The 57,086-nt window shown below is 70.2% G+C and carries 51 protein-coding genes and 2 pseudogenes (1 of these 53 running past the window's edge); 18 read left to right on the top strand and 35 right to left on the bottom strand.

Annotated elements, in window-relative coordinates:
* Positions 1-399: the end of a transglutaminase-like domain-containing protein gene (locus AB0D93_RS14085; RefSeq protein WP_362118366.1), read on the top strand. It extends 468 nt beyond the left edge of the window; 399 of the gene's 867 nt are visible here — the last part of the coding sequence; the start codon falls outside the window, past its left edge; its stop codon occupies positions 397-399.
* 3 nt (positions 400-402) lie between these two features.
* On the opposite strand, the gene AB0D93_RS14080 is transcribed toward AB0D93_RS14085, so the two are convergent.
* The 10 genes and pseudogenes from AB0D93_RS14080 to AB0D93_RS14035 form a co-directional block, all read right to left on the bottom strand.
* A complete protein-coding gene (locus AB0D93_RS14080) occupies positions 403-1,017 on the bottom strand; it encodes a response regulator transcription factor (protein WP_362118363.1) in 615 nt (204 codons plus the stop codon).
* Positions 1,014-2,204 (bottom strand): sensor histidine kinase, encoded by a 1,191-nt coding sequence (locus AB0D93_RS14075; protein ID WP_362119130.1) that lies wholly within the window; start codon positions 2,202-2,204, stop codon positions 1,014-1,016. The genes AB0D93_RS14080 and AB0D93_RS14075 overlap by 4 nt, the downstream gene beginning before the upstream one ends.
* 5 nt (positions 2,205-2,209) lie before the next feature.
* Positions 2,210-2,950 carry an ABC transporter permease gene (locus AB0D93_RS14070; RefSeq protein WP_362118360.1) on the bottom strand — a complete coding sequence of 247 codons (741 nt, stop codon included), beginning with the start codon at positions 2,948-2,950 and terminating at the stop codon, positions 2,210-2,212.
* Positions 2,947-3,900, bottom strand: coding sequence for an ABC transporter ATP-binding protein (locus tag AB0D93_RS14065; protein ID WP_362118357.1), 954 nt, complete (start codon positions 3,898-3,900; stop codon positions 2,947-2,949). Before AB0D93_RS14065 ends, AB0D93_RS14070 begins: the two co-directional genes overlap by 4 nt.
* Positions 3,901-4,043: 143 nt before the next feature.
* Entirely contained in the window at positions 4,044-6,488 is a 2,445-nt protein-coding gene (locus tag AB0D93_RS14060; RefSeq protein WP_362118354.1) for a hypothetical protein, read from the bottom strand.
* A gap of 159 nt (positions 6,489-6,647) precedes the next feature.
* Complete coding sequence (locus tag AB0D93_RS14055; protein WP_362118351.1) at positions 6,648-7,064, bottom strand: DUF6113 family protein; 417 nt, start codon at positions 7,062-7,064, stop codon at positions 6,648-6,650.
* Positions 7,061-7,921, bottom strand: a complete 861-nt coding sequence (mshB, locus tag AB0D93_RS14050) for an N-acetyl-1-D-myo-inositol-2-amino-2-deoxy-alpha-D-glucopyranoside deacetylase (RefSeq protein ID WP_362118348.1) — start codon at positions 7,919-7,921, stop codon at positions 7,061-7,063. Before mshB ends, AB0D93_RS14055 begins: the two co-directional genes overlap by 4 nt.
* 82 nt (positions 7,922-8,003) lie before the next feature.
* Positions 8,004-8,192 (bottom strand): annotated as a pseudogene (locus AB0D93_RS14045) (Uma2 family endonuclease); the annotation flags it as partial.
* A gap of 54 nt (positions 8,193-8,246) precedes the next feature.
* Positions 8,247-9,137 carry a helix-turn-helix domain-containing protein gene (locus AB0D93_RS14040; RefSeq protein ID WP_362118345.1) on the bottom strand — a complete coding sequence of 297 codons (891 nt, stop codon included), beginning with the start codon at positions 9,135-9,137 and terminating at the stop codon, positions 8,247-8,249.
* Between the two features lie 220 nt (positions 9,138-9,357).
* Positions 9,358-9,819 (bottom strand): ATP-binding protein, encoded by a 462-nt coding sequence (locus AB0D93_RS14035; RefSeq protein ID WP_362118342.1) that lies wholly within the window; start codon positions 9,817-9,819, stop codon positions 9,358-9,360.
* Positions 9,820-9,925: 106 nt separating this feature from the next.
* Here AB0D93_RS14035 and AB0D93_RS14030 point away from each other — a divergent pair, with 106 nt between their 5' ends.
* Together AB0D93_RS14030 and AB0D93_RS14025 are read left to right on the top strand one after the other, a co-directional pair.
* Entirely contained in the window at positions 9,926-10,786 is an 861-nt protein-coding gene (locus tag AB0D93_RS14030) for a helix-turn-helix transcriptional regulator (protein ID WP_362118339.1), read from the top strand.
* Positions 10,783-10,992 (top strand): DUF397 domain-containing protein, encoded by a 210-nt coding sequence (locus AB0D93_RS14025; protein ID WP_362118336.1) that lies wholly within the window; start codon positions 10,783-10,785, stop codon positions 10,990-10,992. Before AB0D93_RS14030 ends, AB0D93_RS14025 begins: the two co-directional genes overlap by 4 nt.
* Before the next feature lie 36 nt (positions 10,993-11,028).
* Here the strand turns inward: AB0D93_RS14025 and AB0D93_RS14020 are convergent, their stop codons facing one another.
* A complete protein-coding gene (locus AB0D93_RS14020; RefSeq protein ID WP_100828076.1) occupies positions 11,029-11,223 on the bottom strand; it encodes a hypothetical protein in 195 nt (64 codons plus the stop codon).
* A gap of 203 nt (positions 11,224-11,426) precedes the next feature.
* Here AB0D93_RS14020 and AB0D93_RS14015 point away from each other — a divergent pair, with 203 nt between their 5' ends.
* The gene (locus AB0D93_RS14015; RefSeq protein ID WP_362118332.1) at positions 11,427-13,565 is read left to right on the top strand and encodes a prolyl oligopeptidase family serine peptidase; all 2,139 of its coding nucleotides are present in this window, start codon (positions 11,427-11,429) and stop codon (positions 13,563-13,565) included.
* Positions 13,566-13,681: 116 nt separating this feature from the next.
* On the opposite strand, the gene AB0D93_RS14010 is transcribed toward AB0D93_RS14015, so the two are convergent.
* From AB0D93_RS14010 to AB0D93_RS13990, 5 genes are read right to left on the bottom strand one after another with little or no spacing between them, the layout of a single operon-like run.
* Positions 13,682-14,743: a dipeptide ABC transporter ATP-binding protein gene (locus AB0D93_RS14010; RefSeq protein ID WP_362118329.1), complete on the bottom strand. Its 1,062-nt coding sequence runs from the start codon at positions 14,741-14,743 to the stop codon at positions 13,682-13,684.
* Entirely contained in the window at positions 14,727-15,710 is a 984-nt protein-coding gene (locus tag AB0D93_RS14005) for an ABC transporter ATP-binding protein (protein WP_362118326.1), read from the bottom strand. The genes AB0D93_RS14010 and AB0D93_RS14005 overlap by 17 nt, the downstream gene beginning before the upstream one ends.
* 6 nt (positions 15,711-15,716) lie before the next feature.
* Positions 15,717-16,697 carry an ABC transporter permease gene (locus AB0D93_RS14000; protein ID WP_362118323.1) on the bottom strand — a complete coding sequence of 327 codons (981 nt, stop codon included), beginning with the start codon at positions 16,695-16,697 and terminating at the stop codon, positions 15,717-15,719.
* Positions 16,690-17,610, bottom strand: coding sequence for an ABC transporter permease (locus AB0D93_RS13995; protein ID WP_362118320.1), 921 nt, complete (start codon positions 17,608-17,610; stop codon positions 16,690-16,692). The genes AB0D93_RS14000 and AB0D93_RS13995 overlap by 8 nt, the downstream gene beginning before the upstream one ends.
* A 5-nt stretch (positions 17,611-17,615) precedes the next feature.
* Complete coding sequence (locus AB0D93_RS13990) at positions 17,616-19,235, bottom strand: ABC transporter substrate-binding protein (protein WP_362118317.1); 1,620 nt, start codon at positions 19,233-19,235, stop codon at positions 17,616-17,618.
* Between the two features lie 496 nt (positions 19,236-19,731).
* Here AB0D93_RS13990 and AB0D93_RS13985 point away from each other — a divergent pair, with 496 nt between their 5' ends.
* From AB0D93_RS13985 to AB0D93_RS13960, 6 genes are all read left to right on the top strand, one after another.
* Positions 19,732-20,760 carry an ABC transporter permease gene (locus AB0D93_RS13985; protein ID WP_362118312.1) on the top strand — a complete coding sequence of 343 codons (1,029 nt, stop codon included), beginning with the start codon at positions 19,732-19,734 and terminating at the stop codon, positions 20,758-20,760.
* 76 nt (positions 20,761-20,836) lie between these two features.
* Positions 20,837-22,618 (top strand): ABC transporter substrate-binding protein, encoded by a 1,782-nt coding sequence (locus AB0D93_RS13980; RefSeq protein WP_362118309.1) that lies wholly within the window; start codon positions 20,837-20,839, stop codon positions 22,616-22,618.
* 82 nt (positions 22,619-22,700) lie between these two features.
* The gene (locus AB0D93_RS13975) at positions 22,701-23,681 is read left to right on the top strand and encodes an ABC transporter permease (protein ID WP_362118306.1); all 981 of its coding nucleotides are present in this window, start codon (positions 22,701-22,703) and stop codon (positions 23,679-23,681) included.
* A gap of 12 nt (positions 23,682-23,693) precedes the next feature.
* The gene (locus AB0D93_RS13970) at positions 23,694-24,719 is read left to right on the top strand and encodes an ABC transporter ATP-binding protein (protein ID WP_362118303.1); all 1,026 of its coding nucleotides are present in this window, start codon (positions 23,694-23,696) and stop codon (positions 24,717-24,719) included.
* 26 nt (positions 24,720-24,745) lie between these two features.
* The gene (locus AB0D93_RS13965; RefSeq protein WP_362118300.1) at positions 24,746-25,789 is read left to right on the top strand and encodes a dipeptide ABC transporter ATP-binding protein; all 1,044 of its coding nucleotides are present in this window, start codon (positions 24,746-24,748) and stop codon (positions 25,787-25,789) included.
* Positions 25,790-26,005: 216 nt separating this feature from the next.
* Complete coding sequence (locus tag AB0D93_RS13960; protein ID WP_362118297.1) at positions 26,006-26,746, top strand: class I SAM-dependent methyltransferase; 741 nt, start codon at positions 26,006-26,008, stop codon at positions 26,744-26,746.
* A gap of 81 nt (positions 26,747-26,827) precedes the next feature.
* Here AB0D93_RS13960 and AB0D93_RS13955 read toward each other — a convergent pair whose 3' ends face one another.
* The 7 genes from AB0D93_RS13955 to AB0D93_RS13925 all read right to left on the bottom strand — a co-directional run bounded on the left by AB0D93_RS13955 (position 26,828) and on the right by AB0D93_RS13925 (position 37,906).
* On the bottom strand, positions 26,828-27,961 hold the full coding sequence (locus AB0D93_RS13955; RefSeq protein WP_362118294.1) for a dipeptide ABC transporter ATP-binding protein: 1,134 nt from the start codon (positions 27,959-27,961) through the stop codon (positions 26,828-26,830).
* Between the two features lie 12 nt (positions 27,962-27,973).
* Entirely contained in the window at positions 27,974-29,038 is a 1,065-nt protein-coding gene (locus AB0D93_RS13950; RefSeq protein WP_362118291.1) for an ABC transporter ATP-binding protein, read from the bottom strand.
* Positions 29,039-29,048: 10 nt separating this feature from the next.
* On the bottom strand, positions 29,049-30,029 hold the full coding sequence (locus tag AB0D93_RS13945) for an ABC transporter permease (protein WP_362118288.1): 981 nt from the start codon (positions 30,027-30,029) through the stop codon (positions 29,049-29,051).
* Between the two features lie 87 nt (positions 30,030-30,116).
* Entirely contained in the window at positions 30,117-31,925 is a 1,809-nt protein-coding gene (locus AB0D93_RS13940; RefSeq protein WP_362118284.1) for an ABC transporter substrate-binding protein, read from the bottom strand.
* 152 nt (positions 31,926-32,077) lie between these two features.
* A complete protein-coding gene (locus AB0D93_RS13935) occupies positions 32,078-33,112 on the bottom strand; it encodes an ABC transporter permease (RefSeq protein ID WP_362118281.1) in 1,035 nt (344 codons plus the stop codon).
* Positions 33,113-33,657: 545 nt separating this feature from the next.
* Positions 33,658-35,574 (bottom strand): translational GTPase TypA, encoded by a 1,917-nt coding sequence (gene typA, locus AB0D93_RS13930; RefSeq protein ID WP_362118278.1) that lies wholly within the window; start codon positions 35,572-35,574, stop codon positions 33,658-33,660.
* Between the two features lie 163 nt (positions 35,575-35,737).
* Positions 35,738-37,906 (bottom strand): ABC transporter family substrate-binding protein, encoded by a 2,169-nt coding sequence (locus tag AB0D93_RS13925; RefSeq protein ID WP_362118275.1) that lies wholly within the window; start codon positions 37,904-37,906, stop codon positions 35,738-35,740.
* Between the two features lie 315 nt (positions 37,907-38,221).
* Here AB0D93_RS13925 and AB0D93_RS13920 point away from each other — a divergent pair, with 315 nt between their 5' ends.
* Genes AB0D93_RS13920 through AB0D93_RS13905 form a run of 4 tightly spaced genes read left to right on the top strand, consistent with a single transcriptional unit; the run spans position 38,222 to position 42,085 of the window.
* Positions 38,222-38,512, top strand: a complete 291-nt coding sequence (locus AB0D93_RS13920) for a hypothetical protein (RefSeq protein ID WP_362118272.1) — start codon at positions 38,222-38,224, stop codon at positions 38,510-38,512.
* Between the two features lie 24 nt (positions 38,513-38,536).
* A complete protein-coding gene (locus tag AB0D93_RS13915; RefSeq protein WP_362118269.1) occupies positions 38,537-39,358 on the top strand; it encodes a hypothetical protein in 822 nt (273 codons plus the stop codon).
* 22 nt (positions 39,359-39,380) lie between these two features.
* Positions 39,381-41,318 carry a fumarate reductase/succinate dehydrogenase flavoprotein subunit gene (locus AB0D93_RS13910; RefSeq protein WP_362118266.1) on the top strand — a complete coding sequence of 646 codons (1,938 nt, stop codon included), beginning with the start codon at positions 39,381-39,383 and terminating at the stop codon, positions 41,316-41,318.
* Positions 41,315-42,085 (top strand): succinate dehydrogenase/fumarate reductase iron-sulfur subunit, encoded by a 771-nt coding sequence (locus tag AB0D93_RS13905; RefSeq protein WP_362118263.1) that lies wholly within the window; start codon positions 41,315-41,317, stop codon positions 42,083-42,085. Before AB0D93_RS13910 ends, AB0D93_RS13905 begins: the two co-directional genes overlap by 4 nt.
* Here AB0D93_RS13905 and AB0D93_RS13900 read toward each other — a convergent pair.
* Genes AB0D93_RS13900 through AB0D93_RS13885 form a run of 4 tightly spaced genes read right to left on the bottom strand, consistent with a single transcriptional unit; the run spans position 42,066 to position 44,426 of the window.
* Complete coding sequence (locus AB0D93_RS13900) at positions 42,066-42,383, bottom strand: hypothetical protein (protein WP_362118260.1); 318 nt, start codon at positions 42,381-42,383, stop codon at positions 42,066-42,068. The two genes, AB0D93_RS13905 and AB0D93_RS13900, sit on opposite strands and share 20 nt — an antisense overlap.
* On the bottom strand, positions 42,380-42,745 hold the full coding sequence (locus AB0D93_RS13895) for a hypothetical protein (protein ID WP_362118257.1): 366 nt from the start codon (positions 42,743-42,745) through the stop codon (positions 42,380-42,382). The genes AB0D93_RS13900 and AB0D93_RS13895 overlap by 4 nt, the downstream gene beginning before the upstream one ends.
* Positions 42,637-43,353 carry a phosphotransferase gene (locus AB0D93_RS13890; protein WP_362118254.1) on the bottom strand — a complete coding sequence of 239 codons (717 nt, stop codon included), beginning with the start codon at positions 43,351-43,353 and terminating at the stop codon, positions 42,637-42,639. Before AB0D93_RS13890 ends, AB0D93_RS13895 begins: the two co-directional genes overlap by 109 nt.
* Positions 43,350-44,426, bottom strand: coding sequence for a hypothetical protein (locus AB0D93_RS13885; RefSeq protein ID WP_362118251.1), 1,077 nt, complete (start codon positions 44,424-44,426; stop codon positions 43,350-43,352). The genes AB0D93_RS13890 and AB0D93_RS13885 overlap by 4 nt, the downstream gene beginning before the upstream one ends.
* 81 nt (positions 44,427-44,507) lie before the next feature.
* Between AB0D93_RS13885 and AB0D93_RS13880 the strand changes: the two genes are divergently transcribed.
* Entirely contained in the window at positions 44,508-46,109 is a 1,602-nt protein-coding gene (locus tag AB0D93_RS13880; protein WP_362118248.1) for a hypothetical protein, read from the top strand.
* 195 nt (positions 46,110-46,304) lie between these two features.
* Here AB0D93_RS13880 and AB0D93_RS13875 read toward each other — a convergent pair whose 3' ends face one another.
* The 5 genes from AB0D93_RS13875 to AB0D93_RS13855 form a co-directional block, all read right to left on the bottom strand.
* A complete protein-coding gene (locus AB0D93_RS13875) occupies positions 46,305-48,893 on the bottom strand; it encodes a SpoIIE family protein phosphatase (RefSeq protein WP_362118245.1) in 2,589 nt (862 codons plus the stop codon).
* A 270-nt stretch (positions 48,894-49,163) separates the two neighbouring features.
* Positions 49,164-49,592, bottom strand: coding sequence for an ATP-binding protein (locus AB0D93_RS13870; RefSeq protein WP_362118242.1), 429 nt, complete (start codon positions 49,590-49,592; stop codon positions 49,164-49,166).
* Between the two features lie 99 nt (positions 49,593-49,691).
* Positions 49,692-50,102 carry a (deoxy)nucleoside triphosphate pyrophosphohydrolase gene (locus tag AB0D93_RS13865; RefSeq protein ID WP_362119127.1) on the bottom strand — a complete coding sequence of 137 codons (411 nt, stop codon included), beginning with the start codon at positions 50,100-50,102 and terminating at the stop codon, positions 49,692-49,694.
* Between the two features lie 48 nt (positions 50,103-50,150).
* Positions 50,151-50,342 carry an SPOR domain-containing protein gene (locus AB0D93_RS13860; RefSeq protein WP_362118239.1) on the bottom strand — a complete coding sequence of 64 codons (192 nt, stop codon included), beginning with the start codon at positions 50,340-50,342 and terminating at the stop codon, positions 50,151-50,153.
* A 689-nt stretch (positions 50,343-51,031) separates the two neighbouring features.
* Positions 51,032-51,784, bottom strand: coding sequence for a GntR family transcriptional regulator (locus tag AB0D93_RS13855; RefSeq protein WP_362118235.1), 753 nt, complete (start codon positions 51,782-51,784; stop codon positions 51,032-51,034).
* Positions 51,785-52,085: 301 nt separating this feature from the next.
* On the opposite strand from AB0D93_RS13855, the gene AB0D93_RS13850 reads away from it, so the two are divergent.
* Positions 52,086-53,327: a serpin family protein gene (locus tag AB0D93_RS13850; RefSeq protein WP_362119124.1), complete on the top strand. Its 1,242-nt coding sequence runs from the start codon at positions 52,086-52,088 to the stop codon at positions 53,325-53,327.
* Here the strand turns inward: AB0D93_RS13850 and AB0D93_RS13845 are convergent.
* Positions 53,290-53,730 carry a MarR family transcriptional regulator gene (locus AB0D93_RS13845; RefSeq protein WP_362119121.1) on the bottom strand — a complete coding sequence of 147 codons (441 nt, stop codon included), beginning with the start codon at positions 53,728-53,730 and terminating at the stop codon, positions 53,290-53,292. The genes AB0D93_RS13850 and AB0D93_RS13845 overlap by 38 nt on opposite strands.
* A gap of 607 nt (positions 53,731-54,337) precedes the next feature.
* On the opposite strand from AB0D93_RS13845, the gene AB0D93_RS13840 reads away from it, so the two are divergent.
* Entirely contained in the window at positions 54,338-54,607 is a 270-nt protein-coding gene (locus AB0D93_RS13840) for a superoxide dismutase (RefSeq protein ID WP_362119118.1), read from the top strand.
* 535 nt (positions 54,608-55,142) lie between these two features.
* Here the strand turns inward: AB0D93_RS13840 and AB0D93_RS13835 are convergent.
* Positions 55,143-55,565, bottom strand: a complete 423-nt coding sequence (locus AB0D93_RS13835; protein WP_362118233.1) for an arsenate reductase ArsC — start codon at positions 55,563-55,565, stop codon at positions 55,143-55,145.
* Positions 55,566-55,596: 31 nt separating this feature from the next.
* Entirely contained in the window at positions 55,597-56,166 is a 570-nt protein-coding gene (locus AB0D93_RS13830; protein WP_362119115.1) for an aquaporin, read from the bottom strand.
* Positions 56,167-56,751: 585 nt separating this feature from the next.
* Between AB0D93_RS13830 and AB0D93_RS13825 the strand changes: the two are divergent.
* Positions 56,752-57,086 (top strand): annotated as a pseudogene (locus tag AB0D93_RS13825) (hypothetical protein); the annotation flags it as partial.

The following is a 57,086-nucleotide window of genomic DNA, read 5'->3' as shown; positions in this document are numbered from 1 at the left end:
GTGCTGGCCGATCCGTTCGACGGGGGCCGGGTGCTGACCGGGACCGACGCGGACATGTTCGTGGTGGGTGCCACGGGGGCCCCGCTGGATGCCGCGATGCTGGAGCCCGCGGCGCCGCTGGAGGTGGTCCTGCGCATCCTGAACAACATCCGCGCGTGGGCCGCGGCCCGGCCGGAGCGGTCGGACGTCGCTCTGCGGGCCGTGGAGCTGGCGCTGCTCGTGCCCTCCCATCCGGCGCGGCTGCGCTACGAACGCGGACAACTCCTGGTGCAGCTGGGCCAGTTCGTGCCGGGAGCCGAGGAGCTGGACGCCTACGCCGATCTGATCGAGGTGGTCGACGAACCGACCGCCCAGAAGGTACGCCAACAGGCGCACTCGGCACGGTCGATGCTCAACTGACGGTCACAGCCACCCCTTCTCCCGCGCCGTCCGCACCGCCTCCGCCCGGTTGCGGACCGCCAGTTTCTGGATGGCCGTGGAGAGGTAGTTGCGGACCGTGCCCTGGGAGAGGTGCAGGGCCTCGGCCAGCTCGGCGTTGGTGGAGCCGTCTGCCGCGGCCCGCAGCACCTCGCGTTCGCGTTCGGTGAGGGGGTTGGCGCCCTCAGCGAGGGCCGCCGCGGCGAGCGTGGGGTCGATGACCCGCTCTCCGGACAGCACCTTGCGGATCGCCTCCGCGAGCTGCGCGGCCGGGGCGTCCTTGACGAGGAAGGCGTCGGCGCCCGCCTCCATGGCACTGCGCAGGTAGCCGGGACGGCCGAAGGTGGTGAGGACGACCAGCTTGACCCGGGGATGCTCCCGGTGCACCTGGGCCGCCGCCTCGATGCCGGTGCAGCCGGGCATCTCGATGTCGAGCAGCGCCACGTCGACGCCGTGCGCGCCGACGGCCGCCAGCACCTGGTCCCCGCGCGCGACCTGGGCCACGACCTCGATGTCGTCCTCCAGCCCGAGCAGCGCGGCCAGGGCCTCGCGGACCATCGACTGGTCCTCGGCGAGGAGGACCTTGATCGTGCTCGTCATGCCCCGGATCCTACGTCCCCCCGAGAGGCCGCGGGGACGCGGGCGACCAGCCGGAACCCGTGCTTGATCCGGCCCGCCTCCAGGGCGCCGCCGGCCTTCTCCAGCCGCTCCGTGAGGCCGGTCAGACCGTTGCCGGGGATGCCGCCGGCGTCGCCGGATCCGTTGTCCTCGACGGAGAGTTCGAGCATCGGACCGTCCAGGGTCTGCCGGTGCGTGAGCTGGACGAGGCACCGCTCGGCGCCGCTGTGCCGGACCACGTTGGTGACGGCCTCGCGCAGCGCCCAGGCGAGCGCGGACTCGCTCTCCTCGGGGACGCCGGCGAGGTCGGGCTCGGCCGGCAGGTCGGCGGTGACCCCGGCGGCGGTCAGCGCGACCTGGGTTCCGGCGAGTTCCGCGGCCAGCCGGGGGCGCCGGTAGCCGGTGACGGCCTCCCGTACGTCGACCAGGGCCTGCCGGCTGACCTGTTCGATGTCGGCGACCTGCTGGGCCGCCTTGTCGGGGTGGTCGGGCAGCATCCGGCCGGCCAGCTCGCTCTTCAGCGTGATCAGGGAGAGCGAGTGGCCGAGCAGGTCGTGCAGGTCGCGGGCGAGCCGCAACCGTTCCTCGTTGGCCGCGAGATGGGCCACGGTGGCCCGCGCCTTGCGCAGCTCGACGGTCGTACGGACGAGTTGGGAGACGCCGATCATCGCGAACCCGATCAGCGGGACGAGGAGCAGACTCTCGTCCGCCTTCTCGTGCCAGCGCGTTCCGACGAGGCACATCACCACGGTCGCCGCGGGGATCGCCCAGAACGCGGCCCGGACCGGCAGGGTCGCCCCGCAGGCGACCGACAGGTAGATGAACATGCCGAGCCATGCGCCGCCGAAGCTGTACGACAGCAGGGGGGCGAGGACGCCGAGGACCGAGAGCAGTGCGACGACGGCGCGCGGGGAGTAGGGCCGGCCCATGTTGCGGAAGACCAGCGCCAGGTAGGCGGTCACGAAGGCGGCGAGGCCGATCGCGCCGCCGACCGTGGCGCCCGTGGTGTGGCGGCCGGAGGCCAGGTCCTGGACGGGGGACCTGAGGAAGACCAGCCAGACGCCGATCCACAGCGCCTTGATCATCAGCTCGCGCCGGTTGCGCGGGCCCTGGCCGATCCGCACCTGGTGCTCCGGCCGCACCTCACCGATCCGCGGGTCTTCCGTCATCGTGCTCACGCCTTCAGCGTGTCCTTCCGGTACAGCCAGGCCGCGCCACCCGCGAAGAGGACGAAGTAGACGGCGAGGATGGCGACGTCGGTCCCGCTGGGGGCCTGGCTCTGTTCGATGGCCCGTCCGAGAGCAGCGTACGCGTGGGTGGGCAGCCACTTCGCGACGTCCTGGAGGGCCTGCGGGAAGCTGGTGGACGGCATCCACAGGCCGCCGAGGACCGACAGGCCGAAGTAGACGATCATCGTGATCGGGCGGACCGCGTCACCGGAGGCGAGGTAGCCGAGGGCGACACCCAGCGCGGCGAAGACGAGACTGCCGGCCCAGATGACCCCGGTCAGGGCGAGCCACTGCCAGGCGCCGAGGTGGACGTGCTTGAAGGCGGCGGCGGCGATGAACACCACGACGATCGACGGCAGGCTCACCACGGCGGCGCTGGCGGTCTTGGCGAGGACGTAGCCGCGCCCGGGCAGCGGGGTCAGCCGCAGCTGCCGTACCCAGCCGTTCTCGCGTTCCTTGGCGATGCGCTCGCTGTTGCCCATCAGGACGGCGGTCAGGGCGCCGAAGGAGGCCATGGAGACCATCAGGTAGGTGGCGACGGTCAGGCCGGTACCGTCGACCTTGTCGGTGGAGCCGGAGCTGCTGGAGAAGATCAGGAAGAGGATCGCCGGGTAGAGCACCGAGAAGAACAGGAATCTCCGGTTGCGGAACGCGCGGGTCAGTTCCAGCTTGATCAGGGCGTTCATGACTGCTTGGCCTCCTCGGCCTCCGTGATGGCGACGAAGGCCTGCTCCAGACCGAGGCCGGCGACTTCGAGATTGCGGGGGAAGACACCGAGGCCGTACAGGGCGTGGACGGTGGCGTCGGCGTCGGACGACTGGATGCGGACGGTCTGGCCCGACCCCGTGGCGGAGCCGCTGTTGGACACAGTGATCGAGGTGAGGAACGGCAGGCCTCGCAGGGCCGCCTCGTCGATCTCGCCCTCCAGGTCGAAGGAGACCCGCCGGGCGCCCGCCTTGGCCTTGATCTCGGCGGCGGTGCCGTCGGCGAGGAGGCGGCCGCGGTGCAGCACGAGCACGCGGTCCGCGATGGCGTCGGCCTCTTCGAGGTAGTGGGTGGCGAACAGGACGGTACGGCCCTGGTCGGCCTGCTCACGCATGGTGGCCCAGAAGGCCTGGCGGGCGGAGACGTCCATGCCGGTGGTCGGCTCGTCCAGGATGATCAGGTCGCTGTCACCGGCGGTCGCGAGGGCGAAGCGGACCCGCTGGGCCTGGCCGCCGGAGAGCTTGTTGACCTTGCGGTCGGCGATCTGTGTGATGCCCGCGCGGGACATGACGTCCGCGGCCTTGTACGGCTTCGGGTGCAGCGAGCAGGCCAGCTTCACCAGCTCGGCCACGGTGACCTCGTCCATCAGACCGCCGCTCTGCAGCATGGCCCCGACCCGCCCGGCGACGATGGCGTCACGGGGGGCGCCGCCGAAGAGGCTCACCGTGCCGCCGTCGGGGTGCTTGAGGCCGAGGAGCAGATCGAGAGTGGTGGACTTGCCGGCCCCGTTCGGGCCGAGGAGGGCGACGGTCTCGCCCGGGTACAGCCGGAGCGAGAGCCCGTCGACGGCCTTCACGCTCCCGTACGTCTTGGTCACCTGGTCGAAGCCGACCACCGGGGTGGTGGTGGCCGGTGCCGCAGTTGTCGTCATGGCGTCCATGCTCGCGGCGGGGCCGGTCGCCGGGCAGTGTCGGGGGTCCTGAGTGCCGGATGACAGATGTCATGCGGATCGGGTGACAGGCACGGCGAAGGGGCGCCCCCAACGGTGGGCGCCCCTTTTCGACCGTGGTGCGGCTAGCTCGGGTTGGTGTCGATGACCGCGACCCGGTTGGTCTTGCTCAGCAGCGCCTGGCGCAGGACGCCGTAGACGTCCTGCGGGGTGACGGGCGTCTTCTTGCCGTTGGCGCGGGTGATGAGCACGCCGTCGAAGGTCTTGCCGTAGAGCTGCTGCAGGGCGTTCAGATCGGGCTTGTCGACCAGTTTGCCGTCCGCCGTGGGCACCACCCTGAGGAACTTCCAGAGCGACTTGCCCGGGCTCATCAGGATCACGTGCCCCGCGCCCGCCTGCACCGTCACGCTGCTCGACATCGCCGGCTGCGCGAACTCCTTCATCTCCTGGTCGACCGCCGCGTTCGACACCGTCGGCTGCTTGGTGGTCGTCGGCACGGTGACCGCGGTCGCGGTGTTCGTCTCCACCAGGGTGCGGTAGGCCTGTTCGACCGCGGCGGTCGACTGGCCGGCGTCAATGGCCTTGCCCGCCTTGCCGTAGACGGCGACCGCGTGGCCCGGCTTGAAGTCGATGCCGCCCTCGACGACCGAGCCGGAGCCGCCGCCGGCCTGCTGGAGGGCGGCCTGCAGCTTCTCCTCGTCGACCGGCATCTGGGGCTCGATCACACGCTTCTGCCCGAAGAGGGAACCGATGACGTGGACCGGGTTGTAGTCGCTGGTCGCGGCCTTGCTGACGGTGTCCTGGAAGTCGAACTGGAGGCCCGCGTTCTCCGGGGTGAGGGTGACCGTCCTGCCGCCGACGGACAGCTTCAGCGGCTTGTTCACCCGGCTGCCGAAGGCGTCGTCGAGCTTCTTGACGGCGTCGTCGCGGGTGCCGCCGCCGATGTCCACGCCGAGCACCGTGGTGCCCTTGGGGACGTCGGTGTGGTTCATCAGCAGCCCGGCGCCGTAGGCACCGCCCGCGACGACGACCACGCCGACGCCGAGCAGCACCAGCTTGCTGCGGCCCTTCTTCTTGGGCTTGGCCTGCGTCTTGGGCGCGGGCGCCGGCTCCGGCCGCCCGGACGGGGTCCGCGCGGCCGGGCCGTCGGCGGAGCCGCTGCCGAAGGGTGAGGTGCCGGCCCCGGGGACGACCGGGATGCCGCTGGTGACGGTGTGTCCGGAGACGTTGTCGGGGCGGTAGCCGGGCGTGCCCGGTTCGGGGGCCGGTTTCTGCGGGGTGAGGATCGCGGTGTCGTCGCTGAGCCCGCCGCCCGGGCCGAGGCCGGTGGCGCCGCCGCCGAGGCCGGTGCCCGGGCCTGCGGGGCCGCCCGGAGCGCCGGGACGGCCGGGGCCGGGGGGACCTTCGAGGTCGGCGATGTCGGCGAGGGCGCTGCGGGGGGCCTGGCCGCCGGGAGCGCCGTAGCGGTCCGTGCCGAACGAACCGCCCGGGGAGGACAGGTCGTCGAAGGCCTCGCCCGCCGACGGGACGAGGGGACCGTCGCCGGTGACCGGACCGCTGGTCGGTCCGGCCGGGCCCTGCGGGCCGCCGGGACCGCCGTGGCCGTGCGGGCCGTTGAAGCCGCTGGGGCCGCCGGGGCCGCCGGGGCCGCCCAGGCCGCCGGGTCCGTTCGTCGCGTTTCCGCCCGCCGTGGCGCCGAAGCCGTCGCGTCCGCTCGTGTCCGGGGTGCCGCCGTCGAAGGCGTCGGGGCCGCTCGCACCGCTCGTGCCCGGGCCGCCGAAGCCGTCCTGGCCGCCGTTCTCCGTGAAGAACGGCAGGTCGTCGCGGCGGGGTTCGCCGCCGGACGCGCCGGGGCGGGAGCCGGAGCCCAGCGGGCCCGCGGCCAGCGCCTCGGTCACGTCGAAGGAACCGGTGCCGCCGCCGTGTCCGGGGGCGACCGGGCCGCCAGTGGCGCCGGGCAGGCCCTTGCCGTTCGTGGTGCCGGAGCGGGAGGCGCCCGGAACGCTCATGGAGCCGACCACGCCACCGGGACGGCCGCCACCGGGGCGTGCGCCGGTGGTACCGGTCGTACCGGATGCTCCCGCACCACCCGTCCGGGTGCCCGGTGCACCGGGGGCGGGGTGGGAACCGGTGGGGATTCCGGCCCCGTTCGTGGCGCCGCCGCCCGGACCGCCCTTGCCGCCGGACGACTTGCGGGGCGCGAACCAGTCGCTGGTCTTGTCCTCGCCCTGGGCCGGGGGCTCGGCGGCGGGCTCGGCGGGGCCCGGGGCCGGCCGGTCGGCGGCGGTGGGCCGCGGAGCGGCGGGCGTCTCGTCCCCGGCGACGTCGGCGTCCCCGACGGGCTTGCGCACGACGACCGGCGGAATGGGCCTGGATCCGGGAATGTTGATCCGGATCCGGGTCGTCAGCGTGGTCTCGGTCTTCTTCTCCTCCGGCCGCGGGGCCGAACGGCCCGCGTCGGCAGCGTCGTCGGAAGCCATGGGGGTCCCGTACGGCGGCGTGCCGGAGGGGTATGCGGCTCCGCCGCGCCCGTTGGGCCCGGAGGACGGAGTGTCAGTTTCACGACTCAAGGCAGGTTCTCCCAGTTGGCTCCGCCGCCCGTATCGACCTCACACAGCGGGCGGCTCGGCGGCGCGCACCACCATACTGGCCACCTCTGGCGCTTATCCCATGACCGCTGAGGAAACCCACACGGGACTCGCACGTGCACCGCATGGCGAAGTGGTACGTCACTTGCCAAGTCGGGCGGGGCCGCCGCGGGGTTGCCGCCCGGCGCCAAGGGTGGCGCAGATCACAGCGAGAGCCATGCCGCCGAGCAGGAAGAGATAGGAACCGGCACCGGCGCCGAACAGGAAGTCGCCCTCCGGGCGGGCGGTGGTGAGCAGGATGACGGTGACGATCCAGCCCGCCACGGGTGCGACCGCCCCGCCCCGGCCGCCGGTGGCGTACGCCCCGCCGAGGAAGAGGCCGGCCGCGCCCGCGAGGGCGAGGAGCAGCCCGCCGGGGAACCAGGCGGCCTGGACGAGCGCCCCGGCGAGGGCGACGACCGGGCCGAGCAGGAAGAGTCCGGCATGGGCGCCGATCCGTCCGGCCGAGGGCCGTCGCAGCGGCTGGGCGAGCAGCGGGCCCTGTCCCTGGTTGCTCATGACGTCTCCTGAAGGTCGAGGCCGGCGAACAGGTCGGTCTCCCCCGGCCGTGCCGCGCCGCGCACCAACTCGTAGTACTCGGTGGTGAACAGCGGCTGGGCTAGTTCGTTGGAGAGCGCGAAGTACGGCTCGGCCACCTCGATCTGGGTGACGTGGGCGCGCATCGCGGCGGCCTTGGCGGAGGCGTGTGCGCTGCCGTCGACGGCGGTGGTGATCCGCTCGTCGTCCACCACGCCGGGTACGTCGTCCAGGGAGGCGCTCTTGCCGAACGGCAGCGCGGGCAGTTCGTCCTGGAGGCGGGCGAAGGCGGCCTCGGCGACGGAGCGCGGGACGCGGTTCCAGTAGACCTTGGCGATCCGGTGGCCGCGTTCGGCCGCGAGGTCGACGGCGCGCATGGCGACGCGGTGGGCCTGGATGTGGTCCGGGTGGCCGTAGCCTCCGTGGTCGTCGTACGTCACGAGGACCTGGGGGCGGACCTCCAGGATGACCTCGACCAGGTGGCCGGCGGCCTCGTCCACGTCGGCCTGCCAGAAGCAGCCGGGATCGTCGTTGTCCGGGATGCCCATCATCCCGGAGTCGCCGTACCGCCCCGCCCCGCCGAGCAGCCGGGCGTCGGCCACGCCCAGCGCGCGCACGGCCTCGGCCAGCTCGCCGCGCCGGTGCGCGCCCAGCGCGGGTCCCGTCAGATGCCGCAGTCCGGGCGGGATGACCTCGCCCCGTTCCCCGAGGGTGCAGGTGACCAGGGTCACATGGACACCCTCGGCCGCGTACCGGGCCATGGTCGCGCCGTTGTTGATCGACTCATCGTCCGGGTGCGCGTGCACCAGCAGCAGACGCCGGGCGGGCAGTTCCGTCATGGGGACACCCTACGAGGTCCCTGCGAGGGACTCGCGTCTTCGCCGAACGAGCTCATTCGTATCCGGAAGACGCTCTTCAGCGTCAGGGCCGCGACTCCGCCTCGTCGCTCCGACTCTCGTCCCGGTAGCGCGGAAGGTCATCGGTCGAGACGGTCCAGTCCGCGATGGTGACGTCCTCGCCGTACACGAAGTCCTTGCGGGTGGCGTAGCGGGGGCCGTCGGGGGTGGGGTGGATGTCGGAGAGGACAGCGCCGGTGCCGGGGCGATGGTCATGGCGCTCGCTCCTCGTCGTCTGTGCCCAGGGGCAAGGATCGTCGCTTTCAGGCTAGGCGGCCTCCACGAGATCGGTTCGGCAGTCGCGGCAGCGGCCTGGGACGGGTGCGCGGAAGGGGCGGTCGCAGCCGTCGCAGGTCTGGAACGGGTGCCGTACGGGTGGCGGGGCGGCCGGCGCACGGAAGGGCGGTGGGGGTGGCAGCTGGGTCGCGAGGCGGTGGGCCAGCAGGGCGGCGGGGCGGCGCAGTCCCTCCGGTGGCAGGTCGGCAGTCAGTGCCTGGCGTACGGCGGTGGGGCTGACGTCCCGCTCCAGCCAGGCGGCCACACCTGGGGCCAGGTGTGCCGTGTCCTTCTCCGAGAGGAGTAGGCGTGAGTCGTGGCCGCGCAGGCTCGCGAGGAGGTCGGTGGCGGCCTGGAGGAGGGCCGGGGCGGTGCAGGACGGCCGGGGTACGGCGGGGAGGGGCTTGGGGGCGGTACGGCGCGGGTGTTCGGCCGGCGCCTCAGCCGGTCGTACGGGCCGCAGAGCGGGGCAGCTGGGCTTGTCGCGGCGGTGGCGCCGGGCTGCGGGCTGGTTGCAGGAGACGGTCCGGGTGACGATACGGCCGCCGGGGATCCGGGTGCGTTCGCGGTGCAGGTAGCCGTAGGTCTCCAGCTCGCGCAGGGCGGCGGCGATGCGGGTGGCTCCCTCGGGGAAGCGGGCGGCGAGGGTCTTGATGTCGACGCGGGCGCCCTTCGGCAGCGACTGGATGTGGCAGGCCAGGCCGATCGCGAGGAGGGAGAGGTCGGGGTGTTGCGTGAGGTGGTTGCCGATGACCGTGAAGCGGGCGGTGTGGCGGGTGTTGTCGTGGATGAGCCCGCCAGCGTGGTGACCCCGATTCGGGTGCTTGTTGTCGGCAATGCGGGACTGGGCGCGCGGGGGCACGCTAGGGTCCTGCGTATCCATCGGGAAGTCCTTACCTTCCTCGGTGGTCAGGCCCTCGCACTGGGATTGCCCGTCCCGGCGAGGGCCGTCGCATGTCTGCGGCTGTGTTGCGCTGAGCGTATGGGTGACCAGGGCTGCGAAATCCAGCTGACGCAGGCATATTCACCCGCCCGAGTGAGCGTGGGCCACGGGCGGGAGGGGTGGGGCTTGGTTGAGTTCTTTCCCCCGACGTTCTTTGTCTTCAATCGCTGGCGCCACCGGAACTCGTGGGGGCGGGTTCCGGTGCCGGAAGGAGCAGTTCGGCCCAGACCGTCTTGCGTGGGAACCGGCCCTCGGCGACGTCCCAGCGATCTGCGAGTGCATCCACGAGCAGCAGGCCACGACCGGACCCGGCGAGCACGTCCGGCACTTGGAGCTTGGGCAAGCGGTCACCGCGCGTGTCGGTGACTTCGATGCGCAAGGTGTGGCCGACGACGTAGAGCGTGAGGCGGAAGCTGCGGCCGGGGAGGCGGCCGTGAGTCGCGGCGTTGGCCGCGAGCTCGGCCACGATGTGCGTTGCGGGGTCGGTGGGGAGGCCCCAGCTTCGGAGTTGGTCGGCTGCGAGCAGTCGGGCCAGGCGGGCACCGCGCTGGGTGGAGGAGAGGAGGACGGTGAAGTTGGGGATGCCGGTGTGGAGTTGGTCCTCGGCAATTTGCTGATTCACGTCACTCAGAGTGGCCGTCGGCCCCTACCGTGATGAGTGATTACACCGTTGCGTACGGTGACTGTCCGGCGGTTGTCCAGCGTGTCGGCGCTTGTCAGGAGGGGTGATGACGGACGAACTCAAGGGCGGGTCGGACGAGCCGGGTTGGGAGGTGGACCCGGACGACGAGTGGGGCGTCGCGGTCATCGCCACCGTCGGGCGGCAGTTGAGGCTGCGGCGCGAGGCGGCGGGGATGAAGGCCGGCGAGTTCGGCAAGGCCATCGGCTACGGCGAGGACCTGGTCTACAAGGTGGAGGCGGGCAAGCGGATTCCCCAGCCCGGGTATCTGGACAACGCCGACGAGGTGTTGGAGGCCGGTGGGTTGGTGTCGGCGATGAAGGCGGACGTGGCCAAGGTCCGGTATCCCAAGAAGGTGCGAGCGCTGGCGGAACTGGAGGCCAAGGCCGCCGAGATCGCCCTGTACGAGAGCCACATCATCGCTGGGTTGTTGCAGACGCGGGAGCACGCACGAGCGGTGATCGGAGCGGCGCAGCCGCCGTACTCGCCGGACGACGTGGAACGCATGGTGTCCGCTCGCCTGGCCCGCCAGTCGATCTTCGAACGCTCGCCCTCTCCAGCCCTCAGCTTCGTCCTGGAAGAGGGAGTCCTGCGGCGTCCCATCGGGGGCACAATGGTCTGGCGTCAGCAGCTCGAACGTCTGCTGGAAGTCGGGCGACTGCACAACGCCGTGCTTCAGGTGATGCCGATGAACTGCGACACCCACTCCGGGCTGGACGGTCGGATCGAACTACTGAAGTTCGCAGACGGTACGGCCGTGGGTCGCTCTGATGGCTCGTTCAACGGCCGAGCGATCACAGAACCCAAAGACCTGCGCATTCTGGAGTTGCGGTATGGCACGATCCGGGCTCAGGCACTCCCTCCACGGGAGTCGCTCGCTCTGATCGAACAACTGCTGGGAGAAGCATGATCCGCAAGACCGCTGCCGGGGACGCGTCCGAGCTGATGTGGTTCAAGAGCAGCTACAGCGGTGGCAACGACGGCGACTCCTGCGTCGAGATCGCGACAGCGCCCGGCACCATCCACGTCCGGGACTCCAAGAACGTCGACGGTCCCCGGCTCATGCTGGCACCAGGGGCCTGGACCCTGTTCGTGTCGTACGCGTCCGAAGACTGACCTGACGGGCACCTTCGGCACGCGTACCCGTACGGGTCAGAACTTGATGCTCCCGATCATGCTCGCCACGTTCGTCGTCAGCTCACTGATCGTGGGCGCGACGGTCGAGGAGGCGAGATAGAAGCCGAGCAGGATGCAGACGACCGCGTGGCCGCCCTTCAACCCGGACTTCCTGATCAGCAGGAAGACGATGATCGCCAGCAGCACCACCGCCGAAATCGAGAGTGCCACGGCGGCTCACCTCCAAAGATCCCAAGGACGCGGGGGGGGTTCGGACTATGGGGGTTGTCACTCGGTCGTAGATCGGTAGAGCAAATCAATGCAGACGCCAGCAGGTTCATACCCACACAGCGGTAGTGATCATAACTATCCGTGCTCGCGCATCGCGCGGCGCACGGCCGCACAAGGGGGCGCATGGCCAATATGGTCGGGGTATGACGACCGAGTCTGACTCCTTCCCCCGTCGGCACGCCCGGACGCAGCGATTCACGCTCGGCGCGCCGCGTGCGTTCAGCGTGGCGCCCGACGGTTCGCGTGTCGCGTTCCTGCGCTCCGGCTCCGGCACCGACCGGGCCAACTCCCTGTGGGTCATGGACCTTCCGGAGGGCGGCGAGCACCTGGCGGCCGACCCCGGCGCCCTCCTCGGCGGCGCCTTCGAAGAACTCTCGGCCGAGGAGCGGGCGCGCCGCGAACGCAGCCGGGAGGGCGGCGCCGGCATCGTCGGCTACGCCACCGACCGGGCCGTGGAGTTGGCGGCTTTCGCCTTGTCAGGGCGGCTTTTCACGGCCGAGCTGCGGGCCGGCACGACACGCGAACTCCGGGTCCCGGGACCGGTGATCGACCCGCGCCCCGCCCCCGACGGCCGGCACGTCGCCTACGTCTCGAGGGGCGCCCTGCGGGTCGTGGGCGCCGAGGGCGAGGACGACCGGGCGCTCGCCGAGCCGGAGCCGACGGCCGGAGCGGGGCAGGTCACCTACGGGCTCGCGGAGTTCGTCGCGGCCGAGGAGATGGCGCGTTCGCGGGGCTTCTGGTGGGCGCCCGACGGGCGCCGGCTGCTCGTGGCGCGCGTGGACGACACGCCGGTGCGGCGGTGGTGGATCGCGGACCCGGCCCGCCCGGAGCGTGAGCCACTCAACATCGCGTACCCGGCAGCGGGCACCCCGAACGCGGACGTACGGCTGTTCGTGATCGGGCTCCACGGGGGGCGCACGGAGGTGGCGTGGGACCGGTCCCGCTATCCGTATCTGGCCCGTGTGCACTGGTCAGCGGCGGGTGCGCCGCTGTTGCTCGTGCAGGCGCGGGACCAGCGCAGCCAGTTGTTCCTGGCGGTGGACCCGGACACCGGGACGACCCGCATGGTGCACGCGGACGAAGATCCAAGTTGGCTTGAACTCTTCGCCGGAGTGCCCTGCTGGAGCCCCTCCGGGCAGCTTGTCCGCATCGCGGACGAGGGCGGGGCACGGGTCCTGACGGTCGGCGAACGGCCGTTGACCAGCGGTCAGTTGCACATCCGGGCGGTGCTGGACGTGGGCTCCGACGACGTGCTCGTTTCCGCCTCGGCGGGCACGGAGGCGCAGGAGCCGGAGATCGGCGAGGTCCATGTGTACCGGGTGAACGAGCTGGGCCTGGAACGCGTGTCGCACGAGCCCGGCGTGCACTCCGCGGTGCGTGCCGGGGAGGTGACGGTGCTCGTGTCCGCGACGCCGGACAAGCCGGGCACCCGTGTCCAGGTGCTGCGTGACGGAAAACCGGCGGCGACTGTCCGGTCGTACGCCGAAGATCCTGGTATGTCCCCGCGGGTGACCTTCGCACTGGGGGGCGCACGCCGAATCCCGTGCGCCGTGCTTATGCCGCGGGACTACCCCGGTGACACTCCCCTGCCCGTCCTCATGGACCCCTACGGCGGCCCGCACGGCCAGCGGGTGCTCGCCGCGCACAACGCCCACCTCACCTCCCAGTGGTTCGCCGACCAGGGTTTCGCGGTGATCGTGGCCGACGGCCGGGGCACCCCGGGGCACTCGCCCGCCTGGGAGAAGTCGATCCGGGACGAGGTGGCGGCCACCGTGCTGCAGGACCAGGTGGACGCGCTGCACGCGCTCGCCGGCGAGTACCCGCTGGACCTGGACCGGGTGGCGATCCGCGGCTGGTCGTTCGGCGGCTATCTGGCGGCGCTGGCGGTGCTGCGCCGCCCGGACGTCTTCCACGCGGCGGTGGTCGGCGCCCCGGTGACCGATCTGCGGCTGTACGACACCCACTACCAGGAGCGCTACCTCGGTCATCCGGAGGAGCAGCCGGAGGTCTACCGCCGCAACTCGGTGATCGACGACGCGGGCCTGGTCGACCCGGCCGGGCCGCACCGCCCGATGATGGTCATCCACGGCCTCGCGGACGACAACGTGGTCGTCGCCCACTCCCTGCGGCTGTCCTCCGCCCTGCTCGCCGCGGGCCGCCCGCACGAGGTCCTGCCGCTGTCGGGGGTGACGCACATGACCCCGCAGGAGAACGTCGCGGAGAACCTGCTGCGGCTGCAGCTGGACTTCCTGCGGCGCTCGCTGCCAGAGCGGGACAAATGACCGTCAACTGCGTTAACACGCAGGCAACTTCGCCGAAGCGGTACCGATATACGGACGCGGGAGGCTGATCAGCGTACGGCCGTGCGGGTGCCGTGAACGGGCCGGGGTGCGCCATGTCACCCCGGCCCGTTGCCGTACTCCCCCTCCGCCGGAACGATCCGCATCTCCTCCGCGAAGTGACAGGCCGAGTCGTGCGCCGCCGGGCCGGAGGTGTCCCGGAAGGCCGCCGGTACGGCGAGGGCCGGAACCTCGCGGACGCAGCGCTCCTGCGCCTTCCAGCAGCGGGTGCGGAAGCGGCAGCCGGAGGGGATGTTCGTCGGCGACGGCACGTCTCCGCTGAGGATGATCCGCTCGCGGTGTTCGCGGAGCCCGGGGTCCGGGACCGGGACCGCCGAGAGGAGGGCCTGGGTGTAGGGGTGCGTGGGGTGGTCGTAGATCTCGGTGTCCCGGCCGGTCTCCACGATCCGGCCCAGGTACATGACGCCGACCCGGTCGGAGATGTGCCGGACGATGGACAGGTCGTGCGCGATGAAGACGTAACTCAGGTCGAACTCGGACTGCAGCCGGTCCAGGAGGTTGATCACCTGGGCCTGGACCGAGACGTCCAGCGCGGACACCGGTTCGTCGGCGACGATCACCTCCGGTCGCAGCGCCAGTCCCCGCGCGATGCCGATGCGTTGGCGCTGGCCGCCGGAGAACTGGTGCGGATAGCGGTTGACGTACTCCGGGTCGAGGCCGACCACGTCCAGCAGTTCCTGCACCCGGCGGCGGCGGTCGCCCTTGGGCGCCACCTCGGGGTGGATGTCGTACGGCTCCCCGACGATGTCACCGACCGTCATCCGGGGGTTGAGCGAGGTGTACGGGTCCTGGAAGACCATCTGGATGTTGCGGCGTACGGCCTTCAGCGCGCGTCCGGACAGCTTGGTGATGTCCTCGCCCTTGAACCGGATGGAGCCGGCCGTGGGGCGCTCCAGGTTGCAGAGCAGCTTGGCGACCGTCGACTTGCCGCAGCCCGACTCGCCGACGACGCCGAGGGTTTCACCCCGGCCGAGGTGGAAGTCGACGCCGTCCACGGCCTTCACCGCGCCGATCTGCTTCTTGAAGAGGACGCCCCGGGTGAGCGGGTAGTGCTTGACGAGCCCGCTGACCTCCAGGATCGGCTCAGTGGTCGCGGTCATCCAGGCACTCCCTCCAGAAGTGGCAGGCGCTGCCGCGTACGCCGGAGACCTCGTACAGCGGGGGTGCGTCGGTGCGGCAGACGTCCTGGGCCATGGGGCAGCGGGGGTGGAAGGAGCAGCCCGGCGGGATGTTCATCAGGTTCGGCGGCAGGCCCTTGATCGCGTACAGCTGCTGTCCCTTCTGGTCCAGGCGCGGGATGGAGTCCAGCAGGCCGCGGGTGTAGGGGTGGGCGGGCGCCTTGTAGATGTCGTGTACCGGGGCCGACTCGACGATCTTCCCGGCGTACATCACGGCGATCCGGTCGGCGACGTCGGCGACGACCCCGAGATCATGGGTGATGAGGATGAGGCCCATGCGGTACTCGCGCTGCAACTCCGCGAGCAGGTCCATGACCTGGGCCTGCACGGTGACGTCGAGAGCGGTGGTGGGCTCGTCGGCGATGATCAGCGCCGGCTCCAGGGACAGCGCCATGGCGATCATGATGCGCTGGCGCATACCGCCGGAGAACTGGTGGGGATAGTCCCGCACGCGCTGGGCGGCGGCCGGGATGCGTACCCGCTCCATCAGCTCCACGGCCCTGCCCCGCGCGTCCTTCTTCGACATCCCGCGGTGCACGACGAACATCTCGCCGAGCTGGTCCCCCACGGAGAGCACGGGGTTGAGTGCCGACAGGGCGTCCTGGAAGATCATCGCCATCCCCGCGCCCCGGATCCGGCGCCGCTCCTCCTCCTTCAGCCGCAGCAGGTCCTGCCCCTGGAAGAGGATCCGCCCCCCGGTGATCCTCCCGGGCGGCACGTCGAGGATCCCCATCACGGCCTGCGCGGTCACCGACTTGCCCGACCCCGACTCCCCGAGCACGGCCAGGGTCTCCCCCGCGTCGACCTCGTAGCTCACCCCGTTGACGGCGTGCGCGACACCGTCCCGCGTCCGGAACTCCACCTGCAGGTCCCGCACTTCGAGCAGCACGCGCCCTCACCTCAGCTTCGGGTCCAGGGCGTCGCGGACCGCGTCGCCGAGCATGATGAAGGCCAGGACGGTGACGGCCAGGGCGCCCGAGGGCCACAGGAGGGCGTGGGGGGCGTTGCGGATGTAGGGGGAGGCGGCGGAGATGTCGATGCCCCAGGAGACGCTGGGCGGTTTCAGTCCCACGCCGAGGTACGACAAGGTGGCCTCCAGGGCGATGTAGGTGCCGAGCGCGATGGTCGCCACCACGATCACCGGCGCCACCGCGTTCGGGGCGATGTGGCGCAGCAGGATGCGGGAGTCGGAGGCACCGAGGGCACGGGCGGCCTGGACGTAGTCGTTCTGCTTGGCGGTGATGACCGAGCCGCGTGCGATGCGGCCGATCTGCGGCCAGCCGAGCAGGACGATGAAGCCGATCACCGGCCAGACCGTGTTGCTGGTCACCACGGAGAGCAGGACCAGTCCGCCGAGGACGACCGGGATGGCGAAGAAGATGTCGGTGATCCGGGACAGGACGGAGTCCCACACCCCGCCGAAGTAGCCCGCCAGGGACCCCAGCACCGCCCCGAGCACGGCCACCCCGAGTGTGGCACACACGCCCACCGTGACGGACGTACGGGCGCCGTACACCGTGCGCGTGTAGACGTTGCAGCCCTGGCCGTCGTACCCGAAGGGCGCGCCCGGCCCCGCGCCGTCCTGGGCCTTGGCCAGGTCGCACTTCAGGGGGCTGCCGGAGGCGATCGCCGAGGGCCACAGGGAGATGAAGACCAGGAAGAGGATCACCACGGCGGAGATCAGGAAGACGGGGTTGCGGCGCAGGTCCCGCCAGGCGTCGGACCACAGGGAGCGCGGTCTGCCCACGGGGCCGGTGCCCTCCGGGCCGCCCGGGATCCGGTCCAGCGTGGCGGCCTGGCTCGCCCCGAGGTCCATCGCGCCGCCCATGCCGGTCCCGGCGATCGCGCCCTCGGGCTTGTACGGCTGTTCAGGCATAGCGGATCCTCGGGTCGAGTACGGCGTACAGGAGGTCGACGAGGAGGTTGGCGACGAGGAAGACCAGGACGAGGACGGTCACGAAACCGACGACCGTCTGGGTGTTCTGGTGCAGGATGCCCTGGTAGAGCTGGAAGCCCACGCCGTGGATGTTGAAGATCCGCTCGGTGACGATCGCCCCGCCCATCAGCGCGCCGATGTCCGCGCCGATGAAGGTGACCACGGGGATCAGCGAGTTGCGCAGCAGGTGCCGTACGACGACCCGGTGCCGCGGCAGGCCCTTGGCGACCGCCGTACGGACGTAGTCGGCCCGCTTGTTCTCCGCGATGGAGGTGCGGGTCAGCCGGGTGACGTAGGCGAGGGAGACGGAGGCGAGGACCAGGCCGGGCACGATCAGCTCGTCGAAGCTTCCGTAGCGGACCGACGGGCTGGTCCACTGCCACTTGATGCCGAGCAGCAGCTGGAGCAGCAGACCGGTGACGAAGGTGGGCACGGAGATCACCACGAGTGTGGCCAGCAGCACCCCGGTGTCGACGGGCCGGCCGCGCCGCAGGCCCGTCACCACGCCCAGCGTCACCCCGATGACGATCTCGAAGAGGATGGCGACGATCGTGAGCCGGATGGTGACGGGGAACGAGGTTCCCATCAGCTCGGTGACCGGCTGACCGTTGAAGGCGGTGCCGAAGTCGCCGGTGAAGAGGTTGCCCATGTAGGTCGCGTACTGCTGCCAGAGCGGCTTGTCCAAGCCGAACTCGCGCTTCAGCTGGGCGGCCGTCGCCGGGTCGCAGGCCCGCTCGCCGCACAGCCCGGCGATGGGGTCGCCCATCACGTTCACCATCAGGAAGATCAGCAGCGTCGACCCGATGAACACCGGGATCATCTGGAGCAGCCGCCTCGCGACATAGCGCCCCATGGGGATCAGCCGACCTTGATCTCGTTGTAGACCGGCACGCTGAACGGGTCCAGCGCCACGTGGGAGAGCCGGGAGGCGTAGCCGGCGCTGCCGTTCTGGTACCAGAGTGGGATGGCCGCCATGTTGTCGCGGACGACCTTCTCGGCCTGCTGGAACAGCCGGACGGCCGCGGCCCGCGCGGTCTCGGCGTTGGCCCGGTCGACGAGCCGGTCGAACTGTCTGTTGGACCACTTGCCGTCGTTGGAGGAGGCGCCCGTGTAGTACAGCGGCTGCAGGAAGTTCTGGATCAACGGGTAGTCCATCTGCCAGCCGGCCCGGAAGGGACCGGTCATCTTGTGCTGCCCGATCTGGTTTCGGAAGTCGGCGAAGGTGCCGACCGGGTTGCCCACGCAGGCCTTGTCGTTGCCCAGCGCGTTGTTGATGGAGTGGCACACCGCGTCCACCCATTGCTTGTGCGAGCCCGAGTCCGCGTTGTAGGTGATCTTCAGCTGCCCGCCGGGGATCCCACCGCCCTCCTGGATGAGCTTCTTGGCCTGGACGGGGTCGTACTCGCAGACGTGGCCGCACAGCCCGGCCTGGTAGCCGCCGGCCACGCCGAGGACCGGGGAGGTCCAGTCGGTGGCGGGGGTGCGGGTGTTCCGGAAGATGGTCTCGGTGATCTGCTTGCGGTTGATCGCCATGGACAGGCCCGTGCGGACCTTCCGTGCCCCGCCGGTGTTCCACCGCGGGTCGTAGTAGGGGAAGGCCAGGGTCTGCAGGATGCCGGCCGGGGTGTTGATGTAGCGGCCGTTCAGGTCGGTGTCGACGTTCTTGAGCTGGCTGGCCGGCACGTCGTCGACCAGGTCGAGGTTGCCGGCCAGCACGTCGGTGTACGCGGTGTTGTTGTCGGTGTACACGAGCAGGGTCACGCCCGCGTTCCGGGCGGGATCGGGCCCGGGGTAGGCGTTCCACTTCCTCAGGTTCATCGCCGAGCCCCTGGTGTAGGACTCGATCCGGTACGGCCCGTTGCCGACCGGCTTCTTCACCCAGGCGGCGTGGTCGGTGAAGAAGAGGCGGGGCAGCGGGGCGTAGGCCGCGTAGCCGAGGGTGTCGGGGAAGCTGGAGAACTTCTGGCCCAGCCGGACGGTGAAGGTGTGGTCGTCGACCACCTTCAGTCCGGACAGGGTGTCGGCGGTCTGGGAGCCGCTGTCGGGGTGGACCTTGTCGTAGCCGTCGATGTAGCCGAAGAAGTAGGCGTTCTTCTGGTTGTTCCTCAGGCTCGCCCCGTAGTTCCAGGCGTCGACGAAGGAGTGGGCGGTCACCTTCTCACCGTTGGAGAAGGTCCAGCCGTCCCGCACCTTGATCGTGAAGTTCTGGGAGTCCCTGGTGTCGATGGAGGCGGCGAGCCAGTTCTGGGCCTTGCCGGTCCTCGGGTCGTACTTCTTCAGGCCCCGGAAGATCATGTCGAGGACCTTGCCGCCCTGGACCTCGTTGGTGTTGGCGGGCTCCAGCGGGTTCTGCGGGTCGCCCCAGGAGGAGGTGAGCACACCCGCGCCGCCGAATCCCCCGCTGTCTCCGCAGCCGGCGCCCAGCAGCCCCGCGGCGATCGCACAGGCGGCCCATCGGGCGCGCGTGACTCCCCGCATGGCTGCCTCCTCCGCGATCACTGATGCGATATCAGCCAATATCTTCTTGTATGACATATATCGCACGTGAGCCGCCGCATCAGGGGGCCACCAGGGGGACGCGCGAGCCGGATCGAGCCGCCATCGGAGGGACGCACCGCCCGAACGCGTGCGCTTACCGCGCGGGGCGGACGATCTTGGACGGGCAGCGCAATAGATCTCCGCACAACGATGCCGAAACGTTGGATTCGGACGGGCCGATGTACGCATTTCGACACACCACCGTCCGCATAACGAACTCATTGCCCGATTAGTCCAGTTGGTCCGATGTGAAGCACGGATTGATTACGGCGTGCTACCCGCGTAGCTACAGAATGATCAAGTAAAAGTAAAGAAGGTAAAGACGCAACCAAGGCGACCGAGAATTTATTGACCTTGAATGAATTGCGTTGAAAAAGTCCGGCGTAGCCCGTAGGGAGCGCCCTGCGGAGCCTTGACCCACAAGGCACGGAGCATCATGACCCCCCCAACCCCTTCCTCGGCCGCCCCACTCGAGGTGACCAACGAGGACAGCGCCGTATCGGCGAAGCCCGGCAACCCGAAGGGCACCGAGAGCCGCTCTCCGGGACGGCTGGCCTGGACCCGCTTCAAGCGTGACCGGACGGGCGTCATATCCGCCTTCGTGGTGATCTTCTTCTTCGTCATCGGCATCGCCGCGCCGCTGATCGCCAAGGTGTACGGCAAGGACCCGTACACGACGTACGGCATGAACATCCCCGGCCTGTTCAACGAGTTCAACTACCCGGTCAAGCCCAACGGCGGCATCAGCTCCGACTTCTGGTTCGGCATCGAGCCGCAGCTCGGCCGGGACGTCTTCACCTTCCTGCTCTACGGCATCCGCAACTCGCTGCTGATCGCCACCGTCGCCGCGCTGCTGACCACCCTGCTCGGTGTCGTCCTCGGCGTCACCGCCGGCTACCTGGGCGGCAAGACGGACTACTTCGTCGGCCGGGTCATCGACATCCTGCTGGCGTTCCCCCAGACGCTGTTCTTCATCGCGTTCTGGCCGGTGGTCCTGCTGATCTTCGTCAAGCCCACGGACAACACCCCGGTGTGGCTGACCGTCGCCAGCCTGATCATCGTGATGACGGTCTTCGGCTGGGCCTCCATCGCCCGTCTGCTGCGCGGCGAGGTGCTCGCCCTGCGCGAGCGCGAGTTCGTGGAGGCCGCCAAGGTCACCGGTGCCTCGCCGGCCCGGATCATCTTCAAGGAACTGCTGCCCAACCTGTGGACCCCGATCCTCATCCAGGCAACGCTCCTCCTCCCGACCTATGTCACCGCGGAAGCGGGGCTCGCCTTCCTCGGCGTCGGCCTCCAGGACCCCACCCCCGACTGGGGTGTGATGATCCAGAACGGCGCCAAGGTCTACCAGAACGACATCACCTTCATGCTCTTCCCGGGCCTGGCCATGGTGATCTTCGTCGTCGCCTTCAACCTGCTCGGTGACTCGGTCCGCGACGCCCTGGACCCGAAGACCAAGCGCTGAGTCTCCTCCCGGCCCCGGGCGACGGGGCCCGGCCGGGATCAAGCACCACTTGTCATCCACTACGAACGGGGCAGCCATGTCTCTCTCCCGCAGAAACTTCGTCATCGCCACCTCTGTCGCGGCCGCGGGCTCGACGCTGCTGTCCGCGTGCAGCAGCGGCGGCGGGGGCGGCAACGGCTCCCCGAGCGCCGGCGCCACCAGCTACACGGGCGCCAAGGTCACCATCGGCACGAAGGCCGACTCCACCGGCCCGGCCCCCGAGATCCCCGGCGCGAAGAAGGGCGGCACGATCTACGGCCTCGCGCCCGACGACTTCTCGCACCTCGACCCGCAGCGCATCTACTACGCGTACAACTCCACCGTCGCGCTGCTCCTGCACCGCTGCCTGACCGGTTACAAGATCGACTCCTCCGGTCACCAGAAGCTCGTCGGCGACCTGGCCACCGACACCGGCACCGCCTCCAAGGACAACAAGACCTGGACCTTCACGCTGAAGGAGGGTCTGAAGTGGGAGGACGGCAGCGAGCTGACCGTCGAGGACGTGCGCCACGGCATCGAGCGCCTGTGGGCCCCGTTCATCACCGAGTCCGGCACCTACGTCCAGATGGCGCTGACCGGCAAGGGCGCCAAGTGGCGTGACGCCTACGAGGGCCCGTACAAGGGCAAGCACCTCGACTCGATCGTCACCGACAAGGCCAAGCGGACCATCACCTTCCACCTGGCCGAGCCGAAGCCGGACTTCAACTTCACGCTGGCGATGCACTCGTACGCCGCCACGTCGGTGAAGCTGGACACCAAGGAGAAGTACGACAAGAACCCGGCCTCCTGCGGTCCGTACAAGATCAAGGCGCACACCACCGACAAGTCGATGGTGCTCACCCGCAACAAGTACTGGGACCCGGCCACCGACTCGATCCGCAACGCCTACCCGGACGGCTTCGAGTTCCTCTTCGGTGTGCAGATCCTCGACAGCACCGACCGCCTGATCGCCGACCAGGGCAACGACCAGTACGCGGTGTCGATCTACAAGGGCGTCCCGGCCGAGCGCATCCAGAAGGTGCTCACCGACCCGGAGCTGAAGAAGCGCACCTTCAACGGTCTGCTCACCGGCACCTACTACTACCCGATCAACACCAAGCGCGTGACCGACCTCAAGGTCCGCCAGGCCCTGATCCACGCCTGGCCGCTGCAGCAGATCCGGCAGATCTACGGCGGCCCGTCCGCCGGTGACATCGCCACCTCGATCCTCAGCCCCGACATCATCGGCTACGAGAAGTACGACCTCTACGGCAAGCTGCAGAAGCCGCAGGGCGACCCGGCCAAGGCCAAGGCGCTGCTGAAGGAGGCCGGCAAGCTGGGCATGAAGATCGTCTACGCCTTCCCGCAGGACCCGACCTACCTGAAGACCAAGGTCGTCATCGAGAACGCGCTGAAGGCGGCCGGCTTCACGCCGGTCATGAAGCCGGTCGACTCCACGTCGTACTACGACCAGATCCAGCAGATCAACAACCAGTACGACGTGATGTGGTTCGGCTGGTCCCCGGACTGGCCCACCGCCTACACGATGATCGAGCCGCTGTTCGACGGCGCCGCCATCGGCAACGGCCAGAACAACGTCTCCCAGACGAACATCGGCTGGATCAACGACGCGATCAAGAAGAACGCGGTGATCGCGGACCAGACCGAGGCCGGCAAGGCCTGGGCGGCGCTGGACAAGAAGATCATGCAGGAGGTGGCGCCGATCATCCCCGAGACGTTCACCCGCCGCTTCTACGTGTACGGCTCGAAGGTGGGCGGTGCCCAGTTCGACCCGAACTTCTCCGCGACCCTGCTGTACAAGACCTTCGTGAAGGCCTGACGTACGACCCCCGGCGGGGCGGCCACGGTGCCGCCCCGCCGTCTCACCCCCTACGGCATCCCGTCAGGAAACCCCAACAGCCATGCTCCGCTTCCTCATCCGCCGGACCCTCGGCGCCGCTGTGATCCTGCTGATCATCAGCGCCCTGGTGTTCGTCCTGTTCTACGCCGCTCCGCGCGACCCCGCCCGCATCGCGTGCGGCAAGGTCTGCACCCCCGAGACCCTGGCCCTGGTGAAGAAGAACCTGGGGATCGACCACTCGCTCCCCGTGCAGTATTGGGACTGGCTCAAGGGCATCTTCGTGGGGCGTGACTACACGTCCTTCGGGCACTGCAACGCGCCCTGCCTCGGCTACTCGTTCCAGAACCGCGAGCCGGTCCTGGCCACCATCGGGGACCGCTTCCCGACCACGATCTCCCTGGCCCTCGGCAGCGCCGCGGTCTTCCTGCTCTTCGGTGTCGGCACCGGCATGCTGGCCGCGGTGAAGCAGGGCAAGCCCCTCGACAAGATCGCCAGCTCCGCCTCGCTGATCGCGTCCTCGATGCAGATCTACGTCGTCGGCGTCTTCGCCACGTACCTCTTCGTGGACCAGATGCACCTGCTGGAGCGCGCCAACTACACACCCATCACCGACAACCCGGGCAAGTGGTTCACGGGCCTGCTGGTGCCGTGGCTGGTGCTGTCCCTGATCTTCACCGCGAACTACACCCGTATGACGCGCTCCCAGATGGTCGAGGCGCTCAGCGAGGACTACGTCCGCACCGCGCGCGCCAAGGGCCTCTCCCGCAGGACGGTGTTCTTCCGCTTCGCCTGGCGCGGCGCGATGGGCCCGATCATCACCATCTTCGGCCTCGACCTCGGCACGCTGCTCGGCGGCGCGATCATCACGGAGTCGACCTTCAGCCTGCAGGGCATCGGCATGCTCTCGGTGAAGGCGGTCAGCACCAACGACCTGCCGATGCTCCTCGGCGTCATCCTGGTCGCCGCGGCCGCGATCGTCATCTTCAACATCATCGTGGACGCCGTGTACGCCCTCATCGACCCGCGCGTGCGCCTCGCGTAAGGAGAGCGAACCATGAGCACCCCCTTCCTCTCCCTCCGCGACCTGAAGGTCCACTTCTCCACCGAGGACGGCGTCGTCAAGGCCGTCGACGGGCTGTCGTTCGACCTGGAGAAGGGCAAGACCCTCGGCATCGTCGGCGAGTCCGGCTCCGGCAAGTCCGTCACCAACATGGCGATCCTGGGCCTGCACGACCCGCGCAACACCGCGATGGACGGCGAGATCCTGCTCGACGGCAAGGAGCTGATCAGCGCCTCCGAGTCCGAGCTGGAGAAGCTGCGCGGCAACAAGATGTCCATGATCTTCCAGGACGCGCTGGCCTCGCTCTCGCCGTACCACACCATCGGCGCGCAGATCGCCGAGACGTACCGCAAGCACACCGGCGCCTCCAAGAAGGAGGCCCGGGCCCGGGCGATCGAGATGCTCCGCCGCGTCGGCATCCCCCAGCCCGACACCCGCGTGGACGACTACCCGCACCAGTTCTCCGGTGGTATGCGCCAGCGCGCGATGATCGCCATGGCGCTGGTCTGCGACCCCGAGCTGCTGATCGCCGACGAGCCGACCACGGCCCTCGACGTGACGGTCCAGGCGCAGATCATGGACCTGCTGAAGGACCTCCAGCAGGAGTTCGGCACCGCGATCATCTTCATCACGCACGACCTGGGCGTCATCGCCGACATCGCGGACGACGTGCTCGTGATGTACGGCGGCCGGTGCGTGGAGCGGGGCACCAAGAGCGAGGTCCTGAGCACTCCGCAGCACCCGTACACGCTGGGCCTGCTCGGTTCCATGCCGAGCCTGGACGGCCCGGTCGACGTGCCGCTCTCGCCCATCCCCGGCTCCCCGCCCTCGCTGCTCAACCCGCCCTCCGGCTGCCGCTTCCACCCGCGCTGCGCGTTCGCCGAGAAGGTCGCCGGCGGCCTGTGCTCGACCGAGCGGCCGGAGCTGAAGGTGGTCGACGGCCGTGGCTCGGCCTGTCACCTGACGCCGGAGCAGAAGCGGGAACTCTTCTCCGACTTCGCCGCAACCCGGCACAACTGACGGACACCAGACGGGACTTCACGACCATGAGCAACACGAACCCCCTCCTGGACGTCTCCGGGCTCACGAAGCACTTCCCGATCAAGGGCGGCTTCCCGATCCGCCGGACCGTCGGCGCGGTGCAGGCCGTGGACGGGCTGGACTTCCAGGTGGCCGAAGGCGAGAGCCTGGGCCTCGTCGGCGAGTCCGGCTGCGGCAAGTCGACCACGGGCCGGCTGATCACCCGGCTGCTGGAGCCGACCGGCGGCCGGATCACCTACCGCGGGCAGGACATCACACACGCCGGCCGCAAGGACCTGGCGCCGATCCGCTCCGAGATCCAGATGATCTTCCAGGACCCGTACGCCTCGCTGAACCCGCGGCAGACGGTCGGCAAGATCATCTCCGGTCCGATGGAGATCAACGACATCAACCCGGAGGGCGGCCGCGAGAAGCGGGTGCGTGAACTCCTGGAGATCGTCGGCCTGAACCCGGAGCACTTCAACCGGTTCCCGCACGAGTTCTCCGGCGGTCAGCGCCAGCGCATCGGGGTGGCCCGCGCGCTGGCCCTGGAGCCGAAGCTGATCGTCGCCGACGAGCCGGTCTCGGCCCTGGACGTCTCGATCCAGGCCCAGGTGGTGAACCTGCTGCAGAAGGTGCAGAAGGAACTGGGCATCGCCTTCGTCTTCATCGCCCACGACCTCGCGATCGTCCGGCACTTCTCGCACCGCGTCGCGGTGATGTACCTCGGCAAGATCGTGGAGATCGCCGACCGCGACGACCTCTACGGCAACCCGCGCCACCCCTACACCCGGGCCCTGCTCTCCGCCGTGCCCGAGGCCACGGTGGACGCGGAGCCGCGCGAGCGCATCCGCCTGGTCGGCGACGTCCCGTCCCCGATCAACCCGCCCACCGGCTGCCGCTTCCGCACCCGCTGCTGGAAGGCGACGGAGAAGTGCGCGACGGAGGCTCCGCCGCTGGTGCAGGCGGAGGGCAACAAGCCCGGCCACCTGACGGCGTGCCACTACCCGGAGACGGCGGACACCGTCCCCGCTCCCCGTCTCGCCAAGGACCCCGAGGCGGCGGCCTGACACACCCCTTTTCGTCAGCCGCCCCCTCGCGGAACGGACTTTCACCGGCCCATTGACCCGAGCCCATGAACGTCCGGTCCAGGGGATGAGGGCCCGCGCCTCCCCAGGTGCGGGCCTTCGTCGCGTAAACGGCGTGCCGGGGCGGGAGTTGAGAGACGCTCAAGAAGTGCACCGGAACCTGACGCACCGTTCAACATCGTGTGTCAGACTGCCGCGGTGGTAGATCACGTGTTCACCGATCTCACGCTTGCCGCGCTCTACGACCGCCTCAATTCCTGGGGACCGGGTGACGACTTCTACCTCGGCCTGGTGCGGGAGGCCCGCTCGGTGCTGGACATCGGGTGCGGCACCGGGCGGTTGCTGCGACAGGCCCGGGCCGAGGGGCACCGGGGGCGGCTGACGGGACTCGATCCGGCCGCCGCCATGCTCGTACAGGCGCGGCGGGTCCGGCCGGACGTCGAATGGGTCCTCGGGGACACGCAGGTGCGCCTCTGGCAACGGGAGTTCGACCTCGTCGTCATGACGGGGCACGCCTTCCAGGAACTGGTCGGGGACGAGGAGATCCGGCGCTGTCTGCGCGCGGCCCGCGCGGCCCTGGGCGACGGCGGACGGTTCGTGTTCGAGACCCGCAACCCGGCCGCCCGCGCCTGGGAGCGGTGGACCCCGGACCGGGTCCATGAGATCACCGCCCCCGACGGCACCCCGGTGCGGGTGTGGCACGAGGTGCAGGGAGCCGGGCTCCACGGCGACCGGGTGCGGTTCACGGAGACCTACGACGGCCCCGGCTGGCCGGCCCCGCAGGTGTGCCACAGCGTCCTGCGGTTCCTGGACGAGGAGTCCCTGGCGGGCTTCCTGGCCGAGGCCGGCCTGACGGTCGCGGAGCAGTACGGGGACTGGGGGCGGGGGCCGCTGACCCCCGCCAGCCCCGAGATCATCACCGTGGCCCGAGCGGCCTAGGCCCGAGCGGTCTAGCGCCGGGAGCCGCAGGGGACGGGCGGGTCATCCCCCGTGGCTCCGGCGTGGTCCGCCGGGCGGGGCCTAGCCCGCCGAGCCGTCCTCCGGCCCCTCCTCCAGCGCCGCCAGGGCCGGGTCCAGGACGATGTCCTCGTCCCGGGCCTCGATCGTGGGCTCCTCCGGGAAGTGGCAGGCCGTCAGGTGGCCCTCGTGGTTGCCGGAGATCCGGACCAGCGGTGGCTCCTCCGTCGCGCACTTGTCCTGCGCCTTCCAGCAGCGCGTACGGAAGCGGCAGCCGGAGGGCGGGGAGATGGGCGAGGGGACGTCACCGGCGAGCCGGATGCGCTCACGCCCGGCGGTGTCGTCCTGGGTGAGGTTCACCTCCGGGACGGCGGACAGCAGGGCGTGGGTGTACGGGTGGCGGGGCCGGGTGTAGATGGAGTCCCGGTCGCCCACCTCGATGATCTTGCCGAGGTACATCACCGCGACGCGCTGCGAGAAGTGCCGTACCACGGCGAGGTCGTGGGCGATGAAGACGAAGGCGATGCCCAGTTCCTTCTGCACCTTCTGCAGCAGGTTCACCACCTGGGCCTGGATCGAGACGTCCAGGGCCGAGACCGGCTCGTCGGCGACGATCAGCTTCGGCTCCAGGGCCAGCGCGCGGGCCACCCCGATGCGCTGGCGCTGACCGCCGGAGAACTCGTGCGGGAACCGGTTGAAGTGCTCCGGGTTGAGACCGACGATCTCCAGCAGCTCGCGGACCCGCTTCTCACGGCCGCCCTCCGGGTTGATGTCGTTGATCTCCATCGGACCGGAGATGATCTTGCCCACCGTCTGCCGCGGGTTCAGCGACGAGTACGGGTCCTGGAAGATCATCTGGATCTCGGAGCGGATCGGCGCCAGATCCTTGCGCGTGGCGTGGCTGATGTCCTGCCCGCGGTAGGTGATCGTGCCGTCGGTCGGTTCCAGCAGCCGGGTGATCAGCCGGCCGGTGGTCGACTTGCCGCAGCCCGACTCGCCGACCAGACCGAAGCTCTCCCCCGCGTGCACGGTGATGTCCACGCCGTCCACGGCCTGCACCGCGCCGATCGTCCGGCGGATCGGGAAGCCGCCCTTGACGGGGAAGTGCTTGGTCAGTCCGGAGACCTCCAGCAGCGGCTCCCCGTCCGTGCCGGCGCCCTTCTCGCGTGGGGCCGGGAGGACCATGTCCTCAGTCATGACAATGTCCTCCTAGCCCAGACGGGGCTTGATCTCTTCGATGAAGACGGTCCGCTTCTGTTCCTCCGTGAGATGGCACGCGGAGGCCCGGTCCGGCGCCAGCAGCGGGCGCTCGCTCACACAACGGCCCCTGCCCTCCACCCGGTCCTGGTAGGAGCAGCGGGGGTGGAAACGGCAGCCGGAGGGCGGGTTGAGCAGCGACGGCGGGGAGCCGGGGATCGGGGACAGCTGGGCGCCGAGGTCGGAGTCCAGGCGCGGCATGGAGTTCAGCAGGCCCCAGGTGTACGGGTGCCGGGGCGAGCGCAGCACCTCGTCGGTGGTGCCCCGCTCCACCGCACTGCCCGCGTACATCACCATGATGTCGTCGGCCATGTCGGCGATCACCCCCAGGTCATGGGTGATGAAGACGATGCCGGACCCGAACTCCTGCTGCAGGTCCTTGAGCAGATCGAGGATCTGCGCCTGGACCGTCACGTCCAGGGCCGTCGTCGGCTCGTCGGCGATCAGCAGGTCGGGGTCGCAGACCAGCGCCATGGCGATCATCGCGCGCTGGCGCATGCCGCCGGAGAACTGGTGCGGGTAGTCCTTGGCCCGCTCCTTCGGGTTCGGGATGCCGACCTTGCCGAGCATCTGCACCGCACGCTCCCAGGCCTCCTTCTTGGAGGCGCCGGTGTGCTTCATGTACGGCTCGGCGATCTGCCGGCCGACGGTGTAGTACGGCGAGAGCGCGGTGAGCGGGTCCTGGAAGATCATGGCGACCTTGTTGCCGCGCAGCTTCTCCAGCTCCGACTCGCGGGCCGTGGTCAGCTCCCGGCCGTCCAGCAGGATCTCGCCCTCGACCGTGGTGAACATGGGGTTGTGCAGGCCGAGGATGGTCAGGTTGGTCACCGACTTGCCCGAGCCGGACTCCCCCACGATGCCGAGCGTCCTGCCGCGCTCCAGATCGAAGGACAGCCCGTCCACGGCCCGTACGACGCCGTCCTCGGTCTTGAAGCTGACGTGCAGGTCCCGCACCGAGAGCAGGGGGCCGGCACCGGCCGGGGTCGGAGCACCGGCTTCCTTGGTCAGAGTGGTCACGACAGTGCTCCTAGGACAGCCGCACGCGCGGGTCGATGAAGGCGTAGGCGGCGTCGACGACGATGTTGAACAGCAGGATCATGCTGGCGGAGAAGAGCATCACGCCGAGCAGCAGCGGCAGGTCGCTGAAGAAGACGGACTGGACGGCGAGGTTGCCGAGGCCGGGCAGGCTGAAGGTGTACTCGGTGATGATGGCGCCGCCGAACAGCGAGCCGAGGTCGATGCCGAAGATGGTGACGATCGGGATCAGCGAACCGCGCCACGCGTAGCGGAAGAAGACGTAACGGCGGGACATGCCCTTGGCGCGGGCGGTGCGGACGTGTTCCTCCTGGAGCTGTTCGATCATCGAGGACCGCGCCATACGGGTGTACTGCGCGGCGAAGATCGTGGAGAGGATCACCCAGGGGATGATCAGGCCGGTGAACCAGGCGGCGGGGTTCTGCGTGATCTCGTTGTAGGCGGGCTTGTCGAACCAGTGCGTCTGGTAGACGAGGATCGCCAGGGCGAGCGGGCCGAGGAAGTAGATCTGCAGCGAGCTGATGACCATGGCGCCCGCGGTGGCCGTCTTGTCGATCAGCGTGCCGCGCCGCCAGGCGGCGAGCAGTCCGGTGCCGAGACCGATGATCAGGAAGCACACGGCCGCGCCCAGGGTGAGCGAGACGGTGGTGGGCAGCCGGTCCATCAGGGTGCTCCAGACCGCCTCGTTGGTGTGGTACGAGTAGCCGAAGCAGGGGGCGGGGCACGGGCCCTGGGCGAACTGGTTGCTGCCCATGACGAGGTTGTGCAGGAAGATCCAGTACTGCTCGGTGATGGGTTTGTCCAGGCCGAGCACATGGTGGATGTTCGCGATGCTGTCCGGGTTGCAGGTCTTGCCGCACATCATCAGCGCCGGGTCCCGGGGCACCCCGAAGAACAGCACGAACGTGACGATGCTCAGCAGGAACAGAATGACGACGGCACCGATGATCCGGCGGACGAGGAAGCGCAGCATGACAGGGCAGCTCTCAGACGTCGGCGGCCTAGGCGGTACCCGGCGCGCCCGTGCGGTGGGGGCGCGCCGGGTACCGGCAGGGGACGGTTACTTGATGTAGAGGCGACGCGGGTCGACGCCGCCGATCACGTCGTCGTAGACGAGGCCGCCGACCTTGGAGCCGGCGATCTGGGTCTGCTTGTAGTACGCGGTCGGGACGACGTTGACGCTGTCCTTCACGATGTACTGGTCGAGCTTCTCCCACTCCGCGGCGGACTTGACCGGGTCGGTGATCTTGTTGATCCGGTCGATCTCGCTGTTGATCTTCGGGTCGTTGACCTGCGAGTAGTTCTGCGCGCCGTCGGCGATCACGCGGCCGTCGTACAGCGGCGGGATGACGGTCGAGGCGGACGGCCAGTCGGCGCCCCACGCGGTGTGGAAGATGTCGTAGTTGTTGTTCAGCTTGGAGACCTGGTCGTAGTAGGTCTCGGCCGGGATCTCCTGGCGCTGGACGTTGAAGCCGGCCTTCTTCAGGCCCGCCGCCATGGCGGTGGAGTACTGCTGGCCCTCGGGGGTGTTGATGTAGCCGAAGGTCAGCTTCATGTTGAGCTTGCCGGCCTTCTTCAGCAGCTCCTTGGCCTTCGCCGGGTCACCGGCGGGGTTCTTCTTCTTGCCCCACGGGTCGAAGGAGGCGTCGTAGCCGGAGACGGTCGGGGAGATCAGGCCGCCCGCGACCTCCATGGCGTCGGTGCCGCCGTAGGCGCGCACGAAGGGGGTGACCGGCAGCGCGTAGGCGATGGCCTCGCGGACCGTCTTGTCCTTCATGGCCGGGTGGCTCATGTTGATGTTCATCTGGCCGACGTACGGCTGGTAGCCGGAGACCGTGCGGGACTTCATCTTCGGGTCCTTGAGGACCTGGGACAGGTTGCCCGCGTCCACCTGGTTGTTGAAGCTGATGCCGGTCTGGTCGGCGCCGCTGTCGGCGAGCAGCGCCTTGGTGGAGTTCTCGAACTGCTGGTTGAACGTGATGTTGAACTGGTCCACGTACTGGTGGCGGATCGGGTCCGTCTTCGGGTCCCAGTTCGGGTTCTTGACCAGCACCATCGACTTGCCGGACTTGAAGGACTGGATCTTGTACGGACCGGTCACCAGCGGTGCCTTGTCGTACTTCTCCTTGGTGTCGCCCTTCTGCGAGACGGCCGCGTAGCCCGCCATCGCCAGCGCGTAGGGCAGGTCGGCGTGCGGGGTCTTGAAGTGGAAGATGATGGTCTTGTCGTCCGGCGTCTCCAGGACGGAGTTGGGCAGGTGCTTGCCCTTGTAGGGGCCGTCCTTCAGCAGCTTGCGGTAGCTGGCGCCGGAGGTGTCGGCGAGCCACTGCTGGATGTAGGTGGGGCCCTGGTTGATGAACGGCGCGAAGAGCCGCTCGAAGGTGTGCCGGATGTCCTTGGACGTGATCGGCGAGCCGTCCTGGAACTTGATGCCGTCCTTGAGCGTGTACTTCCAGGTCTTGCCGCCGTCGGTGGTGGTGCCGGCGTCGGTGGCGAGGTCGCCGACCACCTCGTGCTGGTGGCCGTCGTTGCTGGTGGCCTTGTAGCCCGTGAGGCCTCTGTGGAGCAGCGTCGCGATGGAGCCCTCGTCGGACACGTAGATCTGCCCCGGGTCGAGGTGCGCGTACGTGTCCCGCTGCAGCACCTCCATGGTGCCGCCGGGCTTGGCGCCGGGCACGTCGGCGGCCGGGCCGGTGGAGTCCGCCGCGGTGCCGAACTTGATGGACGCCTGCTGGCGTTTGGCGTCCTGCTGGTCCTTCTTGCCGTTGGTCCCCGAGTCGCTGCCGCCCTTGCTGCAACCGGTGAGCACAAGAGCTCCGGCCGCGAGCACGGAGAGTGCGCCGTATGCGTGGCGTCCGCCCCTACTCATCACGAAGATTCCCACCCATCTGTGTGTCACCAGTGCGTTCTGTGTCTCACCAGTGCGAAAAGGACTGCTGGAAGTGCGTGCGGTGCAGTGGAGTTGGTGCAGTGCAGTGCAGTGCGGTTGGTGCAGTGCAGTGCGGTTGGTGCAGTGAAAGGTCAGCGCGCGGTCTTGGGATCGAAGGCGTCTCTGACCGAGTCCCCGAGCAGGTTGAACGCGACGACGAAGATGATCATCGATATGCCGGGGAAGAACATGTAGGTGATGTCGTTCTGCATCACCAGTTCGGTGGACGCCTTGGAGAACATCTGCCCCCAGTCCGGCGTCGGTTCGACGATTCCGACGCCCAGGTACGACAGACCGGCCTCGGCCGTCACGAAGTTGGGCAGCAGATACGTCGCCTGGACCAGCAGCGGGGTGACGATGTTCGGCAGGATCTCCTTGCGGATGATCCGCCACGGCGAGGCACCGCTGACCTTGGCCGCCTCGATGAACTCCCGTTCACGCAGGGCGAGTGCGGTGCCGCGCAGGATGCGCCCGAGACCCATCCAGCCCAGGAACCACTGGACGATGATCAGGGCCAGCACCCGTACATAGGTGGGCGTCTCGTCCCGCGGGCTGACGAACAGGGACACCACGACCGGCATGCTCGCGATGAAGAACAGCTGGGCCGGGAAGGCGAGCAGGAAGTCGATGACCCGGCCGATGAAGTAGTCTGTCCTGCCGCCGAGATAGCCGGCCGCGACACCGAGCAGGATGCCCGTCACGACGACGGCGAGGGTGACGGCGACCGAGATCATCAGCGAGGTGCGTATGCCGTAGATCAGCTTGGTGAAGACGTCGTAGCCGTTGCCCGGTTCGAGTCCGAACCAGAACTGGCTGCTGATGCCGCCGTTGGGCTGCACCGGCACGCCGGCGCTGTCGAAGAGTTCCGGGCGCTCGTCCGCGTACACCGTGTACGGGTTCTTGCCGTACAGCTTGGCGATCAGCGGGGCGAGCAGGCCGATCAGGAAGAAGAAGCCCACGACGTAGGCCGAGATGACGCCCGTGCGGTCACGCTTGAAGCGCAGCCACATCAGCTGGCCGGGGGACCGGCCCTCGAGCTTGACGGCTTCGTCCTTCGTCGCCGGCCCTGGTTCGCCGTCGACGACGACCGAAGTCCCGCCGCCCTCAATGTCGATAGGACTTGTCACGGTTCGTCCGTTTCACAGGTATGAGTGTGAGTGATGCCCGGGTACTCCGAGAACGCGCGAAACCGCAGTCGGACGCGCGTAGTTCTACGACCTGGTCACACCGCTGGAAGTGACGAACCGATCCGCCTGGTGCTCGTGACACCGCGCATGGGTGTTCCTCCTCATGACTGCACGCGTTCACCGATAGGAGAGGGCTTCCCGCCTTGCCTCCGACACCCCTGACGGAGGATCAGGCACCCCCTGGTGCTCGTGAGTCGGCGCACTGTCCCCACAGTGCGAGACCCATTGACCCGAGCGCTACGCGGCTAACTATCTGCCATGGGTCGACCACCGACCACTGCCCGTAGATCTCAATTCAGTCACGGCTTGCGGCTAGACCTTCCAAAATCTGGACAAACTGTTCGCCCGAAGAAGGCGCGAAACGGACTTGTTACTTGGCTATCGGGCAGGGATCTCCGCATGTCGGACAAAGGGCCCCCGAAAATGGGTTGCAAAAAGCCCGGGTTCCCCCAGCATGGGGGAACCCGGGCTCAAGGGCCGGTGGATCAGCCGTGCTTGGCGCGGCTCGCGGCGCGGGCCCGCTCGCGCTGGTCGAGGTTCACCTTGCGGATGCGAACGGCCTCCGGGGTCACCTCGACGCACTCGTCGTCACGGCAGAACTCCAGCGACTGCTCCAGCGACAGCTTGCGCGGCGGCACGATCGACTCGGTCACGTCGGCCGTCGAGGACCGCATGTTGGTGAGCTTCTTCTCCTTGGTGATGTTGACGTCCATGTCGTCGGAGCGGGAGTTCTCACCGACGATCATGCCCTCGTACACCTCGGTGCCCGGCTCCACGAAGAGCACGCCGCGCTCCTGGAGGTTCGTCATCGCGAACGCGGTGACGGCACCGGCGCGGTCGGCGACCAGCGAACCGTTGTTACGGGTCTGCAGCGCGCCGAACCACGGCTCGTGGCCCTCGTGGATGGAGTGGCCGATACCCGTGCCCCGGGTCTGGGTCAGGAACTCGGTCCGGAAACCGATCAGACCGCGGGACGGCACGACGAACTCCATGCGGACCCAGCCGGAGCCGTGGTTGGACATGTTGTCCATGCGGCCCTTGCGGACACCCATGAGCTGCGTGACCGCGCCCATGTGCTCCTCGGGCACGTCGATCGTCATGCGCTCGACCGGCTCGTAGACCTTGCCGTCGACGTCCTTGGTGACGACCTGCGGCTTGCCGACGGTGAGCTCGTAGCCCTCCCGGCGCATGGTCTCGACCAGGATGGCCAGCGCCAGCTCACCACGGCCCTGCACCTCCCAGGCGTCGGGACGCTCGGTGTCCAGCACGCGCAGCGAGACGTTACCGATCAGCTCGCGGTCCAGGCGGTCCTTGACCTGGCGGGCGGTGACCTTGCGGTCCTTCACGGCCGCCTTCGCGTCGGCGCCCTTGCCGGTGCCGCCGCGGCCGACCAGCGGCGAGGTGTTCGTACCGATGACCATGGAGATCGCCGGCTCGTCGACCGTGATCAGCGGCAGCGGGACGGGGTTCTCGGGGTCCGCGAGGGTCTCGCCGATCATGATGTCGGGGATACCGGCGACCGCGCAGATGTCACCCGGGCCGGCCACCTCGGCGGGCTTGCGGGTGAGCGCCTCGGTCATCATCAGCTCGGAGATGCGGACGTTGCTGACGGAACCGTCGCGCTTGATCCAGGCGACCGTCTGGCCCTTGCGCAGCTCGCCCTGCTCGACGCGGAGCAGCGCGATACGGCCGAGGAAGTTGTCGGCGTCGAGGTTGGTGACGTGGGCCTGGAGCGGCGCGTCCTCCTCGTACGTCGGGGCCGGGATGTGCTCCAGGATGGTGGAGAAGAACGGCTCCAGGCTGTCGCTGTCCGCCGGGACCGTGCCGTTGTCCGGCTTGGTCAGCGAGGCGATGCCGTCACGGCCGCAGGCGTAGACGATCGGGAACTCGATCTGCTCCTCGTCCGCGTCCAGGTCGAGGAAGAGGTCGTAGGTCTCGTTGACGACCTCGTCGATGCGGGAGTCCGGGCGGTCCGTCTTGTTGATGCAGAGGATGACGGGCAGACGCTGCTGGAGCGCCTTGCGCAGCACGAACCGGGTCTGCGGCAGCGGACCCTCGGAGGCGTCCACCAGCAGCACGACACCGTCGACCATCGACAGACCGCGCTCGACCTCGCCACCGAAGTCGGCGTGGCCGGGGGTGTCGATGATGTTGATGGTGATCGGGTCCCCGCCGTCCTTCGGGTGGTACTTCACCGCGGTGTTCTTGGCGAGGATCGTGATGCCCTTCTCACGCTCCAGGTCGTTCGAGTCCATCATGCGGTCGTCGACGCCTTCGAGCTGGTGGGCGGCGAACGCGCCGGCCTGCTTCAGCATGCCGTCGACGATGGTGGTCTTGCCGTGGTCGACGTGGGCGACGATGGCGACGTTGCGGATGTCGTGACGCGTAATGGACGCAGCCATAAGGTTGCCGTACTCCCGGAGTGTGAGGATTGCCCTGCGCCGACCTCTGTGTCGCGCGGGTCCTGCCGGGCTGGACACGCCACGGCCTCACCCCATGGTACGTGGCCTTCGCGGAGAGGGCTCGCCGGGCCGACCCGGGGCCCCGCGCACGGCCCGGCGCCCCCTACCGGCTCGTCGGGCTGGCGGAGACCGGAACCTTCGCCCCCTTCTTCAGGAAGCCCATGTCCTCGTACACCGGCGTCTGGAATCCGAACGCACCCGCGTTGACGAGGCTCTTCCGCACCCCCACCAGCTGAGGCCGCTGGTAGAGCGGGATCGACCCCGCCGTCGCCCAGATCCTGGAGTCCGCCTTGCGGATCAGCGAGACCGCCTCGCCCTCGTCCAGGGTGGCCGCCGCCTCGTCGAAGAGCTGGTCGACCTGGTCGGTCCCCACCCGCGTGTAGTTCTGCTCGACGTTCACCGAGCCGTCCGCCGCGGGCACCGGCTTCGCGTAGAGCGGCCGGTCGTCCGTCGCCGGGAACGCGGAGGACGGCCACGAGTACAGCGCGAGGTCGTAGTCGCCCGAGGCGATGTGGTCCTTGAAGTAGCTCTCGTCCGAGACCTTGGTGATCGTCGCCTGGATGCCGACCCGGCCCAGCATGACCGAGATCCGCTCGGCGACCGAGTTCAGCGCCTGCGCGCCGGCGCCGGACGGGAGCACGAAGCGGAGCACGAGCGGCTTGCCGTCCTTGGCGACCGTTCCCGCCGGCAGGGCGGCCGGCGCGGCCGTGCCCTGGGGGGCGTAGGCACCGGGCGCTCCCCCGTGCTTGCCCTCCTTCGGGAGGTGCCGGTCCCCGCCGTCCCCGCGTCCGCCGTTCTTCTCGTCCTCACCGCCGGTGTTCTGGCCGTCATCGCCGCCGTCCGACTTCTCCTCGTCGTCGCCCTTGTCGTCCTTGTCACTCTTGGGGCTCTTGTCGCTCTCGGAGCCGGCCGCCTTCTCGCCCTTCTTCTGCTCCTTGACCGGGGCGCCCGGCACCCAGCCGGCGTCCGCGAGCAGCGCCTGCGCCTCCTTGGTGTCCAGGCCGCCGATGGCGCCGCTGCTGTCGGCGTAGGCGACCTGCCCGGACAGGGCGAGGTGGCTGCCGACGGGGACCGCGGGCAGGCCCAGCGGGGTGAGCACCAGCCTGGCCAGCTCCTTGCGGTCCAGGGCGCGGGCGACGGCGCGGCGGACGCGTTCGTCGGCCAGGGGTCCCGCGGAGCCGTTGAGGGCGAGCTGGGTGTAGGCGGGCTCCAGCGACTTGCGCACGGTGAAGTCGCGCAGCGCCTGCTGCTCCTCCAGGTAGGCGCTGATGGCCTTGCGCAGCTTCTTCTTCCCGGCCTTGGCCTTGTCCTCGTCGAAGCCGTGCGCGAGCGCCCAGGAGCGCAGCTTCTTCACCGAGGTCTTGCCGGCGCCCTGCAGCGGGTTCGCCATGCCCCGGGCCGCCAGCCCGATCCGCTGGGCCTCGGCGGGGTCCAGGTCGGCGAGGTCCACGCTGCCGTCGGCGAGCGCGGCGGCCCGCTTGTCGCGGGGTACGGCGTGCAGCACGATCTGGGACAGCTTGGCGCGCCTGCCCCACCAGCGCGGGTTGCGGGTGAGGACGACGTCCTTCTTGGCGGTGTCGACCTTGTCGACCGCGAAGGGCCCGGCGGTGACCTGCAGCTTGCGGCGGGCGCCGTCGTTGAAGGCGTCCGGGGTGCCCATGACGTCCTTCGGGTACAGCGGGGAGAACAGCGACTTCCAGTCGGCGTACGGGCGGGAGAAGGTGACCCGGACCTGGAGGTCGTTGGCACCGCGTTCGATCTTCTCGATGCGGTCGTAGCCGGCGTTGCGGGCTGTCCAGTAGGCGCTGTTCCTGCCGGACAGGGCGCGCCACTGGGCGAGGAAGTCCGCGGCGCCGATCTCCCGGCCGTCGCTCCACACGGCCTGCTGGTTCAGCTTGTACTGCACGACCTGGCGCGGCTCGGTCTCGATGACCTTGGCCGACTCCAGATAGGCGGGGTTGGGCACCGGCCGGCCGGCGGCGTCGAGGCGGAACATCGACGGCAGGACCGCCTGGGCGACGCGGCTGGTGCCGGCGTCGGCGTCGGCCTGGAAGGTGTTGAGGGTCTGCGGGACGGTGTCGACGGCCCACTTCAGGGTGCCGCCGTCGGCGACCAGGTCCCGGGCGGCCGGGGCGATGTCCTGCCCGGCGAGGGGCTTGCTGACCTCCTCGTCGGAGCTGCAGCCGGCGAGGAACGGCACCGCGAGCGCGCCCGCGGCCAGAAAGGCGGCCGATCGCATGACGGCGCGCGTTCCGACTCCGTCGTAGGACATCTCTGCTACCTCCGGGATGCCGCGGGCTTTATGCTCACATGTGTCGGAATATGGAGCTGATCACCTTTGGCGGTATATGGAGCTGATCAGATCTATGCGGCCCACTGAAGAGGAAAGGATCCGGCCACTGAGGGCGACACGGCGACGACGGGCGGTAACCCCACCCGTGCGGCGCAACACCACCCGAGATGCATCCATGCGCCTCCGCCAATCGCTGCACATGCCTTCACAGCGGCAGGTGTGACGCGCAACACTCCAAGGCGCATGAACGGTGCCGCCCAGGGTCCGCCGGACCCGCGGAAGTGAGGGCAAGTCATGTCCGTGCACGACGACATCACCTCGGTCCAGCGCTCCCTCGACGACCTGCACCGGTCGCTGGGACGTCTGGAACACCAGCTCGGCAGCGGCGGCCTGGAGATGCGCCGCGTCCGGCTGGACGCCGATCACCTGCGGGAAAGCGTCGCGCTGTTGCGCGAGGCTGCCGACACCCCGGACGCCCCCCGCCGTCCCGACCTCGTCACCATCTCCGACGCGCCGTACGACTTCAGCCTGTGGACGGACTCGGACGACGAGGGCCTGGGAGCCCGCGACCGCCGCGCCCCCTGATCCCCGACCTACCGGAGTCCTGCCTTGGCCACTGGTACGGAACCCCAACAGAACAGCGGCGGCGTACGGAGCACCGCGCGCGCCGCGATCGCCGCCCCGCATCTGCGGACCGACCGCTGGTGGCTGGCTCCGGCCGTCACCGCGGCCGGTCTGCTGGCCTTCGTCGTCTACTCGACCTGGCGGGCCTTCGCCAACGCGCACTACTACGCGGCGCCGTACGTCTCGCCGTTCTACTCGCCGTGCCTGGCGAGCAACTGCAAGACCATGCACGGGGGGCCGAACGCCGACCTCTTCGGGAGCTGGTGGGGCATCTCGCCCGCCGTCATCATCCTGATCTTCCCGCTCGGCTTCCGGCTGACCTGCTACTACTACCGCAAGGCGTACTACCGCAGCTTCTGGGCGTCCCCGCCCGCCTGCGCGGTGGCCGAGCCGCACCGCACGTACACCGGCGAGACCCGCTTCCCGCTGGTCCTGCAGAACATCCACCGGTACTTCTTCTACGCGGCCCTGCTGGTCGCCGGCGTGCTGACGTACGACACGGTGCTGTCCTTCCGGGACACGCACTACCGGTGGGGCCACATGGGGCTCGGCACCCTGGTCTTCCTGGCCAACATCGTGCTGATCTGGGCGTACACGCTCTCCTGCCACTCCTGCCGCCACATCGTCGGCGGCAAGCTCAAGCACTTCTCCAGACACCCCGTGCGCTACCGGGCATGGCAGTTCGTCGGCAGGCTCAACGCCCGCCACATGCAGCTGGCCTGGGCCTCGCTGCTGAGCGTGGCGCTCGCCGACTTCTACGTCTATCTCGTCGCGTCCGGGGTCTTCGCCGACCCGCGCTTCTTCTAGAGAGCAGTGAGGTACCGAGCTGATGTCCGTGGTCGACCGCCAGGAGTGGGACGTCGTCGTGGTCGGTGCCGGCGGCGCCGGACTGCGGGCCGCGATCGAGGCGCGCGAGCGGGGCGCCCGTACGGCGGTGATCTGCAAGTCACTGTTCGGCAAGGCGCACACGGTGATGGCCGAGGGCGGCATCGCGGCGGCCATGGCCAACGCCAATGAGCACGACAACTGGCAGGTGCACTTCCGCGACACCATGCGCGGCGGGAAGTTCCTCAACCAGTGGCGGATGGCCGAGCTGCACGCCCAGGAGGCCCCGGACCGGGTGTGGGAACTGGAGACCTGGGGCGCGCTGTTCGACCGGACGAAGGACGGACGGATCTCCCAGCGCAACTTCGGCGGCCACGAGTACCCGCGGCTCGCCCACGTCGGCGACCGTACGGGCCTGGAGCTGATCCGCACGCTCCAGCAGAAGATCGTGGCGCTGCAGCAGGAGGACTTCAAGGAGACCGGGGACCACGAGTCCCGGCTGAAGGTCTTCCAGGAGTGCACGGTCACCCGGATCCTCAAGGACGGCGACCGTGTGTCGGGGGCCTTCGCCTACGAGCGCGAGAGCGGCCGTTTCTTCGTGCTGGAGGCGCCCGCGGTCGTGGTGGCGACCGGCGGCATCGGCAAGTCCTTCAAGGTGACGTCGAACTCCTGGGAGTACACCGGCGACGGCCACGCGCTGGCACTGCTGGCGGGCGCCCCGCTGCTGAACATGGAGTTCGTGCAGTTCCACCCGACGGGCATGGTCTGGCCGCCGTCGGTGAAGGGCATCCTCGTCACCGAGTCGGTGCGCGGCGACGGCGGGGTCCTGCGCAACTCCGAGGACAAGCGGTTCATGTTCGACTACATCCCGGACGTCTTCAAGGAGAAGTACGCCGAGTCGGAGGAGGAGGCCGACCGGTGGTACGACGACCCGGACCACAACCGCCGGCCCCCCGAGCTGCTCCCCCGCGACGAGGTGGCCCGCGCCATCAACTCCGAGGTGAAGGCGGGCCGCGGTTCGCCGCACGGCGGGGTCTTCCTGGACGTGTCCACCCGGATGCCCGCCGAGGTGATCCGGCGCCGACTGCCCTCCATGTACCACCAGTTCAAGGAGCTGGCGGACGTCGACATCACCGCGGAGGCGATGGAGGTCGGGCCGACCTGTCACTACGTGATGGGCGGCATCGCGGTCGACTCCGACTCCTCGGCGGCACGCGGTGTGCCGGGGCTGTTCGCGGCCGGTGAGGTGGCCGGCGGCATGCACGGCTCCAACCGCCTCGGCGGCAACTCGCTGTCCGACCTGCTGGTCTTCGGCCGCCGGGCGGGCTGGCACGCGGCGGAGTACGCGCAGGGACTCGCCGGCCGGCGCCCACCGGTGGACGAGGCCCAGGTCAACACGGCCGCGGCGGAGGCCCTGCGCCCGTTCTCGGCGGAGGCCGAACGGGAGGGCGAGGCGGGCCCCTCGGAGAACCCCTACAGCCTGCACCAGGAACTCCAGCAGACCATGAACGACCTGGTCGGCATCATCCGCCGCGAGGGCGAGATGGAGCAGGCCCTGCACAAGCTCGCCGACCTGCGGGTACGGGCCCGCCGGGCCGGCGTGGAGGGCCACCGCCAGTTCAACCCGGGCTGGCACCTCGCCCTCGACCTGCGCAACATGCTCCTGGTCAGCGAATGCGTGGCCCGTGCGGCCCTGGAACGCACCGAGTCGCGCGGCGGGCACACCCGCGAGGACCATCCGACGATGGACTCCGCCTGGCGCAACGTGAACCTGCTGTGCGCCCTCGCGGACCCCACCGGCGGCCTCGCGGCGACCGACCCCGCGCGCGGCCAGATCCGCCTCACCCGCGAGACCACCGAACCCATCCGCCCGGACCTGCTCGCCCTCTTCGAGAAGGAGGAGCTGGTCAAGTACCTTGCCGAAGAGGAGCTGTACGAGTGAGCAGCTACGAGGCCCGCTTCAAGGTGTGGCGGGGTGATGTGCAGGGCGGTGGCCTCGAGGACTTCACGGTCGAGGTGAACGACGGCGAGGTGGTCCTGGACATCGTCCACCGCCTGCAGGCCACCCAGGCGCCCGACCTGGCCGTGCGCTGGAACTGCAAGGCGGGCAAGTGTGGTTCGTGCTCGGCGGAGATCAACGGCCGCCCCCGGCTGATGTGCATGACCCGCATGTCGGTCTTCGACCGCGCGGAGACGATCACCATCACGCCCCTGCGCGCCTTCCCGGTGATCCGCGACCTGGTCACGGACGTCGGCTTCAACTACCAGAAGGCCAGGGAGGTCCCGGCGTTCGTCCCGCCGGCCGGTGTCGGCCCCGGCGAGTACCGGATGATGCAGGAGGACGTGGATCGCTCGCAGGAGTTCCGCAAGTGCATCGAGTGCTTCCTGTGCCAGGACACCTGTCACGTGGTGCGTGACCACGAGGAGAACAAGACGGCGTTCGCGGGGCCGCGCTTCCTGATGCGGATCGCCGAACTCGACATGCACCCCCTGGACGCGGCCGCCGAGACCGGCCTGGACCGCAAGGGCACGGCCCAGGACGAACACGGCCTCGGCTACTGCAACATCACCAAGTGCTGCACGGAGGTCTGCCCCGAGGGCATCAGGATCACCGACAACGCCCTGATCCCGCTGAAGGAGCGCGCGGTCGACCGCAAGTACGACCCGCTGGTGTGGCTCGGCTCGAAGATCAGGAGGCGGTCTTCGTAGGGGCGGAGCGACCGGGGCGCTGGGCGAGCAACTGGGCCGCCATGCCTGCCATCCACAGGCACCACCCGGCGGCCGGGAGGACGTCCAGCCCCGCGTCGGCGAGCGGCCCGAGGAACATGAACAGGCCCAGCCCGACCGCGTTCGCCAGCGCCCCGTACCCCCACAGCCGTGGCCGCACCACGCGGGGACGCGCCACCGGCGGCAACCACTGCGCCGCGACGGCCGCGGCACCGGCCACACCCATGAGCGCCACCGCCACCACGGCCACCACCACCAGGAACATGTGCATGCCCGTCATGCTCCCACCAGGGCCAGGGCCTCGGCCAGGTTGTGCTCCGCGATATCCCGCATGAGCCCGGACCCAGGGAAGTCACCGTCGAGCAGCCGCAGCGGACCGGCGACGAGGTTCAGGTGCATCGCCAGCCGGTAGAGCCGCATCCGGTCCGCGTCCAGGCCGTCGGCGCGCAGGGCGTCGTAGTGCGGCCCGAAGCGCAGCCGCAGGAAGACGTGCTCCCACTCGGCGTCGAAGTACATCAGCCCCTCGACGTCGATCAGGGCGGGACGGCCGTCCGCGTCCAGCAGGACGTGGTCCGGGCCCAGTTCGCCATGGACGAGGACGTGGTCGGCGCGCGGGCCGATCCGGGCGGCCAGGGAGCGCACGGCCTCCTCCAGCCGCGCCCGCCCGGCGGCGGCACGCGGGTCGCGTACGGCGGTCTCGGCGATGTGGACAGGGCGCGGTCGGTGACGAGCCGGGCGCAGGAGGCGCCGTACGAGGTGCCGCCGGCCTCGACCAGGGCGACCTTGCCGGGTCCGGCAGAGCGGCAGCCGTGCAGGGCGCGCAGGGCCCGCGCGAGCTCCCGCAGCGCCGGTCCGGCCGCGTCCGGGTCCCGGCGCAGCACGTCCTCCAGGCTGCCGCCGGGCAGGTCCTCGACCACGGCGGCGGAGACCGCGGGGTCCGTGTGGAGCAGGCGCGGGGTGCGCACGCCGACGGCCGCGAGGCGCTCGTGTGCGGCGGTGAACAGGTCGAGTCCGCTCGCGTGCGAGAAGGGGTCGCGCAGGTCGGCTTCCGGCTGGTCCCAGTAGTCCTCGTCCGCCGACCAGACGTAGGCGATCACCGTGCCCCCGTCGTCGAGGTGGAGCCGGTAGACGCCCTTCTTGGAGCCGCCGCGCAGCCGGGTCACGGCCCCGAGGGTGCGGTGGCGGCCGAGGGCGGCGCGGGCGAGCGGGGCGAGGTCGGCGACGGTCTTGTGCTGTCGTGGTCCAGTCACCGGACCCAGTCTGCCCGGTACGCCGTCCAGTCCGCTTCGGTGGCCGCGAAGTCGACGTAGAGGGCGACACCGAAGCGGGCACGGTCCCCGTCGGTGCGGGACAGGCCGAGGCGGACGCCGCGCACGGCGGCGGGGACGGTCTCGGCGCGGGCCCAGTGGCCGAACCGGTTCTCGTGGTAGAAGGGCAGGCCCATGAGCAGGTCGGTGGACTCGGGGGTGACCTCCAGGGCGAGCGAGGTCTGCTGGGCGACATAGCCGCCGTACAGGCCCTGCAGCGGCTGCATGGTGTCGTACGACATCACCGCGATCTGGTCGACGCGACGCGCGACCTGCCCGAAGTACGCCTGCGACCACCACTTGGGGTGGCCGGTGACGCCGCCCCACAGGGAGTGGAAGGCCGGAAGCGGGTCGATCTGGTGGGCGGCGACCGAGAGCACGGCGTGGTGGGCGCGGGTGACGCGGTGCAGGGCGTCCAGGAGGGCGAGGTAGTTCCGGTCGCCGGAGTGCAGGGGCTCCAGGTCGAAGTGGGCGCCCTGGAAGCCGGCGGCCAGGACGCGGCGGGTGGACTCGACCACGGCGGAGCGGGTCGCGGGACGCTCCAGGTGCATGGCGTCCGGCTTCTCGGGGGCGAGCTCGTCGCCGAGCCAGGCCTGTACGCGCAGGTGCGGCGCCCGGTGCCGCAGGGTGTCCGTGAGCCAACGGGCCCTGGGGTACGCCGACTCGGGGAGCGTGCCGTCGTGTTCCAGGGGGCCCGCGTGGACGTACAGGTCGCGGATGCCGGTGTCGCGCAGGCGGCGGACGAGGGCGGTGACGTCGGCGTCGGTCTTGCGGCCGTCGATCCAGGCGTGCCCGAGCCAGATGGCGTCGCGGTCGCGGGTGTACGTGCCGGCTCCCGGGGTGCCGGTGTAGTTGAGGCGGAGGGCGGTCTCCGCGGTGAGCACGGGGAGGAGCAGGAGGAGGGCGAGGACGAGCGCGGCGAGTTTCAGCCTGCGGCGCCAGGTGCTCTTCCGGCCCGTTTCGCGGGTGCCGCCGACGGGGTCGTCCGCTTCCCCGTCCCTTTCCCTGCCGTCCATTCCTGCCCCCCTGCCCGTCCCGTCCCCCACCCGTATCCATCCCGCTCGCGAAGGCGCCTACCTGCCCATACGCTCCGAAATGTGACGTCCTCCCTGATCCGGGGCCGACCCCGACGCGCCAAGGCGCACATATGGGTGCGGGTGGCGCATGCCGCGCTGGGTGCCGTGGTCGGGGTGGGGTGGCTGGTGTTGCCGGTGATGACGGTCGGTACGCGAGATCCGGTTCCCGCGCCGCCCGGCCGGGTGGCGGCGAGCTCCGCCGCACCGCTGCAGGACGGGGCCTCCACCGCCGACCTCGTGCTGCCCCTCGTCGCCGGGGTCGCGGCCGTGGCGCTGGCGGGATACGGCTACCTGCGCCGCACCCGCCGCGCCCGCACCCGCACAACCCCCGGAACCGTCTCCGTGGCCCCGCCGGTCCCCACCGTCGCCGACTCCGAACGCCAGGCGCGCGCCGCGCTGGTCCTGGCCGACGACTGCGTACGCACGAGCCGGGAGGAACTCACTTTCGTCCAGGCACGGTTCACGGAGGCGGACACCGAACCCTTCGTCCACGCCCTGCGGGCCGCCGAGACCGAACTGGCGGCCGCGTGCGCGATCTGGCGGCGGTACGAGCAGGGGGTGCCGGAGGACGCCACCGCACGGCGGCAGGCGCTGGTGGGCGTGGTCGGCCGGTGCGCGGAGGCGGGACGCCGGCTGGACGCCCAGGCTCCCGCGCTGGACGGACTGCGGGAGCTGGCGGGTCCGGGCCTCGCCGGGGCGCTGGAGGTCGCCGAGGGACGGTTCCGGGAGCTGACGGGACGCACACTGACCGCCGGGGACGCGCTGACCGCCCTGCGCGAGCGGTGCACCGCCTCGGCCGTCGCGCCCGTCATCGGGTACCTCGAACAGGCCAAGGACCGGCTGGTGTTCGCCACCATGCGGCTCAACCAGGCCCGCCAGGCGGCCGACAGGGACGAGGCCGGGCGGGCCGCCGGGCACCTGCGCGCCGCCGAGGGCGCGGTGGCCCAGGCCGACGTCCTGGTGACCGGGGTGGAGCGGCTCACGGCGCGGCTGCGGGAGGCGGCCGAGCTGGTGCCGGCCGCGCTGACCGGCGCGGAGGCGGAGATCACGGCGGCCCGGCAAGGGGGTGTGGGCAAGCCCCTGACCAGTGGTGAACTGCACGCACGACTGTCCCACGCGGACGGCGTGCTGGCCGCGGTACGCCAGGAGCTGACGGCGGGCCCGTACGACCCGCTGGACGCCCTGCGCCGGATAGCGCGGGCCGTGGAGCGCCTGGAGACGGGCCACGCCGGTGCGCCGGCCGCCGCGGCGCTGCTCGTGGCGAGGAGTTCCGTCGCCGGGGCGGAGGAGTTCGTCGCGGTACACCGGGGTGCGGTGGGCCCACAGGCACGGGTGCGCCTGGCGGAGGCGGCGCGGGAACTGGGCGCGGGCCACGCCGACCGGGCCGATGCCACCGCCCGCCGGGCCCGGGACCTGGCCGAACGGGACGTACGGGCCCACGGCAACCCGCACACCAGCGCCGACGGTGACGCACCGGGCCTGGCCGGCGCGGTCCTCGGCGGAGTCCTCCTGGCAGAAGACCCCGACGGCGGCCCCCCGGCAAGCTACGGCGGCCCCCGGACGAGGTCCCGCCACAGCTTCTCGCACCCGCCTGACCACCACAACCAGCCCCGGTCGACCTGACGTGCACCGCCCCGGTGTCAGAAGAGGCTGCCCCTCCACCGGTCAACCGCAACCGCCGGAGCCCTCCGGGCAAACGACCTGACGGCGCCCCCGACAAGCTACGGCGGCCCCCGGACGAGGTCCCGCCACAGCTTCTCGACACCCGCCTGACCACCACAACCAGCCCCGGCCGGCCCGACGTGCACCGCCCCGGTGTCAGAAGAGGCTCAGTAGCGCCTCCGCCGGGTCGGTCAGCCCTGCCTCTCCCCCGGGCAACGGCAGCTCGAACCACACCGTCTTGCCCCGAGGCGTCCGGCGCGAACCCCACGCCGCGCTGAGCAACCCCACCAGCTGCAGTCCCCGGCCGCCCTCGTCCGTGTCCCGGGCGCGTCGTCGGCGGGGCTGGACCAGGCCCGAGTCCCACACCTCGCACACCAGCGTGCGGTCCAGCAGCAGCCGTAGCCGGATCTCCCCCTCGCCGTACCGCAGCGCGTTGGTGACCAGCTCGCTGACGAGCAGTTCCGTCGTGTCGACCAGCGGCTCCAGATCCCAGCTCAGCAACTGTGCGCGGGCGTACTCCCGCGCCCGCCCCACACTCCGCGGCTCGCGCGGCAGCGTCCAGTCGCCGACGGAGTCGGCGGGCAGTCCCTGCACCCGGGCCATCAGCAGCGCGATGTCGTCCTCGCCGTGGTGCGTGTCCAAGGTGTTGAGGACGTGGTCGCAGACGTCCTCCAACGGCCGCGACGGATCCGTGAGCGCGCCGACGAACGCCTGCAGGCCCTCGTCCAGCGGATGGTCGCGGGACTCGACCAGGCCGTCCGTGTAGAGGGCCAGCAGCGCACCCTCCGGCAGCTCGACCTCGACCTCCTCGAAGGGCTCGCCGCCCACTCCGAGCGGCATGCCGGGCGGCACGTCCAGCATCAGGGCAGGCTCGCCGGGCTCGACCAGGACCGGCGGCAGATGGCCGGCGTTGGCGAACGTACAGCGCCTGGTGACGGAGTCGTACACCGCGTAGACGCAGGTCGCGAGGTACACCTCGGACAGGTCGGCGTCCCGGGGCTGGCGTGCCGTACGGGTGGCCTGCTGGACACCGCCCGGCGTGCCGAGCCCCCGCGCGATCTCGTCCAGCGCCGAGAGCACCTCGGCCGGTTCGAGGTCCAGCAGGGCCAACGTCCGTACGGCGGTCCGCAGTTCACCCATCGCGACGGCCGCCCGCAGGCCCCGTCCCATCACGTCGCCGACGACCAACGCCGTGCGGTGGCCGGGGAGTTCGATGACGTCGAACCAGTCACCGCCCACCTCCGTCGCCGCGTTGCCCGGCAGGTAGCGGCAGGCGATGTCCAGCCCGGAGGCCTCGGGGTCGCCGGGCGGGAGCAGGGACCGCTGCAGTATCAGCGCCCGCTCGTGCTCCCGCCGGTACAGGCGCGCGTTGTCGATGCAGACCGCCGCGCGCGCCGCCAGTTCCACCGCCAGTTCCCGGTCGCGGTCGCCGAACGGCTCGCTGCCCTTGGTGCGGGCGAACTGGGCGAGGCCGACGACCGTGTCGTGGGCGACCATCGGCACGGCCAGCGTGGACTGCACGAGGCCGCCCTCTTCGGGGGGCACGGCCTGCGGCCGCGCGGTACGCAGGGCGTCCGCGCAGGGCGAGTTGAAGGGGAAGTGGTGGACCGCGCCGACCTCGACGGGCTCGCCGGAGCCCGCGAACGGGGCACCGGAGACGGCGCTGGCGAAGGCGACGCGGCGCAGCTCGGCGCTGCCGTCGGCGAGCCCGGGCGGGGTCTCGTCGCCGGCGAGCAGGCCCTGGTAGAGGTCGACGGTGGCGAGGTCGCAGAAGCCGGGGACGACGACGTCGAGGAGTTCCCGGGCCGTGGTCTCCAGGTCGAGCGAGTTCCCTATGCGGGCGCCGGCCTCGTTGAGGAGGGCGAGGTTGCGCCGGGCGGCGGCGGCCTCGCGGGCGGCGGCCCGGCGGGCGGTGATGTCGGTGCCCAGCCAGGCGATGCCGATGGGGCGGCCGCTGCCGCCGTGCACGCGGTAGAGGTTGACGGACCAGTGCCGGCGTTCGTCGGAGCCGGGGACGTGCCCCGTGACGTGCATGTCGGTGATGGACTGGCCGGATTCCAGCACCCGGCGCAGGGTGGCCGCGACCCGCTCGGCCTCGGGGCGCGGCAGGTAGTCGTGGACTCCCTTGCCCCGGTGGTCGTCAGGGGTTCCGCCGAAGATGGAGGCGAACCGCTCGTTGACCTGCCGGACCCTCAGATCGGTGTCGATCAGCAGGAATCCGAACGGGGATTGACCGAATATGGCCTGCGAGGCGGCCAGGTCGGTCTCGATGCTGCGCAGGGTGCGGACGTCCACGACGATGCAGACGGCGGCGTGGTCGCCCTCGGCGGTCCGGGTGGGCATGACGTAGACCTCGGCGAGGCCCGCCTCGCCGCGCGTGCCGTCCGGCTCGTCCGGCATCCGGAAGGGCACGACCCCGGTCCACTCCCGTCCGTCGAGGATCTCGGCCATCTTGCGCTGGCCGCGCTCGCGCAGATCGGGGTCGATGAAGGCCTCTATGGGGTCCATGCCGACGGCGCGGGCGGCGGGGATGCCGAAGAGCTGCTCGGCGCGCAGGCTCCACTGGTCGACCAGCCCGCCGGCCCCGATGGAGAAGGACGCCACCTTGATGTAGTCGTAGATCGAACCGGGCGGACTGCTCTGCCACATGGCGTCGCCGGGTACCGCGGCAGCTTCCGCGGCCTGGTTCCTCGCGCCGTCCGACGGGTCCTCGGACTCCGTGGCCTTCGCTGGTATCTCGCTCACGCGAACCGTCCCCTCCAGCTCACCGCGCCCGGCACCGGTCACCGGGGGCGGCTGCCCGCAGTATCCAGCACTACGGCGCCGCACGACACGGTGTTCACGATCACAGCTCGGTCCAGATGTTTTTCGGACCGTGCGTGACAACACTTCCACTCTTCTAACCAGGGAACACGCCCCCGAATCACGCACCTCGTGGCCGACCGCGCGCCCGCAGCGCACGGTCGACGGATCACCCCCGCCCGTACACCCCCGTGCCCCTCGGATGCTTCCGGCTCACCCCGGCACCGCCAGTTCGAACCAGACGGTCTTTCCGCTCGCGCCGGGCCGGGTGCCCCAGCGGCGCGAGGAGCCGGCGACCAGTTGCAGTCCCCGGCCGCTCTCGTCCTCGTCGTGGGCGACGCGTTCGCGCGGTGGGTCGGGGAGCGGGTCGGAGACCTCCACCAAAAGGGCGTCGTCCAGTTCGACGGGGCGTACGAGCCGTACGCCGATGGGACCGGTGGCATGCCTGAGCGAGTTGGTGACCAGTTCACTGACCAGCAACGCGGCCAGATCGGCGACGCAGTCGAGGTGCCAGCCGTGCAACTGGCCGCGTACCGCGGCACGTGCGGTGCGCACGGCGCCCGGTTCCGCGGGAAAGGTCCACTCGGCGCAGTCGCCATCGGTGTCGATCACGCCGATCACTTCCCAGGCAAGCAAGCCCACCCATGTCCGGTTTCATGGGGTTAATGGGCACATACCCGATATCCCGGGGGCAGTACCGCGCGGGAGGGCGCACTGTGGCACGAACGGCGTACGGGAGGCTCAGTGGAGGCCGGCTGTGAGCCGGGGGGCGACTTCACGAACGGCGGGGACGTCCTGGTCCAGCCACGGCACGTCCCAGAGCTCGGACTCGGTGAGCCAGCGCAGCTCGTCATGGTCCTGGAGGGGCCTCGGCGCGGGTGAGCCGGGGCGCAGGCGGGCGGTCCACACCCGCAGGACGTACGGCGCCCGGAGCGGCCACTGACCGGGTACGCGCTCGACCGGCTCGGCCTCGATGCCGAGTTCCTCGCGCAGTTCGCGCACCAGGGCGTCCTCGGGCCGCTCGCCCGACTCCACCTTGCCGCCGGGCAGTTCCCAGCGTCCGGCCAGGTCGGCGGGGGCGCTGCGGCGTGCGGCGAGCAGCCGGCCGCCGTCGAGGAGGGCGGCCCCCACCACCAGGATCCGGTCCGTCATCGGTGTCATGGGCGTCATGGGGCGGAGCCTACGGGAGGGCGCGCGAGGTCAGTTGCGGACGCCGTCGCCGTTCTGCCCGATGCGCTCGACCCAGTAGAGCTGTTTGTGGCCCCGGTCGTCGAGGCTGTCGGCGATCTTCTGCGCCTCGGCGCGGGTCGCGTACCGGCCGACGCGGTAGCGATTGCCGTTGTCGTCCTGCCGTATCACGATCCAGGGCAGGAAGACCGTCCCCTCACTCATGGTCTCCCCCGCCACTCGCTCTCGCACCGCCCCACCCTCCCCCATACTCGGCTTCGCTCGCGCGGGGGGACACCCATGCCGCCCCGGGCCCCCGCCGAGCCGCGCCTAAGGAAACCGCAATCCGCATATGCCCGAGCGTACGCCCAACCTTCACGCAGCGAATACGCCTTTTCACAAAGAGGTACGCAACCAGCCAGAACCCAGGGGGCGCACGGAAGTGAACGCGCCGTCGTGAGCGCCACCGTCCCGAGTCGGGGACATATCCGAGTGACACCTGGTCACCTGGGAAAACGGCCGAATTGCAGCGGCGCGCGGCCCCCGGCGGAAGGGCGCACGACCGGTCGGCCCCCACCGGATCACACCAAGGGTGTGCGCTACCTCACCAGGGGGCGCACACGCGTTCGCGACAGCGGCGGCCGCGGTGGCCCGCCGAGGTGATGGGCCCGTCCGCGCCAGGGCCTTCCACCGGCACCCCTGGCCAGAGCCCCAACCCCCGCGTCCGGGTGGCACAGGTCCGCCCATCACCACCCACCGCCCACCCGTCACACAGCGCGGCCCACGACCCCCGCGCCCGGCTCGCCCGGCTCACCCGGAGTCGCGCCGCCCCCTCCCCCACCGCGCCCGGCGCTCGCGCAACCGGCCGGCCGCGGCCCGGAACCGCCCGCCAACACCCCCCGGCGGCCCCGCCCTCACTTCACCGGCAAGTGATACGCCGCGCGGTACCGGTCGGCCGGGATCACCACGTCGGCGGTCTCGACCGGGCGGCCGGAGGCGTAGTACGTGCGCTGGATGACGAGGACCACGTGGCCGGGGACGCCACCGAGGATGTGCAGTTCCTCGGCGAGGCCGGGGCGGGCGCCGACCTCCTCGGTGACGTTGTCCACGATGACGTCGATGCCGCGCATGCGCTCGACCACGCCCATGCCCCCCAGCGGCCCCTCCTCCGGCAGCATCACCGGGGTACGCCCGGTGACGGCGAGCGGCTCCCAGGAGGTGGAGAGCATCATCGGCTCGCCGGCCTCCCGGAACAGGTACTTGGTGCGCATGACCCGGTCACCGGTCCGGATGCCGAGCCGCTCGGCGATGGCGGCGCCGGCCTCGGCCTGCTCACTGCTCGACTCCCAGGTGCCGCGCACCGAGGCTTCGGCCTGCTCCTGCCGGAAGGGCGTGGCGCCGCCGGAGGGGCGGTATCCGGAGCGGGCCACACGGCGGGGCACCGGCCGCTCGCGGACGTACGTCCCCGAACCGGAGCGGCCCTCGACGAGGCCCTCGGCCATCAGCACCTTGCGGGCCTCCAGCGCGACCGTGTCCGAGACGCCGTACTCCTCGCGGATGCGGGCCTGGGAGGGCAGGCGGGTGTGGGGCGGCAGTGAACCGTCGACGATCTTCTTGCGGAGATCACCCGCGACACGCAGGTACGCCGGCTGCTCACCGAAAGTCACTGGCCGCTCCCATCAGGTTGTACAGACAGCAACAGCGTGGCAACCGTGGGTTGAGCCGTGCAAGCAAAGGCCAGAGAATCACTCGATGTGATGACATACGTGCCGCGGAGGCTTTACGCAGGCACTTTCTCCTTATAGATGCGCGCGCTCAACTGCCCTCACACCTGGACCCCGGGAGGCGGGCGCACGGGACACGGGTACCGTGCTTCTGGGCCGGGCGGCGGCACGGGACCGGTGAACGGCCGCGGGCCGGGCCGACGTACGGCCGGGCGCATGGCAAGCGGGCACGAACGGGGGCGGACTGAGGGTGGACACCCTGACCGGGGGCCGGTTGGGCGGCGAGGCCGTCCGGGCGGTGAACGGCCTCACCAGGCAATGGGCGACGACCGTGCGGGACGGAACGGTCCTCTCGGCGACCGGGGTCTGGCCCCTGCTGGCGTTCCTGGCCGACGGCGCGACGGGCCCGGCGCGGGCGGAGCTGGCCGCGGCGCTGGGCGTGCCCGCCGGGCAGGCGGCCGGTGCCGCACGGGAGTTGCTGGCGGCGCTCGCGTCGGTGTCCGGGCTGGACGCGGCGCTCGGCCTGTGGACGCACCACGCGCTCCCCCTGCGGGAGGAGTGGCGGTCCGGGCTGCCGGCCGGGACGTACGGGACGTTCGGGGACGACCTCGTCACCGCGCAGGAGCGGCTGGACGCCTGGGCGGCCGAGCGGACCGGCGGGCTGGTCGAGCGCATGCCGGTGACGCTGTCCCGGGACGCGCGGATGGTGCTGGCCGGCGCCCTCGCGCTGCGCACGACCTGGCGGCAGCCCTTCGGCGAACTGCCGCTGCGACCGGACGCCGGACCCTGGCGGGGCCGGACGCTGCGCGGACTGCACCGGCGGAGCGTACGTCCGGACCGGGTGGGCGTGACGAGTACACCGGACGGCTTCGTCACCGCGCTGACGGTGCCGGGTGACAACGGCGTCGACGTCCATCTGGTGCTCGGCGAGGAGCGGATGACGCCGGATCAGGTGCTCCTGGCCGGCGTGGGGATCGTGGAGCGGGCGCTGCCGCTCACCGGGGGCGGCTCGCTGCCGCACGGGCATGTGGGGCCGGGCCTGTTCGTGGCGCGGGAGCCCGCCGTCGAGCCGGTGCCGCTGATGCTGGACGTGCGGACGGTGGCGTACGAGGTGCGCGCCGATCACGATCTGCTCGCCCTGGCCCGGCTGTTCGGCCTGTCGGCGGCGGCGGATGCCCGCCACGGCCACTTCCCCGGCATCAGCGACTTTCCCCTCGCCGTCGGCGAGGCCCGCCAGTCCGCCCTGGCGCAGTTCGGTCCGCTGGGCTTCCGGGCGGCGGCGGTGACGGCCGTGCTGGCGGCGCCGGGCAGCGCACCGCCCGAGTACCGCTACGAGTCCACGGTCGTCCGGGCCGCCTTCGACCGCCCCTTCGGCTTCCTCGCCGTCGACCGCGAGTCCCGGCTGGTGCTGATGGCGGGCTGGGTGACGGATCCGGCGCCGGAGCCCGTCATGCGCTTCCCGGACGCTGCTCCTCCAGGACTCTGACGCACCGGGCGAGCAGCCCGGTCAGGGCGTCCCGCTCCGCCTCGGTGAACTCGGCGCCCAGCGCCCGCTCGACGCGTACGGCGGCGGTGTCGGCGTCGGCGAGCACGGCGCGGCCCTCGTCCGTGAGCCGGGTCTCCAGGACGTTCCGGTGCCACTCGTGCGGGCTGCGGGTGATCAGATCGCGGTCCTGGAGGTTCTTCAGGACCGTGTTCATGGTCGGCGGAGTGACCCCGCACAGCCGGGCCAGGGCGGCGGCGGAGATGCCGGGGTGCTCGGAGAGATGGAGCAGCGCGGCGTACTGGGCGACGGTCAGGCCCGCCGGCTTCAGCACCGCCGTCTTGGTCGCGTTGAGGGCCTGCTCGGCCTGCTTGAGGTGGGAGCCGAGACGCTCGGACGCGGGCATGGAGGTCACCCGGCCACATTAATGCCTGGCCGAGGATGAGCACCCTGGCATGCGTTAAACCACTACCTCTGATTAGAGTCCTAATATAGCTTTGCGTACGTCCTACAGTGAGTAGCCGAACCGAGAGGCACCGCCGTGTCCCGTTCGATCCACCGCCGTACCTTCCTGACCGGCGCCGCCGCCGCGGCCGTGGCCGTCGCCGCGCCCCGGGCGAGCGCGGCCACCGTCCCCCGCGTCACCACCGCCTTCACCCTCCCCGACGACCGCGCCTATCCCGAGGGCATCGCCCTCGACCCCCTTACGGGCGACGCGTACGTCGGCTCCTTCACGACCGGCGCGATCTACCGGGCCGCCGCCGGCCGCCGCGCCGCCCACGTCTTCCTGTCGGCCGGCGCGGACGGCCGCACCACGGCCAACGGCCTGAAGGCCGACCGGGCCGGCCGCCTGTGGGTCATCGACCACACCACCGGAATCGACGTCTACGACCTGCGCGACCGCTCCCTGTCGGCCCGCTTCGAGATACCGGAGGGCGACCCGCGTTTCCTGAACGACCTGGTGATCACCGCGAACGGCACGGCGTACGCCACCGACAGCGTGCGCCCGGTTGGTGAACGGCGACGGCCTGGAGCTGTCCGGACGCACCCTGTGGGCCGCCCACAACAGGACCAACACCCTGACCCGCTGGCGCCTCTCCCCCGACGGCACCGAGGCGCACCTGACCCGCACCCTGACCGACCCCGCCCTCCAGGTCCCCACCACCCTGGCCCGCACCCAGCACGGCCTCCTCGTCGTCCGCTCCCAGTTCGACAAGGGCGGCCCGATGGGCCCGGGCACACCGACCCCGCCGTTCACCGTGGCGCGGGTGACGGGGATGTGAGCCTGCTAGACGTTGAAGCGGAATACATGAGGGCGGATCCTGACCTGCGGCGGGACGTCGATGATGCTTCTGACCAGGTACTTTGCTGTTGGCAAGCGATGGCGTGCGACGGCAGCTTTCGACCGTCCTGCGGACTGTCTGCGGACTGGCGGTAAGCAGTCGGGGCGCCCCGAGCAGAAGGCCATGCCGCCTGGACTCCCCGGCGGCGAGGAAGCGCCCGCGCGGCCATCCGACTCTGGACGCGTCCCTGTCGGCTCGGCCGGTGGACCATCGGAGCCCGAACCCCAATCCATTGGATTAAAAGTCCTGGCCATGGCATGACGGGGGGGGTTCCGGACGCTGCCTCGGCGTCCGGAACTGCCTGGTCAGAGCATGTGCGTCGTGATGCGCGGTGCGGCTCGTGACGGCTCGTGCCGCACCGTCCGCTCACGCATCGCTCACACATAAGGCGCCGCTGAGCAGCAGGTTTGCGTCCTGCGAGCAGCGCGACGAGTCACTGGCGCGGTAGCACTCCCGCCGAGCCGGCTCGTAGTGGTCATGTCGCCGCAGGGATGCCGAGCTCAGCCAACAGGTTGCGTACCCGCTGTTCGATGGCGTCCCGGATCGGCCGGACGGCGTCGACACCCTGCCCGGCGGGATCGTCCAGCTGCCAGTCCAAGTACCGCTTGCCGGGGAAGACGGGGCAGGCGTCCCCGCAACCCATCGTGATCACCACGTCCGAGGACTGCACCGCCTCGGTGGTGAGGAACTTGGGCGTCTCGGCGGAGATGTCGATGCCGACCTCCGCCATTGCCTTGACCACGGCGGGGTTGACCGCGTCGGCGGGGGCGGAACCGGCCGAGCGAACCTCGACCTGGTCACCGCCCAGGTGGGTCAGGAACGCGGCGCCCATCTGGGAGCGGCCGGCGTTGTGGACGCAGACGAACAGGACCGAGGGGCGCGGGGCGGAGGTGCTCATGGCAGGCGTCTTTCCGGGAGAGCGGAGTGGATCAGGAGGAGGCGAGTTCGGGTTCGCCGTGTGGGACGACGACCTTGTCCCCGGCCGGGGCGGGACGGCCGTACACAGCGATGACGACGCCCAGCCCGAGCACGGCTCCGACCATTTGGGCAGCGATGAACGGGGCGACGGAGGCGGGGGCGATGCCGGCGAAGGTGTCGGTGAAGGCCCGGCCGATGGTCACCGCTGGGTTCGCGAACGAGGTGGAGGAGGTGAACCAGTAGGCCGCGCCGATGTACGAGGCCACGGCCGCCGGAGCGAGGGATGCTCGGTCGATGCAGTTGAGACCGAAGATCAGCAGGATCAGCCCGGCCGTGGCGACCACCTCACCCAGCCACACGTGAGAGGCGGACCGGTCGTGCGTGGACCACTGGACCAGCGGCTTGGCGAACATCGCGTCGGCCAGGATCGCCCCGCCTATGGCCCCGGCGATCTGTGCGGGCACGTACGCGGCCACGTCTCGCAGGGTGAGGCCGTCGGGCTTGCGGCGGCCGGTGAACCAGGCGGCGAGGGTGACGGCCGGCGACAACACCCCAGGTGACAGGCCCGGAGCAGCCCGCACCCCGAACGCCTCCGTGAACGGCTCATCGACGAAGACCTCCGCGAGGCGATCCCGCACCCGTATCGGCAAACTCCCCTTCGGGAACGCTGCCCGCGCCACCACCACCGTCTGTTCCGGAATCTCCGGCAACCCCATCGGCCGCATCGACATCCGTACCGCCTCCAGGGCCGCACGACAGGAAGACGCCCCCGCCAACGATCATCGCCCACCAGGCCTTACCGCCGCAGCGAATTGCGCAGCAGAGTCCGGCACGGTGTCAAAACTTTTTACACAGCAGGGTATCTTCTGGCTTTAGTCGCCTTTCATGTCATCCTCAGGCACACCTCGGGGCGCCTGGCACCTTCAAGCAGTACCGGAGAAAGGCCACTCGCCTACCTCACCGCCGAATAGGAGGGTCCGCACATGTCAAAATACCGGGCATGGAAACGGGCCGGACAGACCCTGACCCTGGTCGCTACCTCGTCCGCGCTGGTAATAGGGCTGGCGACATCGTCATCGGCAGAGACGTCGCCCACCACAGCGGAAATCATGGCCGACTGCAATTCGGGCGTGGGTAAGTGCACCTTCGGAGACGGAAGTCCCGTCATGGGCGAGAGCCCGGGCGGCGACCTCACAGAAACAACATACCTCGGTGAGAGGAAGCCAGTCTCAAAGGTGATGCCCAACTGCACCACAACTGCTCAGAGGGGGCAGGTGGCCTGGACCCAAACCACAGGCGTAACTGACACCTTCGGCGTCTCGTTCACAGTAGAAGTTGGGTTCGGCGACATCAAGACCGCGGTCACGACAAAGTACGAACACTCGTGGCTGCAGGAAGCATCATACAGCGAGAACTACAATTATGACGTGCCGCCCGGCTATTTTGGCTGGGTTGAACGCGCCCAATTGATGGCTGCCTACACGGGAAAGTGGCGAACCCA

The organism is Streptomyces sp. NPDC048191 (genome assembly GCF_040652655.1).
Classification (GTDB): Bacteria; Actinomycetota; Actinomycetes; order Streptomycetales; family Streptomycetaceae; genus Streptomyces.
Note: the sequence above shows the minus strand (reverse complement) of the source record. Positions and strands in the feature narration are given on the sequence as shown.

Bases quoted from the DNA above. Each gene is read 5' to 3' on its own strand.
- AB0D93_RS14080 (WP_362118363.1), bottom strand. From the start codon at position 1,017: ATGACGAGCACGATCAAGGTCCTCCTCGCCGAGGACCAGTCGATGGTC.
- AB0D93_RS14075 (WP_362119130.1), bottom strand. From the start codon at position 2,204: ATGACGGAAGACCCGCGGATCGGTGAGGTGCGGCCGGAGCACCAGGTG.
- AB0D93_RS14070 (WP_362118360.1), bottom strand. From the start codon at position 2,950: ATGAACGCCCTGATCAAGCTGGAACTGACCCGCGCGTTCCGCAACCGG.
- AB0D93_RS14065 (WP_362118357.1), bottom strand. From the start codon at position 3,900: ATGACGACAACTGCGGCACCGGCCACCACCACCCCGGTGGTCGGCTTC.
- AB0D93_RS14055 (WP_362118351.1), bottom strand. From the start codon at position 7,064: ATGAGCAACCAGGGACAGGGCCCGCTGCTCGCCCAGCCGCTGCGACGG.
- mshB (WP_362118348.1), bottom strand. From the start codon at position 7,921: ATGACGGAACTGCCCGCCCGGCGTCTGCTGCTGGTGCACGCGCACCCG.
- AB0D93_RS14040 (WP_362118345.1), bottom strand. From the start codon at position 9,137: ATGGATACGCAGGACCCTAGCGTGCCCCCGCGCGCCCAGTCCCGCATT.
- AB0D93_RS14030 (WP_362118339.1), top strand. From the start codon at position 9,926: ATGACGGACGAACTCAAGGGCGGGTCGGACGAGCCGGGTTGGGAGGTG.
- AB0D93_RS14025 (WP_362118336.1), top strand. From the start codon at position 10,783: ATGATCCGCAAGACCGCTGCCGGGGACGCGTCCGAGCTGATGTGGTTC.
- AB0D93_RS14015 (WP_362118332.1), top strand. From the start codon at position 11,427: ATGACGACCGAGTCTGACTCCTTCCCCCGTCGGCACGCCCGGACGCAG.
- AB0D93_RS14010 (WP_362118329.1), bottom strand. From the start codon at position 14,743: ATGACCGCGACCACTGAGCCGATCCTGGAGGTCAGCGGGCTCGTCAAG.
- AB0D93_RS14000 (WP_362118323.1), bottom strand. From the start codon at position 16,697: ATGCCTGAACAGCCGTACAAGCCCGAGGGCGCGATCGCCGGGACCGGC.
- AB0D93_RS13995 (WP_362118320.1), bottom strand. From the start codon at position 17,610: ATGGGGCGCTATGTCGCGAGGCGGCTGCTCCAGATGATCCCGGTGTTC.
- AB0D93_RS13990 (WP_362118317.1), bottom strand. From the start codon at position 19,235: ATGCGGGGAGTCACGCGCGCCCGATGGGCCGCCTGTGCGATCGCCGCG.
- AB0D93_RS13985 (WP_362118312.1), top strand. From the start codon at position 19,732: ATGACCCCCCCAACCCCTTCCTCGGCCGCCCCACTCGAGGTGACCAAC.
- AB0D93_RS13980 (WP_362118309.1), top strand. From the start codon at position 20,837: ATGTCTCTCTCCCGCAGAAACTTCGTCATCGCCACCTCTGTCGCGGCC.
- AB0D93_RS13975 (WP_362118306.1), top strand. From the start codon at position 22,701: ATGCTCCGCTTCCTCATCCGCCGGACCCTCGGCGCCGCTGTGATCCTG.
- AB0D93_RS13970 (WP_362118303.1), top strand. From the start codon at position 23,694: ATGAGCACCCCCTTCCTCTCCCTCCGCGACCTGAAGGTCCACTTCTCC.
- AB0D93_RS13965 (WP_362118300.1), top strand. From the start codon at position 24,746: ATGAGCAACACGAACCCCCTCCTGGACGTCTCCGGGCTCACGAAGCAC.
- AB0D93_RS13955 (WP_362118294.1), bottom strand. From the start codon at position 27,961: ATGACTGAGGACATGGTCCTCCCGGCCCCACGCGAGAAGGGCGCCGGC.
- AB0D93_RS13945 (WP_362118288.1), bottom strand. From the start codon at position 30,029: ATGCTGCGCTTCCTCGTCCGCCGGATCATCGGTGCCGTCGTCATTCTG.
- AB0D93_RS13940 (WP_362118284.1), bottom strand. From the start codon at position 31,925: ATGAGTAGGGGCGGACGCCACGCATACGGCGCACTCTCCGTGCTCGCG.
- typA (WP_362118278.1), bottom strand. From the start codon at position 35,574: ATGGCTGCGTCCATTACGCGTCACGACATCCGCAACGTCGCCATCGTC.
- AB0D93_RS13925 (WP_362118275.1), bottom strand. From the start codon at position 37,906: ATGTCCTACGACGGAGTCGGAACGCGCGCCGTCATGCGATCGGCCGCC.
- AB0D93_RS13920 (WP_362118272.1), top strand. From the start codon at position 38,222: ATGTCCGTGCACGACGACATCACCTCGGTCCAGCGCTCCCTCGACGAC.
- AB0D93_RS13910 (WP_362118266.1), top strand. From the start codon at position 39,381: ATGTCCGTGGTCGACCGCCAGGAGTGGGACGTCGTCGTGGTCGGTGCC.
- AB0D93_RS13900 (WP_362118260.1), bottom strand. From the start codon at position 42,383: ATGACGGGCATGCACATGTTCCTGGTGGTGGTGGCCGTGGTGGCGGTG.
- AB0D93_RS13885 (WP_362118251.1), bottom strand. From the start codon at position 44,426: ATGGACGGCAGGGAAAGGGACGGGGAAGCGGACGACCCCGTCGGCGGC.
- AB0D93_RS13865 (WP_362119127.1), bottom strand. From the start codon at position 50,102: ATGACGGACCGGATCCTGGTGGTGGGGGCCGCCCTCCTCGACGGCGGC.
- AB0D93_RS13860 (WP_362118239.1), bottom strand. From the start codon at position 50,342: ATGAGTGAGGGGACGGTCTTCCTGCCCTGGATCGTGATACGGCAGGAC.
- AB0D93_RS13845 (WP_362119121.1), bottom strand. From the start codon at position 53,730: ATGCCCGCGTCCGAGCGTCTCGGCTCCCACCTCAAGCAGGCCGAGCAG.
- AB0D93_RS13835 (WP_362118233.1), bottom strand. From the start codon at position 55,565: ATGAGCACCTCCGCCCCGCGCCCCTCGGTCCTGTTCGTCTGCGTCCAC.